Origin of the sequence: Streptomyces sp. NPDC057099 (genome assembly GCF_042671245.1) — a bacterium.
GTDB lineage: Bacteria > Actinomycetota > Actinomycetes > Streptomycetales > Streptomycetaceae > Streptomyces > Streptomyces purpurascens.
In genome coordinates this window covers 168,075-223,704 of record NZ_JBHUTX010000010.1, presented here as the reverse complement: position 1 = coordinate 223,704, position 55,630 = coordinate 168,075, and the positions used below count along the sequence as shown (strand labels likewise).

Below are 55,630 nucleotides of genomic sequence, written 5' to 3'. Positions count from 1 at the left end.
CCCGCCCACACCCCGGACGAAATCCCGCCACTGTGAATGGCCGGGCAGCGACCTGGCCGACCCCTGCCGCCCTGCGTACGATGCGACCGCTCCCGGCCTTCACAGCTCCTTCATGGAACGGTCACAGGTCGGGTGCGCATGCGCTGTCGTCTTGACATGTCCATGCTCTTCGGTGTTCCACCCCCCACGAACGGATGGGAGAACCATGGCCGGTGGCCTGCTTCTGAGCGGCGCGGTAGCCGCGCTCCTCACCAGCGCACTCCCCGCAACATCCCCGTCCTCCGGGTTCGACGACCCGCCCCCGGACAAGATCGTCATCCAGGTCGCCACGGTGAACGGCTCCGGCTGTCCGCAGGGCACGGCGGCGGTCGCCGTCTCCGAGGACAACACCGCCTTCACGGTGACCTACAGCGACTACCTCGCCCAGGCCGGCGGGAACTCCGACCCGACCGCGTTCCGCAGGAACTGCCAGCTCAACCTGAAGGTCCACGTCCCCGGCGGCTTCACCTACGCCATCGCGAGCGCGGACTACCGAGGCTTCGCCGCCCTCCAGCGCGGCGCGAGCGCATCCCAGAGAGCCTCGTACTACTTCCAGGGCTCGCCCAGCACGGTCTACAAGAACCACCCCTTCAGCGGCCCCCTCAACGACAACTGGCAGGCCACCGACGAGACGGACTGGGCCCAACTGGTCTACGCACCCTGCGGAGTCCAGCGCAACTTCAACATCAACACCGAGATCCGGGTCAACGCCGGCACCCAGTCGGCCGACAAGGTCAGCTTCATGACCATGGACTCGACGGACGGGGACATCAGCACGGTGTACCACCTGGCGTGGAAGGAATGCCCGTAGCCCTGACGGGATGACCGGGGGCGGCCTTCCGGCCTGGCGGGCCGCCCCCGGAGCTCAGTCGCGGCGGCTCGTGTCGGCCCCGGCCAGCGCCGTCCCGAGAAGCACGTATGCGGCGAGGGCCAGGATCGGTATGTGCCCGCCCGCGCGGTCGATGTCGTCGATGAAGTACCCCGAGACTCCCGCCCAGACCAGCCCCCCGACGAGGACGAGCACGGTGTTGCCGGTCTCCCGCAGCACCCACATGCCGCACCACAGCAGCAGGGGCATGAGCGCCCACGAAGCGGCCGTCGTGAAGAGGAACTCGAAGGCTCCGGAGAACATCGTGTCTCCACTCGCGGCCGCGCTCTCGCGGGCCCACGCGTAGCCGCCGGACATGACGCCGTGACAGGCCGCGGTGGCGGCGACGACGGTCAGTGCACCCTTGGCATGTCGTACGTACCGAATGACGCAACTCCTCGCTCTTCGCAGGCCGATGGGCCCCAGCACGAGTGTGTTGGGGCCCACGGATGTGTGCGGAGGGCGACCACGGCGTGGCCGGTCCCTCAGGTGCTACAGGGAACGCTCCAAGGCGTTGGCGTAGAGCCGGGCGCCGGCGATCTTCGGATGGAACGACTTCATCGACGGGTTGGGCGAATCGTTGTCCGCCTCGGACCGGCCGTCCATGACGATACCGTGGATGGATTCGGGGTCACCGCAGATCGCCTTGTCCTTGAAGTCGGACGCGGGGTCCACGAACGTGGCTCCCACCGACGTCGCGGCGGCCTTCATCTCCTGGCTCAGCTTCGGAGCGACCTCGTCGTTCAGCCAGGGCGCCTCCTCGGTTCCGATACCCGGGATGCACTGACCGTTCCCGGACAGCAGCGGCGGGTAGCCCACGAGGTAGATCTTGGCCTGTGGCGCACGGGCCTTGATCTCGTTGAGGACCTTGACGATCCTCGGCTTGACCTGATTGGCGAGCCAGGTGGGCATGAAGTCCTTGAGCGGACCGGTCATCTCGCCGGTCTTGTCGCCCGTGTCCGGGTTCCGCTTCTCGATCTCGGCGTTCTGGCAGAGGCTCAGTCCGGCCTTCCAGACGCATTCGTTGAACACGTCCGTGAACAGGGAGTCGTTACCGCCGATGGCGATGGTCACCATGTCCGTGTTCTGGTCGAGGTAGCCGAGGTCCATCTGCGGCAGCGAGTTCTGCTGCCCCTTGCCGCCCGACCAGACGTTGTAGGTGCGGGCGCCCGAGCAGGCGATGAAGCTCAGGTCGACATTGCCGTAGTCGTCGGAGATCTTTCCGATGGACTGCGACCTGCCGGGCAGGGTCGCCTGCCGGATCCAGGCCTGCTTGGAGCGGTGGCACTTGTTGACGATCTCGCTGTCGCCGAGGTCCTCCTTGTAGTCCGTCTCCCGGAAGTAGTCCTTGCCGCCCTCGTTGTCGGCGCCCTCGCCGGAGGCGAAGGAGTCGCCCATGCCGACCACGTGCGTGGGGTTGGCGCCGAGCGTCTGGAAGGCGACGGCGTCCCAGGCGATGTCGACGCCCGGAGCCTCATCGGTGATGTTGGACAGGGCCACCGACGGGGTTCCGGTGAAGTTGAAGACGCCGAGCGACCGCCACTCGTTGCTGCGGATGCGCTGCGGGGCGACACGGTGCGGAGACTTGGAGTCGGTGCCCGACACCGAGTACTTCGCCTGCTGGGACCGTGCGGCCACGTTCGGCATGTGGACCAGGACCCGGGTCCAGCCCTTGACGGCGCTGGGGCCGGTCCAGGTGCCGGTGGCCTTCAGCCGCTGATCCGTCCCCGGGGAACTGGCCTTACGGGTGGTGGAGAACCAGATGTGGTTCCCGTATCCCACACCGAGCTGATGGGTGTCCATCTTCGCCGAGGGTGTGGCGAAGTCGAACTTGAACGAGCCGGCCGACTGGCCGGTGTCGAAGCAGCGTCTGCCGTCCTTGCCCGCGATCCGCTGACCGGAGTTCACGTTGTCGACGATGTACGTGGTTCCCGGAATGCCGGAGTCGCAACGGGGCGGGTGGGAGTTGCCGTCCGCCTCTTCCGGGTAGGTGTTGTTGAAGCGGAAGATCTCGTTGCCGCACGAACCGGCTCCGCAGTTCTTCCACTCCACCTTCTTGTTCCACCAGCACTTGAAGTCCGTACGCTGGCAGGGACCCGACGCGGGCGAGTCGTTCGACGCGCCTTCCTTGATCTTGTCCGGGTCGCACTCGTTGGAGCCGTCACAGAACAGCGCGACCGGCGGCTTGGCCAGGGTGCGGAACATGGGCTCGGTCCACCAGGCCGGCCGGAAACCGTGGACGAGGGTGCCCGGCGCCTCCAGCGCCTCCAGCGGGCGCGCGGCCCAGCCGATGACCTTCTCCGGGTACGGCCAGAACTGCGGCTTGGCGGCGTGGGAGTAGTCGTCACCGCCGTTCGGGTTCTCCAGGAACGGCGTCCGGTTCGGCTTGTAGGTGGGGTTGGCCGGGTTGTTGGCCCAGCCCACGCCCCACTTGCCGTCGTTCTTGCCCGCGGCCGACTGCTCGTAGAAACCGGAGTTGTAGGCCCACAGGGCGAAGAACCAGTTCTCGATGGCCTTCGGGTCACCGTTGTTGACGGTGAGGCCGGCGTTGCGGGTCGTGTTCCACTTCTCGGCGAGGATGTTCACGCCGGCCGCGACGTTCGCGGTGTAGTCCAGCGCGACGGCGTCCTGGTAGGCGCGCGGCTTGGACGGCCGGACCTCGCCGTTCTGGTACGGCTTGCCGGGCAGCCGCATGCCGTCGGTGACCTGGGTGATGCCGTAACCGCAGTCCGCGGCACGCCAGTTGATGGCCCAGGGGTCGTCGACCTGGCCGTGCTCGTCGTGGACGAGGCCGTAGTAGTTGCCGATGAGGCTGTTGGCGGTGGTGCCCGGTGCGGCGAAGCGGGTGGCCTGCCACATGTTGGATTCCTGGGCGGTGATGCCGAGGAACACCTGGGCCGGGATGCGCCCGCCGCCGGACAGCGGGGTGAGGCCGCCGATGAGGGCCTGCGGCGAGTAGGCGCCCATGCCCATGTTCTTCCAGTTGGCGGCCCGCTTCACGTGCTGGTCCATCGTGCCTTCGATGGCCCGGTTGACAGCCCACTCGATCTGCCGCGGCTTCGGCTGGAATGCCTGCTTCTGCGGGTTGCCCCGCTCCACGGCGCAGGTCCGCTCCGACTCCGGCTCGGCGATGTTCAGCAGCGCCGTCTTCTTGCCGCCCACGGTGCCACCGCTTCCGGCGGGCGCGGCGCCGAGGGCCGGGGAGCGGTTCTCGCCCTCGGCCGGGTCCGAACTGACCGGGGACGCGGCCGGGTTGGCCTCGAACACGGGCTTGCTGCCGGTCGGCAGATGCTTCATCTCGATGCGGGCCGTGCGCGCCGTCTCGTATTCGGAGGGGCGGATCCGGGTGTCCTTGCCGTCCGCCCACGCGGAGTTCACGACGGCGCGGCCCTTGGTGGAGACGGTGGCGTCCTTGTCGATCCCGCCCGGGTTGCGCACGTCCTTGGGCAGGGTGCCGACGCTCTTGGCCGCGCCGGTGACGATCGCGGTCCCGTCGGCGGCGCGGGTGAGGTCCATGCCGGTCAGGTTGCCCTCGGCGACCGTACGGGCCTTGACGTCCTTGCCCTTGAGCTGTCCGCCGGTCAGGTACTTGACCTCGGAGGTGGTGCCGGCCGACGCGGTCTCGGCGGGCTTCGCCTTGGCGGCCCGGGCCCGCACGTCCTTCGCGGCCTTGGCGCTGTAGGCGCGGTCCAGGAAGGCGATGCCGCCGTCCTTGGTGACGGACAGGCTGTAGGGCGCGTTGTCGGTGCGCGTGACCAGCTCTGTCTTCCCGCCCGCGGTGACCCGGACGATCGCGTTGCCCTGCGCGGCGACGATGCCGTCCCGGGTCGGGACCGCGGAGGTGACCTGGCCCTTGACCGTGATCTTGTTCTTCGTCTTTCCCGTACGGGCGTCGACGGTGATCAGGCGGGTCTCGTTCCGGTCCGACATGTTCTCGTCGCTGAACTGCGACAGCACCGCCTGCTCGCCGTCGCCGCAGCCGGGCGAGAAGTACGCGAGGCTCGCCTGGAACGGCAGCTTCGTGACCTCGCCCGAGTTGAGATCCACGGCGGCGGCGAACGCGCCCCGGGCCATCAGGTCGGGCTTGTTGGTGAAGGTGCGCGGCGCGTAGGCGACCAGGGCGCGGTCACCGGAGGCGGTGACACAGGCGTTGCCGATCCAGGTGTCGGTGTCGCTGAACCCGGGTTCGACGAGGGTCGCGGCGGTCTTCCAGCGGTAGCCGTCGGCCTCGTCGGCGGTCATGAAGTGGAAGCCGGTGGCGTCACCGATGGTGGTCCACGAGGTGTCGGAGGACTTGGTGTAGCCGCTGCCGAGCACCTTCTTGCGCTTCTTGGCCGGAACGCGGTCCTTGTCGCCGTTCTCGTCCGCCTTCACGCGCGGCGCGGCGGGGTCGGACCATCCTTCGGCCGCGTTCGAGGGCGGCGTCGGTGCCTGCTGCGGGGCGGTGTGCGCCTGGGTGGCGGTTCCGAACGCTATCGCGGTGGCGATGGCGCAGGTTATGGGAACACGCGCGTACGCGTGTCTGCTGGCCCGTCTCAAAGAACATCTCCATGAGTGAGAGGTGGGGGAATGCTCGTGCGCGGGCACAACGGAGCCTCGGCACGCGGATGGTTGCGTCGACAGGGGGCGAAAGCGACCGCGACGGCAGAGGAGGACGGCACATCGTCGTGCGCGTCGCTCTGCCGTGTGTCAGCGGGAGTTGACGACCGTCGTGGTGCTCGGTCGGAGAATCAGCCGGGCTCTCCCCGGCTCAGTAGCGCTGTGCGCGGCGGACTCGACGGCCGAGACCGCGCAGGCCGAATGGGCGACCCTCGCAGCAGATGTCAGGCATTCCTGTTCCTCCCCCGTTTCGACGCGACGGGAGGACGTGGCCATACGGGTGCTGCGTCAACAGCACCGGCCCCCCCGAGCGACACCCGAAGACCGGGTGATGAGACCAGGTCGCCTGAGTGCGAGGTCACTGTAGACGCACGGAACCGTAAGAAATAAGCACCGAGTGGGGACATGGCAGAAAGAAGGTCATGTCCGGGCGGCGTCCCGACCAGGAGCTGCCGTCTGCTGATCTGTGAACTTCCTGAGGAGGCCGAACGGGATACACGGGAGGGAGATTCGGAACGTTGGCTGGTTTCCGCCCATCCGGTCCGACCTGGCAAAACCCCTTGCCCGTTTGGATGTTCGATGCGCTACGGTCTGTGCGACACGATCATCCGACTGTCACTTACTGGGGGAAAATGTGAAGACTGGGATGCGTCTGGGCGGCGTCTGTGCCGTCCTGCTGGCCGCGACGGTGATCGCTCCTACGGCGTCGGCGTCGGCAGCCGACCAGACCGTGGACATCAAGGGCGTCAAGGTCGCCAAGACGGCGTCGGCCGAGACCAAGCAGATCATCGAGGCCAACGCGGGAGTTGCCGCGGCCGCCGCCAACGTGTGCGGATCCGGCTACACCATCTCCACCGGGGCTGCCCGCTACGGCACCTACGGCACCGCCTACACGTGGACCAACGGCAAGACCACGGGCGACAGTTACTACGACAAGCCGATCTGCGCCGTGTTCTTCAACGACACCGGCTCGGCCCACTACATGGGGGTCCGGCTGAACGACAACTACACCGACACCCCTGCCAAGCAGGACTTCGGCACCTTCAGCACCTACGCCGGGCCCGTCTACCAGAACCGCGGCTACTGCGGCGAGGCGTACTCCTACATGAAGGTCGGCAGCAAGGTCGTCGTCGACAACCTCCTCACCGTGGGATCCTGCAACTGACGTCACCTCGCAACGCGCTGCGCCCGCATCATGCGGGCGCAGCCAGTGCCGCCGCGGTGGCTTTCACGAAGGCCTCCGGGTTGTCCAGCATGATGTTGTGGCCGCAGTCGGGGATCGCGACGACGGACACCCCCGACTCGGTGAGGGCGTCGGTGCCCGGCAGCGGACCGTCGGCCTCGGGCAGCAAAAAGCTCCGGGGGATCTTCAGCTCCAGCAGGAGTTCACGCATGGTCGGGACCGTGCCGCGGGTGAGGTTGACCGCGCTGCGGTGCAGGGCCTCCCGGCCGGCCAGCCGCATGGTGGACCACCAGTGCGCCCCGACCCGGTCGCGGACCTCTTCCCAACCCCCGCCCTGCGTGAACTCCTCCTCGGAGTAGAAGGCGATGCCGCTGCTGCCGGACGAACCGGGCGCACGCGGAATGGGATCGAGGTTGGCGTCGATCAGGACCAGCCGGGAGACCAGGCGGGGATGGCGGGCGGCCAGGACGATCGCCACGGAGCCGCCCATGCTGTGCGCGATCAGCTCCGCGCCCTCGACACCGGCCCGGTCCAGGGCGGTGGCGAGCGCGTCGGCATGCCCTTCCAGCGTGTAGTCGAAGCCGGCCGGCCGGTCACTGATCCCATGCCCCAGCAGGTCGATCAGCAGCGACCGGCGTCCGGCCAGCCGGGGATCGACCGCGACCTCCGTGAAGTAGGCGGGCGATGTGGCGCCCAGCCCGTGCACGTAGACGCGCGGCGGCTCCTGCCCCGGCAGTTCGACCCAGCGGATGTGATCGCCCTCGGGCGTTACGGCGGCGCTGCGCACGGTGTGTTCTCCTGCGGTCACGAATCGATGGAGAGACGAGAGTAGCCAGCGGTCGAGGTGGCAGGGTCTGGGGCCATGGAGTTCTTCTGCTATCACCGCGATCGGGTCGGCTCCCCGCAGCTGCGTGAGGAACTGGGAGAGGCGCACTGGGCCTATATGGACCAGTACGAGGCCGAGTTGATCGCCCGTGGGCCGACCTTCGCGGATGACGGTGAGACACCCACCGGCAGCGTGCACATCGTCGCCCTCCCCGATCCCGCCGCGGCCCGGGCCTTCGCCTTCGACGAGCCCAACTATCAGGCCGGGGCGTACCGGGACGTACTGCTGCGCCGCTGGCGCAACCTGCTGGGCCGCACCATGTGGGACTTCCCCGGCGGCCCGACGACGGGCAACCGCTACCTCGTGATCGGCCTCGGCCCGGACCCGGCCACCGACCTCGAGTCGCCGCCCTCGGCCGCCCGGGATGACCTCATCGCCTACGGGCCGCTGCTGTCGGACGACGGCGAGGTGTGGGTGGGTACGGCGGTCCTGGTGCGGGCCTCGGACGCGGAGGCCGCGCGTGGCGTCCTGGCGGTGGGGCGGTATGCGGATGTCGAGGTGCGCGCGTGGGAGTTCGGGGGGCGGCGCTGATCGGGCAACGATCACTCGGCCGATCTGGGGTTCCTGCGCTGATTGGCGTTGAAGCGCGCCTTCTTCTGGCGATTCCCGCACGTGTTCATGTCACACCATCTGCGCGTGCGGCTCTGGCTGGTGTCGAAGAAGGCGGCTTGGCAGGTCGGTGACGCGCACAAGGCCAGTTTTCCGTCTCGTTCGCCCGAGATGACGCTGATCGCGTCGGCGGCGATCACGCTGAGGGCATCCTCCACGCGGGAAGCGGAGCCGAGCCGCCACTGCCGCTTGCCCTCGGGCGTCAGGAAGGCCGCGGCCCGACCCTGAGCGCTGTGGTCATTGATGACTTGGACGGCGGACACGGGGAGCGGGTCCTGGAGCGCGGCCGCTGTCGCCGCGGCGTGGATCGCCTCCCTCAGTTCCCGGGCGAGGTCGAGCTGCGCAGCGGTGCAGGAGTTCACGGCGAGGCCGTACACCGCCAGCCAGTCGACGAGTCGCTGCGGCGTGGGAATGCGCTCCACGGCGTCGCCGTGTCGCTCCGACAGAGTCCCCGTGAAGCTGGTCGCCAGCACGTTGCCGAGGCGGAAGTCAGGGTGGCCGGAACGCATGGAACCACCTTAGCCGGTTGCGGCGCGGCTCGGAGGGCTGCTAGAACCGTCTTAGCCGGTTCCGCTATGGCCTGGAGGTCTCATGCCCCGTCCGACCAGCGACGTGCAAGCATTCGAAGCCCGTGCGACTGACGCCGACCTCGACGATCTGCGCGCGCGACTGGCCGCGGCGCGACTGCCGGAGGCCGAGACGGTCCAGGGCGCCGCGCCCGGCTCTCGCCGCTGGGAACAGGGCGTTCCGCTCGCTGACCTCGTCGATGTCGTGGACTACTGGCGCACCGGCTACGACTGGCGCTCGTTCGAAGAGCGCCTCAACCGCCTCGGACAGTTCCGCACGACCATTGACGGTCTGGGAATCCACTTCCTGCACCGCCGATCCACGCGCGCGGATGCCACTCCTCTGATCCTCACGCACGGCTGGCCGGGCAGCATCGCCGAGTTCACCGATGTGATGGACGAGCTGGCCGACCCGAAAGACGCGGACACGCCGGCGTTCCACGTCGTCGTCCCCTCGCTACCGGGCTTTGGCTACAGCGACAAGCCGGCCACCACCGGGTGGGGAACCGAAAAGATCGCAGCCGCGTGGGTGGAACTGATGGGAAGGCTCGGCTACGACAAATTCGCAGCCCACGGCGGCGACTGGGGAGGCAATATCACCACGGTCCTCGGCGGCAGGTTCCCGGCGCACGTCATCGGCATCCACACCACGTTCGCGGAGGCGCCACCCGGGCTGACGACGGACGGGCTGACGGCGGTCGAGCGCAGGTGGACCGAGGAAACCCACGACTTCTGGCACCACCGCGCGGCATACGCGAAGCAGCAGGCGACCCGGCCGCAGACCATCGGCTACTCGCTCGTCGACTCACCGGTCGGCCTTCTCGCCTGGATCCTCGACAAGTTCGCCGAGTGGTCAGACACCGAGGACAGCCCGTTCGAGACGATTCCCAGGGACCGCATCCTCGACGACGTCACCCTCTACTGGCTGACACGGACCGGCGCATCAGCGGCCCGCATCTACTACGAAAGCCACAACTCACTCGATCCCGAACTCCGGGTCGACGTCCCGTCAGCGATCACCATGTATCCCCGCGACATCGAGAAGTGTCCGCGCCCCTGGTCGCAGGAGCGGTACCGACAGATCGTCCGATGGAAGTCGCCCGAGAACGGGGGACACTTCCCGTCGCTCGAGGTCCCCGAGTATTTCGTCAAGGACCTGCAAGAGGGCCTGGCGGCAGTGCTGGCCGCTGGCCGATGAGGGCCGCCCGGGGTGCGGGCGGCCCCTGTGGTGCCTGGTCGGTGTCAGCCTTGTTCCACGCCCAGGGTCAGCGTGCCCGCGTAGCCGGCGGAGGTGGTGCTGCCGAGGGCGGTGAGGGTGAGGAGGCCTGAGGCGGCGCCTCCCTCGTCGTAGATGGAGTCTTGCGCCAGGGTGGTGCGGGGGACCGTGTTGACCTTGTATGCGGCGAGGGCCGCGACCCTGGTCGTGATGCTTTCGCTGAAGAAGAGCTGGCCGGTGTGGAGTTCCTCGCCGCCGGTGAAGGAGCCGTCGGGGGTCAGGGTGACGTCCGTGTGGACCTTGATGTGGATGTGGACGCAGCGGCCTCGGTACCAGCCCGGGTAGACCGAGGTGATCTTCGCGACGCCGTTGGAGTCGGTGAGGACGCCGCCGCGCAGGAACGTGCCGTTGTCCGGCTCGTCGTGGCCGTTGTTGCCCACGAAGCCGGAGTACTCGCCGAGCGCGTCCGAGTGCCAGATCTCGACGAGTGCGTTCTTGAGCGGGACGCAGGTGTCGTCGTCCACGACCGTGAGTGTCAGCTTCAGGGGGATGCCCGTCTTGTCCTCGCTGATGTCCGAGCGGACGTACTGGCCGTCGAGGTAGTACGGGCCCTCGGTCATCTGCCTGGTGAGGGTGCAGACGGCTGCGGCGGCGACGGGTGCCGTGCTCGGGTCGGTGGCGGTGGTCGGGGTGTCCTGTGCACGTGCACCTGCGCCTACGGCCAGGGCAGCTGCGGTGGCACCTCCAGCCAGCAGTACGGTGCGGCGGCCTACGGGGTTGGGTGTGTGTTCCTTCGGTGTGTCTGTCATGAACACGGCATCGTAAGGAGGCTTGCTGTTGGAGAGCTGTGTGTTCGGTAAAGTGATGCGGCGTCAAGTGTGTTGTGAGACACCGGAGTTGATAGGTGCTGTCGAGGCCGCCCGCTTCTTTGCAGTGTCGTGCCTCCACGGCCAGCCTCAAGGGCGCTACGCGTCGCCTTCGGCGATGACCCTTCGGGTCCCCCTTGACCCAGTCCGTTCCAGCACGGGAGAGAAGCGAGCGAGCGGCCGGGGAGGAACGGGTGGCCAGGGGTGTCGGCCCCTCAGGCCGACTCCATGGCCATCGGCGACGCGGGGCGCGTCAGCGGAGTGGCGGCACGCCGGGCGGGCTCAGCGGCCACCGGCCGGTGGGGCGCCCCGGCCGGGATCCCGTTGCCGAATGTCGGGCAGTCCGGACCCTGCCTGGAAACCGTGAACACTCTGGGCGAATGTGTTCACGGTTTCCGGCGCAGGGGTCACGGGCGCGATCGGGGCGGCTCGGTGCGGCGATTGGAGCATTCGGGCAGTAAGTGAGGAGAGATGCCCAGGTTGGATGCCCCTTGGGAGGTAGCGGGCGGGCCCAAATGCTCCAATCGGCGGTGGCGCCCTCGCGAACTGGGCCGTGGGCGGGGTGGTCGGGTGTGCCGGCGTCCGCTTGTCGTCCCTCACCGGCTACGCCGGGTGAGTCGCCCGAAGGGCATGGCCTGACGCCTTCCCACGCCACCCACCCGCCTGCGGTCGCTTAGCCACCCGGCGTGCCGCCGCTCCGCCGGCGCGTCCCGCAACGCCGAGTGGGTATGGAGCCGACCGAAGGGCCCGTTTGCCCTGGCCACCCGCTTTCCGGGCCGTTCGCTCGCTTCTCTCCCGTGCTGGAACGGCCTGGGTCAAGGGTGACCCGAAGGGTCATCGCCGAAGGCGACGCGAAGCGCCCTTGATGCAGGCCGTGGAGGCACGACACTGCGAAGAAGCGGGCGGCCCCGACAGTTGCTACTTGGTGGCGTGGGTGAGGAAGGCCGCCCAAGTGGTGGGGGAGAGGGTGAGCTGGGGGCCCTGCTTGTTCTTGGAGTCGCGGATGTGGATCGTGCCCGGGCAGGTGGCGACCTCAACGCAGTCGCCGGAACCGCTGCTGCTGTAGCTCGACTTGAACCATGCCAGTTCGTCGGTGCTCATAGGTCTCCTCGCAAGCGCTGCAGCAGGCTCACGGAGTCTGAGAGGGAGAGAGCCTGTGCACGCATCCTGGCATACCTCCTTTGGAGCACGCTGACCACTTTCCGGTCGCTGACCAGCTGGCCGCTCTGCTGCCCCTCGAGGTAGGCGAACCATTGGTTCTCCGGGGTCTCCAGTAACTGCAGCGGGCCATGCAGTCCCGCGTGCGACTGACGCATCAACGGCATGACCTGGATCTCGACGTTACGCAGCTCGGCGATCTCCAGTACGTGATCGATGGCCTCTCGCGTGACCTCCACCCCGCCGGTACGCCGTAGGAGTACGTGCTCTTCGAGGATGAAGCTGAACGCGGTGTTCGGGCGTTCGTGGAACAGTCGTTGTCGTTCGGCACGCGCTGCCCACTGGGCCTCGATCTGCTCGTCGCCCAGCGGGGGCAGCTCATCGACGAACAGTTGGCGTGCGTACGCCTCTGTCTGCAACAGGCCCGGAATCATGCGGCACTCGTACGTGTACAGGGTGATCGCCACCTGCTCCAGAAGAGCCCAACGCCGGAACCAAGCCGCCAGACCCGGCTGCCGCTCCAGGCGTGCTGCGGCTTTCTGGAGCACGCCAGTCATGCCCAGCGCCTCTTCTGCCCGCGTCACGAACGTGGGATCCGGCATCCGCCTCCCCAACTCCACCGAAGCCACCGTGTGTTTGGAGAACCGCACCAGCTCGCCGAACTCCTCCCTGCTCAGCCCCGCGTGCTCGCGCAAGCCCTGGACCACCGCCCCGAACGTCCGCAGACTGTCCGACGACTCCGGCTCGCTGCCCGTCCCCATCGCGCCATCGACCACTGTCGGTCACCTCCCGGAGCATGGTTACGGGACGTGATCGGTACTGTCCAGTCCGTCACCGCGTACGCTGCCGCAGCGTACGCGGCGTTGACCTGGAGAAATCCGGCTCTCACCCGCCACATTGGGCGTATGACAGCAAGGACCACCCCCGCAACGCCCCAGCCTCCGGTCACCGTACGTGTGTTCAGTCAGCGCTTCAGTGCCACCCCGCGCGGCGCCCGTCTCGCCCGGCGTCTGGCCGCTCACCAGTTGGACGGCTGGGGCATCCCTCACGGCACCGACGCCTCCGAGACCGTCGTTCTGATCGTCGCAGAGCTGGCCGCCAACGCCGTGACGCACGGGCGTGTGCCAGGGCGGGACTTCGAGTTGCGGCTCGGTCTTGTCACGGGTGGCGTCCGGATCGAGGTCAGTGACGCGCGTGCGGGTTCCTGCCCGCCCGGGCCGCGAGACGTGCGTCCCCCGGGCACCCTCGACGAGCACGGCCGAGGCCTCCTCCTCGTCGACGCGCTCGCCGACCGGTGGGAAGTGCTGCGGCGTGAGCCCGGCAAGACCGTTCGTGCCGAGGTCGATCTGCCGGGCGCCCCGTAGGTGCTCAGGGTCTCCTCGATCCCGCTTCCACGCGGGCGGGGGAGCGGCCTAGCCCGCCGCCCCCATGCCCGCCGCGTTGGGCCAGGCCTGGGTGCCCGGCCAGCCCGTGGCCGGGGCGGGTGACAGCCCGTTCGTGCCCCTGACCTGGGCGGCGGTCAGGCCGCCCCGGGCGGGTACGCCGGGCGGTGTGGGACCGGTCGCGGCCGGTGCGGGTGCCGGTGTGGGTACGGGAGCCGGCGCCGGAGCAGGGGCCGGCGCCGGGGTCGGGGTGGGGATCGGAGCCGGTGCGGGAGCCGGGGCCTGTGCCACCGGTGCCAGCGGCTGCTGGAGCGGTGCGGCCATCGGCTGGGGAGCGGGCTGGGGGACAGGCTGCGGCACGGCCTGTGGCATCTGCTGCTGACCCATCTGGCCCATCTGGCCCATCTGCGGCATCTGGCCCATCTGCGCCGCCGCCGGCATCGGCATCCCTCCGCCCGGGCCCGCCGGCATGGCGGACGCGGTGGCGGGGAGCGGCATGCCGGTGCCGGCGGCGGCCGGGGCTGCGGCGGGCCCCGGACCACCGAAACCGGTGGCCTGAGCGGCGAGCCCGCGCATGCCCGACCCGTTGGTCTCGCTCACCAGGCGGTCCACGGCCGCCGTACCGGAGCTGTAGCTGGTCCCGTTGCTCAGCTCCGGTACGGCGGCTCCCCTCCTGGACGTCCCGTAGAGCACCTGTTCCAGGCCGGACACCAGGCGACGCACGTCCACCTGGGGGCGCACGACGAGACGCAGGAAGCGGCTGGACGAGCCGATCTTGTTGCCGCACTCGCGGACCAGGATCCGGTGCTCGGTGAGCATCCTGTCCCGGACCACGGTGCCCTCGGCGCCCACGGGGAGGCGCACGAAGAGGAAGTTGCCCTGCGACGGGTAGACCGTCAGCCCGGGCAGGGAGGAGAGCTGGCTGGCCATGTCGAGCCGGTCGCGGCGCACCTGCTGGAGGCTCTGCGCGTACTCGGCGCCGTGCTCCTTGAGCATGAACACCACGTGCTCGGCGAAGGAGTTGAGGTTCCACTTCGGCAGCATCGAGCGGACCCGGCCCGCGAGCGCCGGGTTGGCGACGAGGTAGCCGAAGCGGATGCCGTGCAGGCCGAAGTTCTTGCCGAGGCTGCGCAGCACGATGACGTTGGGCCGCAGCATGGCCTCCTGGACGACGGACGGCTCGGCCTCGGCGTCCGCGAACTCCAGGAACGACTCGTCGATGACGACCAGGTCGAGGTCGGCCATGGCGTCCATGAACTGCACGATGGCGTGCTTGTGGAGGAAGCCGCCGTCGGGATTGTTGGGGTTGCAGATGACGGCGACACGCGTGCCCCGGGCGCGGATGAACTCGGCGTACTGCGCGAGGTCGAGGGCGAAGCCGCTGGACTCCTGGAGCGGGAACATGTCGACCCGCTTGCCGGTCTCCATGGGCTGGTCGGTCCAGCGGCCGAACGTGGGGACGGGGATGGCGAGGGACTCGCGGACCAGCAGGTGGTCGATCCAGGTGATGAGCTCGGTGGAGCCGTTGCCCATGGCCACGCACTGCGGCGGCAGCTGGAGCAGGCTGCACAGTTCGGCCGTGATGGTGTCGGCGCCGCTCGGGTAGTACGTGATGATGTCGCGGAGTCTGGCCGACATGTCGTCGAACATGGCCGGGGTGGGGAAGTACGGGTTGCAGGGGATACAGAAGTCCACCGGCCCGGCGCCTTCGCCGCCCTCACGTGTCAACGCCGCCATCGACGGGCTGTGCGCCGCGGTGCTGCGGAACAGCGACGTGACGTTGTCGGCCATGGAACCTCCGTATGAGGCGGGTCCGTTGGGGACGGCCGGACCCGACGTTTAAGGGCGGCCCGCGCGGGGGAGCGCGGGCCGCCCTTACATACGGAGACTGTGGTGACACTGTTCAACCGTTGGGAATACGGTCAGAACTTGTGTCCTACCTGTGAAGGCTCAGCAGTCGAATGAGTGGATCGTCGTCGTCCGGTACGTCTGCCCGGGCCGCAGCACCGTCGACGGGAACTTCGGCTTGTTCGGCGAGTCCGGGAAGTGCTGCGTCTCCAGGCAGAGCGCGTCGCCCTGCCGGTAGGTGCGGCCGGACGGGCCGGTCAGGGTGCCGTCGAGGAAGTTGCCGGAGTAGAACTGCAGGCCCGGCTCGTTCGTGGCGATCTTCAGGGTGCGGCCGGAGGCCGGGTCGCGCAGGGTGGCGACATGCTCGGGCCGGGCGGTGCGGCCCTTGTCGAGGACCCAGTTGTGGTCGAAGCCCTTGGCGGTCACCAGCTGGGGGTGCGCGACACGTATGTCCCGGCCGATCGGCTTGGCCCGGCCGAAGTCGAAGGGCGTGCCCGCGACCTTGGCCAGCTCGCCCGTGGGGATCAGGCCCGCGTCGGTGGGCGTGTAGCGGGAGGCGGCGATCTGGAGCTCGTGGTCCTCGATCGTGCCGCTGCCCTCGCCGGCGAGGTTCCAGTAGACGTGGCTGGTGAGGTTGACGACGGTGGCCTTGTCGGTGGTGGCCTCGTAGTCGACGCGCCAGTCGCCGTGCCGGGTGAGCGTGTACGTCACCTTCGTCTTGAGCGTGCCCGGGTAGCCCATCTCGCCGTCGACGCTCGTGTAGTACAGGTGCAGACCGACGTCCGAGCCCTTGGTGAACGGCTCGATGTCCCACACGCGCTTGTCGAAGCCCTTGGCCCCGCCGTGCAGGCTCTGCTCACCGTCGTTGACGGAGAGCTGGTAGTTCTTGCCGTCGAGGGTGAACTTGCCCTTGCCGATGCGGTTGCCGTAGCGGCCGATCAGGGCGCCGAAGTACGGGCTCTTGGCGACGTAGTCCTCGACGTTGTCGAAGCCCGCGGAGACGTTGGCGTAGCGGCCGCGGCGGTCGGGGATCTCCAGGGACTGGACGATGCCCCCGTAGGAGAGGACCTTCAGGCGGGTGCCGCCGTTCTCCAGGGCCCAGCTGTAGATCTTGGTGCCGTCGGCGAGCTTGCCGAAGAGCGTCTTCACCGGCTTCCTGCCTCCCGTGGCGTGCGCCGTGCCGCCGAGGGTGGTGGCGGCGACTCCAGCCGCCGCTGCTCCGGCGATGACCGTGCGTCTGTTCAGTTCCATGCGTGCGGCTCCCGTATAAGGAGAGGGCCCCGCCTTCCCGGCGGGGCCCCGATCTGACTTACGAACCGACCTTGCGCTTGTTCCACACGTCGAACCCGACCGCCGCCAGCAGGACCAGGCCCTTGATGACCTGCTGCCAGTCGGTGCCGATGCCGACGAGGTTCATACCGTTGTTCAGCACGCCCAGGACCAGGCCGCCGATGATCGCGCCGAGCACGGTGCCGACACCGCCGCTCATCGACGCACCGCCGATGAACGAGGCCGCGATCGCCTCCAGCTCGAAGTTGAGGCCGGCCTTGGGAGAGGCCGCGTTGAAGCGGGCGGCGAAGACCAGACCCGCCAGGGCCGCGAGCATGCCCATGTTCAGGAAGACCAGGAAGGTGACCTTCTTGTCCTTCACACCCGACAGCTTGGCCGCGGGCAGGTTGCCGCCGATGGCGTAGATGTGGCGGCCGACGATCGCGTTGCGCATCACGTAGCCGAAGCCGACGAGCAGCACGCCGAGGATGAGCAGGACGATCGGGGCGCCCTTGTAGCTGGCCAGCAGCATCGTCAGCGTGAGGATGGCGGCGCCGAGCGCGACCAGCTTCAGCAGGAACAGCTTGGCCGGCGGGACGTCAAGGGAGAACTCCTGCTGCCGCTTGCGGTCACGGACCTCCTGGAAGATCACGAAGGCGATCATCGCGAAGCCCAGCAGCAGCGTCAGGTTGTGGTAGTTGGTCTGCGGGCCGACCTCGGGCAGGAACCCGTTGGCGACCTTCTGCAGGCCCTCCGGGAACGGGCCGAGGGTCTGGCCCTCCAGGAAGATCTCGGTCAGACCGCGGAAGATCAGCATGCCCGCCAGGGTCACGATGAACGACGGTATGCCGCCGTACGCGATGAAGAACCCCTGGACGGCACCCGCGACCGCGCCCACGGCCAGGCACAGCACCACGGCGAGCAGCCACGGTATGTCGTGCTTGACCATGAACACGGCGGCCATCGAGCCGACGAACGCCGTCAGCGAGCCGACCGAGAGGTCGATGTGGCCCGCGATGATGACCAGCATCATGCCGATCGCGAGGATCAGGATGTAGCTGTTCTGCAGCACCAGGTTGGAGACGTTGCGCGGCAGCAGCAGGTCGCCGTCGGTCCACACGGCGAACAGGACCACGATCAGGCCGAGGGCGAACAGCATGCCGTACTGCCGCATGTTGCGGCGCATGCCGTCCAGCATCAGCTGCAGCAGTCCGCCCCCCGTGGCCTCCCCTCCCTTGCCGGTCGGCGCCGGGGCCGGCGTCTTGGCGGTCACGTCCGTGCTCATCGGGATACCTCTTTGTCCTTCGTCATCTGACGCATCAGCGATTCCTGGGAGGCCTCGGCCTTCGAGAACTCACCGGTCAGCCGCCCCGCGGCCATCGTGTAGATGCGGTCGCACATGCCGAGCAGTTCGGGCAGCTCGGAGGAGATGAAGACGACCGCCTTGCCCTGGGCGGCCAGCTGGTCGATGACCGTGTAGATCTCGTACTTGGCGCCGACGTCGATCCCCCGGGTCGGCTCGTCCAGGATCAGCACGTCCGGACCCGAGAAGATCCACTTGCTGAGGACGACCTTCTGCTGGTTGCCGCCGGACAGCTTGCCCACCGGCTCGAAGACGGTCGGCGCCTTGATGTTCATGGACTTGCGGAAGCCCTCGGCGACCTGCCGCTCCTCGTGCTCGTCGACCACACCGCGCTTGGCGACCTTGCCCAGAGCGGTCAGCGAGATGTTCCGGTTGATGGTGTCGATGAGGTTGAGGCCGTAGTGCTTGCGGTCCTCGGTGACGTACGCGATCCCGTGCTTGACCGCCTCGGGGACGGACTTCGTACGGATCTCGGTGCCGTCCTTGAGGACCGTGCCGCCCGCGTACCGGCCGTACGTCCGCCCGAAGACGCTCATCGCCAGTTCGGTGCGGCCGGCTCCCATGAGGCCCGCGATGCCGACGATCTCCCCGCGCCGCACCTGGAGCGACACATCGTCGACGACCTTGCGCTGCTGGTCGATCGGGTGGTGCACGGTCCAGCCCCGGATCTCCAGGGCGGGCGCCACGCCCTCCTCGGGCTCGTGCGGCGACCGCTCCGGGAAGCGGTGCTCCAGGTCGCGGCCGACCATGCCGCTGATGATCCGGTCCTCGGTGGTCTCCGCGGCCTTCACATCGAGGGTCTCGATGCTCTGGCCGTCGCGGATGATCGTCACCGAGTCGGCGACCTTGCGGATCTCGTTGAGCTTGTGGGAGATGATGATCGAGGTGATGCCCTGCTTCTTCAACTCCAGGATGAGATCGAGGAGTTTGCCGCTGTCCTCGTCGTTCAGCGCGGCGGTCGGCTCATCCAGGATGAGCAGCTTCACCTTCTTCGACAGGGCCTTCGCGATCTCCACGAGCTGCTGCTTGCCCACGCCGATGTCGGCGACGCGGGTGTCCGGGTGGTCGGAGAGACCGACCCGGCGCAGCAGTTCGGTGCCGTGCCGCAGGGTCTCGGTCCAGCTGATGATCCCGCGGGTGGCGTGCTCGTTGCCGAGGAAGATGTTCTCCGCGAGGGAGAGGTAGGGCACCAGGGCCAGTTCCTGGTGGATGATCACGATGCCGCGTTCTTCGCTGGCCCGGATGTCCTTGAACTGGCAGACCTCTCCCTCGAAGAGGATGTCGCCCTCGTAGGTGCCGTGCGGGTGGACACCGGAGAGGACCTTCATCAGGGTCGACTTGCCGGCGCCGTTCTCCCCGCAGATGGCGTGGACCTCGCCCTGCCGGACGGACAGCGTGACGTCCGAGAGCGCCTTGACGCCGGGAAAGGTCTTGACGATCGAGCGCATCTCCAGGACGGGTCCCGCCATGGTCGTGCCTTCCAGTCAGTGGTGAATCGTCGGTCGGTGGCGGGGACTACTTGACGTCGCTCTCCTTGAGGTAGCCGGAGTCGATGAGCTCCTTCTGGAAGTTGCTCTTGTCGACGGCGACCGGCTCCAGCAGGTAGGCCGGGACGACCTTCGAGCCGTTGTCGTAGGTCTTGTCGTCGTTGATCTCGGGCTTCTTGTCGTTCAGTAGCGCGTCGACCATGTTCGAGGACACCTTGGCGAGCCTTCGGAGGTCCTTGAAGACGCTCATCGACTGCTGGCCGGCGATGATCGACTTCACCGAGGCGACCTCGGCGTCCTGGCCGGTGACGACCGGCAGCGGCTTGGCCTTGGAGCCGTAGTCGTCGGACTTCAGCGCCGACAGGATGCCGATGGAGATGCCGTCGTAGGGGGAGAGGACCGCGTCGACGCGCTCGCTCTTGTAGGCCGAGGTCAGGATGTCGTCCATGCGCTTCTGGGCGGTGCCGCCGTCCCAGCGCAGGGTGGTGACCTGGTTGAGCTTGGTCTGCTTGGAGCGGACGACGAGCTGCTTCTTGTCGATGTAGGGCTGCAGGACCTTCATCGCGCCGCCGAAGAAGTAGCGGGTGTTGTTGTCGTCGTTGGAGCCGGCGAACAGCTCGATGTTGAAGGGGCCCTTCTTGCTGCCGTCCTTCAGGCCGAGCTTCTCGACGATGTAGGTGCCCTGGAGCTCGCCGACCTTCTCGTTGTCGAACGAGGCGTAGTAGTCGACGTTCTGCGTGCCGAGGATCAGGCGGTCGTAGGAGATGACCGGGATGTTCGCGTCCTTGGCCTGCTGGAGCACGTTGTTCATCGACTTGTTGTCGATGGCGGCGACGATCAGCGCCTTGACGCCCTGCGTGATCAGGTTCTCGACCTGGGAGACCTGCTGGTCCGGGTCGTCCTCGCCGTAGACCAGTTTGGTCTTGTAGCCCTTGGCCTCCAGCTCCTTGACGACGTTGTTGCCGTCGGCGATCCAGCGCTCGGAGGACTTGGTCGGCATCGCGATGCCGATGGTGCCTCCCTTGGCGTCCCCGTCGCTCTCGTTGCTGCCGCCCTCGCTGTTCTGGCCGCAGGCGGACAGGGTCAGGGCGAGGGACGCGGCTCCGGCTATGGCGGCGAGAGCGGCTCTGCGGTTACGCATATTGATCATCCTTGATCTGTGTGCAGGGCTCGGTCTGGGAGGCGCGAAGTCGCTCCGGGTGGTCGTGCCGGAAAGACCGAGAAGAGATGTGTCGGATTGTGGTCGGCTGTGTCTTCTTTTGTGAAGCCGAGTTTCCGGAACGTTATGCCGAGATCTCGAACCGTTGCAGAGCGCCCGGCAGTCGGGACCCCAGCGGGGCCATGTCGCCGTCCGCCCCGTGGCGCGCGAGGAGGTCCAGGGCGAGCCGGCCGCGCCGCACGCGTTCCTTGGCGGTGGCCAGCGTCAACTCCCGCATGTGGTGCCCGTAGGGGTAGATCCCGGGCGCCTTCGACAGGCCGAACTTCAGGTACAACGGGGCGCCGCGCCGGATGAGTTCGGCGACCTCGTACATCCGGACGTAGCCGCCGAGGTCGTCGGGGGCCTCGATGTACATGTCCATGGGAGCGCCGGACACCCGGCGGATCTCGGTGAGGTGATCGAGCGTCAGGTCGCTGGGCACGTTGACCGAGTCGGCGCCCAGTCTTTCGTACACCGCGTACGCCGCCGGGTTGACGGGCCCGATGAGCGCGCTCACCTTGAGGGTCGTGTCGGCCGGGATGATGCCGGCCGCGCGCGCCCGGTGCAGGGTCCACAGCACGCCCTCGTCGGCGACGAGCAGGCACTTGACGCCCAACTCCGTTGCTCGGACGGCGTCTTCGACGCATCCGGCGACGGCGTCGTGGCCGCGGGCTCTGAGACCCGCGCCGCGCGAGTCGGTCCGGGTCGAGCCGCCGATGTCCCAGGTGCCGCGCGGGCCGGTGAACAGGCAGAGCTCGATGTCGCGTTCGGCCGTCGACTCGACCATCTCGGTGATCTCGGCGTCGGTCAGCATCCAGACGCCGCTGCCCTGGCTGATCCGGTGGATCGGCACGTCCAGCCGCGAGGCCTCCTTCAGCACCACCGCCAGCGCCTCGGGCCCCTCGCAGGACGGGATCTCGGTGCGCCAGCGGCCACCGCCGGGGAAGGAGTGCGGCGAGGCGTCGGCGGGGTCGAGGGCGGGGGCCTTCAGGCCGAGATCGGCGAGCGCCTGCTCACCGGGCCTGCGGGCTGCCGTGGCGGGAGCGTCGGTCACAGGAAAGTCCTTCGGTTCGATATTTCGGACGAGGTTCGCGGCTCTGGGTACGGCAAGGTGCGGGGGTGGGGTACGCCGGTACGGGAGCCGTCAGGTTGCCCCCGTACCGGCGTACGTCTACGGGCGGAGCAACACCTTGCCCACCTTCGGATCGCCTGCCCCCACCAGTTCGATGGCCTGCGAGAACTCGGCGAGCGGCAGCTCGTGCGTCACCAGCGGCAGCGGATCGAGCAGACCGGCGGCGAACACCCGCACCGTGTGCGCCCAGGCGTCCGGCGCGGCACCGAAGACGGTGTGCACCTCCAGCTGCTTCACGACGAGATCGGTCGGATCGAGACCGTCCGCGCCCGGCGCCGGAATACCCGTCAGGACCAGCCGGCCGCCCCGCCGGAGCAGGGCGGCGGAGATCCGGGCGGCGTCCGCGGACCCGGCCGTCTCGATCACCGCGTCGATGTCGTCCGGGAGTTCCTGGTCCTTCGTGAGGAAGTCCGTCGCGCCGTACTGCCGCGACAGCGCCTCACGGTCCCGGCGGGTGCCGACGACCAGCAGCTCGGCCGGCGAGTTCGCCCTCAGGAACTGCACGGCGAACATGCCGAGCGTGCCCGTGCCGACCACGGCGACCCGCTCGCCCGGCTGCGCGTTCGCCTTCAGCGCGGCGGCCGCGATACAGGCGGCGGGCTCCAGGAGGGCCGCGGCGGTCAGGTCGCAGTCGTCGGGGAGGGTGTGGAGCAGACGGGCGGGGAGCGTCAGCGTCGTCGCCATCGCGCCCGGCTGGGTGAACCCCGTCTCCTCGTAACCGGCCGTGCACAGCGTCGTGTCGCCCGCGTGGCAGCGGTCGCAGACCTGGCAGTTGCGGAAGCCCTCGCCTACGACCTTGCGGCCGACGAGCGACTCCGGGACACCCGCGCCCACCGCCTCGACCGTCCCGGACCACTCATGGCCCGGGGTGAGCGGGTAGCGGACGTAGCCCTCGGGGCGGTTGCCCTGGTAGACCTCGCGGTCGCTGCCGCAGATACCGGACGCGTGGACCCGGACCAGCGCCTCGCCGGCCTCGGGCCGCCGGGGCTCGTGCGGGACGAGACGGTGCTCGCCCGGGGCGTCGATGACGACCGCGGCGCTCGCGGGCAGCCCTTCGGTGCTCACTGGCCGGCCTTGGGCTTGCGCTGCTCCCAGCCCTCCGCCCAGAGGTCGAAACGGGCCTGCTGCTGCGGGAACTCGGCGGCGGCGTCCACGTCCAGCTCGACACCCAGTCCGGGGGCGTCGGAGAGGTGGAAGCAGCCGTCCTCCGGGTTCACCTGCGGGGCGCCCTTGACGACCTTCTTGATCTCCGCGTCCGCGAAGTCGTTGAAATGCTCCAGGATCTTGAAGTTCGGTGAGGTGAAGCCGACCTGGAGAGAGGCGGCGGTCAGGACCGGGCCGCCGACGTTGTGCGGGGCGACCAGCATGTAGTGGGTCTCGGCCGTCGCCGCGAGCTTCCTGGTCTCCCAGATTCCACCGATATGGCCGACGTCCGGCTGGATGATGTCCACGGCCTGGCTCTCGAACAGCTCGCGGAACTCGATCCGGTCGTGGATGCGCTCGCCGGTGGCGACGGGCATGTCGACCTTGGCGGCCACCTTCTCCAGCGCCTTGAGGTTCTCCGGCGGGACCGGCTCCTCCAGCCACGCCGGGTTGAAGGGGGCCAGCTCCTTGGCCAGGCGTACGGCCGTGGCGGGGGAGAAGCGGCCGTGCATCTCCAGCATCAGCTCGGCCTCGGGGCCGATGGCGTCCCGGACGGCCTCGATGAGGGAGACGGCGTACAGGCTCTGCTGGTGGTCCAGCTCGAAGTGACCCGTGCCGAAGGGGTCGATCTTGAGGGCGCGGTAGCCGCGCTCCATCACGCCCTGGGCGGCCTTGTGATACGCCTCGGGGGTGCGCTCCGTCGTGTACCAGCCGTTGGCGTACGCCTTGACCTTGTCGGTGACCTTGCCGCCCAGCAGCTGCCAGACGGGGACGCCGAGGGCCTTGCCCTTGATGTCCCAGCACGCCATCTCGATCACGGCGATACCGGACATCACGATCTCGCCCGCGCGGCCGTAGTCGCCGTACTTCATGCGCTTGACGAGGTCCTCGACAGCGAACGGGTCGGAGCCGAGAATGTGGTTGGCCTCGGCCTCCCTCAGGTAACCGAGAAGGGCGTCGGTGTGTCCCAGCATCCGGGTCTCGCCGACTCCGGTGATCCCCTCGTCGGTGTGCACCTGGACGTAGGTCAGGTTGCGCCACGGCGTCCCGACCACGTGTGTGCTGATTCCGGTGATGCGCACGGCGGTTGTCCCTCGCAGCTTCGTCGGCTCAGTTCCGTCAGTCATTCAGTTCATTCAGCCAGTTCGACGTGTTCGAGATTTCGGCACACGTTCGAAATGCTGGCGTGACAGTAAGGACGCGGTGGTGGGAGTGTCAATGGGTCGCGCGCATAACGGTTTCGACAGTTTCGAAACCAGGGGAGAGGCGTGTCCGTGCAGAACCTTCACAGCTGGAGCTAGGAACGTGACCGGCGGGGAACTTAATCTTCCCGCGTCATGGACTACTGCGACCCGTGCCGACGGCACCTCAACGGCGCGCTGACGTGCCCGGGGTGTGGCACCTCGGCGGATGCGCTGCGCCGGCGCGAGCGTGAGTACGGCGATCACGAGGACTCGGGCGAGTCGGGTGGCTCCGGCGTGTCCGACGGCGAGCGTGACGACTACGACGACGATGAGCCGCTGGGGCGTGCTGCTCGGCGGCGTGGGCGTGGGCGTGAACACGGGCCGGGTGCCGATGGTCCGGGCGGGGCGAGCCGGCGGGACCGGAAGGCGGCCGCGCATCGCCGGCGGCGGCGTCGGACCCTGTTCGTCGCGGCGGGGTTCGTGCTGGCGGCGGGTGGGCTGAGCCTCGCCGAGCTGGGCATGGACGCGCCGAAGTCGACGTCGAAGCCGGCGGAGGCCGAGGGCGAGCCGGCGGGGGCGGGCGAGACGGTCCGCCCCGCGGGTGACAAGACCGGGGCCGAGGGGGCGTCGAGGTCCCCTTCCCCGGGGGCGTCTGACTCGCCGTCGGCTTCCGGATCCCCGAAGGACGAGAAGTCGAAGGCCCCCGAGCCGACCCGGTCCCCCTCGTCGGAAACGTCCCCGAGCCGCCCGGCCTCGGCCCCCACCGCCGCCCCTCCGGCTCCGACGCAGACCGCTGACCCGACGCCCCCGGCGCCGACCCCGACGCCGGAACCGTCCCCGACGAGGACGTGCAACCGCTTCCTGTGGTGGTGCGCGTAGTCGCCTGCGCGACCTTCGACGGGGCGAAAAGGTCAACTGGCCTGCGCTGATGGACAGTTCGACCCATCCCCGCGGGTAAAGCGTGGGTAAAGCTGCGGGATCCCCTGCCCGACTGCCAGTCCTCCTCTGTGGAAACTGCCAGAACGCGCGGGCAGGGGAAGGGTGCTGGGAATCCTGCGTCCCTCTCCCACGCACTGCGCGCAAACCGCAAGGAACCCCACACATGAAGCTCCCCAAGCTGGCGCTCGCCACGGCTCTGGGCGTCGGCCTCCTCGCATCCGGTCTGTCCATCGCATCCGCGTCCCCCGACGCGTCGGGCGACGGATCCGGGCAGCCGGCGGCGACCGACCTCTACACCACGGGCAAGGACGACAAGGCCGACACCGACGCGTTCATCCAGGCCGTGCTGAAGTCGGCCCTGGCGAAGAAGGAGAACGCGGGGAACGCGACGAAGAGCGCGGACGCCGCCGTCACCGTGACCTACAGCACCAAGGAGGCCCCGCACTTCCGCAAGCAGATCAAGCGCAGCGCCGCCATATGGAACGCGGCATTGGACAACGTGGAGTTGAAGGAGGGCAGCAACCCCGACTTCATCTACCGCGAGGGCGATGACTCCCGGGGGTCGTACGCGACGGGCCAAGGCAAGGGCAAGGGCCTCGTCTTCCTGGACTTCACGCAGAACAAGGAGTTCAACTCCACCCGGATCACCTCGCACGAGACCGGTCACATCCTCGGTCTGCCGGACAGGCGCACGGGCCAGTGCTCGGATCTGATGTCCGGCGGCTCCGCGCCGGCCGACTGCGACAACGCGAAGCCCAGCGCGGAGGAGGCCGACGAGGTCGACCGGCAGTGGGCCCAGGGCCAGGACGAGTGGGACCAGTGGCTCGCCGCGGCTGACCGCTGATCCAGGGAACCCGGCGCTGCTGACCACGGCTCCGCCCTCGGGCGGCAGGCCGATCCTTCAGCTGGCGTGACCTGTTCCGGTGCGGTCGGCCGATGTGTGGCCGGCGGTGCCGGAACAGGTCCCCGTCCACGAGGACAACCGGACCACCGACGCGAAGATCAAACGCTCACTGATCGCCTACGACCACTGAGAACATCGGACTCGGATCAGCCCCTCACGCAGCCCCCAGCATCCCCCTCAGCGCATCCCGCAGCGCCACCCTCTCTCCCTCGGAGAGCCCGGCCAACGGCTCCCGGGCGAACCGCAGGGATTCCCGCAGGCTCCGGGCCACCGCCCGCCCCTCACTCGTCGCCGCCGCCACCTTCACCCTGCGGTCCGCGGGATCCGGCTGTCGTTCCACCAGCCCCCGCGCCTCCAGCCGGTCCACGATCCCCGTGACATTGGACGGCTCGCACTTCAGCCGCTGGGCGAGCCTCCGCATGGGCAGCGGCTCCAGGCACAGCAGGCTCAGCAGCCGGGCCTGCGCCCCGGTCAGGGCATGCTCCGCCGCAGCCTCCTCGTAGTCCTCGTGGAACCGGGCCACGACCTCCCCGATGAGCTCGACGACCTCGAGGCTCAGTGCGTCGGGATGGGGGGAGTCCGGGGTCGATGTGGTGGAAACCATGACGTCGAGGGTACCCGGTTATTTGACAACATGAAATTTTCAGGAGCATGGTTGTTTCAGTTACTGAAACATCCGCTCGAGCCAGTGAGGACAGGCGCATCATGACCGACACCCCCACCCTCCCCGCCGTCAGCCGCGAGTGGCACCTGGCGAGCCGTCCCGTCGGCTGGCCGAAGCCCGAGGACTTCGCCTTCGTCGAGGCGGAGATTCCGCAGCCCGGCGAGGGGCAGGTCCTCGTGCGGAACAAGTACCTCTCCGTGGACCCGTACATGCGTGGCCGTATGAGTGACGCGAAGTCCTACGTCGCCCCGTTCGAGCTGGGCAAGGTCATGCAGGGCGGTGCCGTCGGCGAGGTCGTGGCCTCCAACGTCGACGGGCTGGCCGTCGGGGATCACGTACTGCACTTCCTCGGCTGGCGTGAGTACGCCGTCGTGGCCGCGAAGAACGCCGTCAAGGTCGACGCCGACGCCGCGCCGCTGTCGACGTACCTCGGTGTGCTGGGCATGACCGGCCTCACCGCCTACGCGGGCCTGCTGCGCACCGCCGCCTTCAAGGAGGGCGACACCGTCTTCGTGTCCGGCGCCGCCGGTGCCGTGGGCGGCCAGGTCGGGCAGATCGCCAAGCTGAAGGGCGCCTCGCGGGTCATCGGCTCCGCCGGGTCCGACGAGAAGGTGAAGCTCCTCGTCGAGGAGTACGGCTTCGACGCCGCCTTCAACTACAAGGACGGGCCCGTGAGCGAGCAGCTCCGCGCCGCCGCCCCGGACGGGATCGACGTCTACTTCGACAACGTCGGCGGTGACCACCTGGAGGCCGCCATCGGCTCCCTCAACCAGGGCGGCCGGATCGCCGTCTGCGGCATGATCTCCGTCTACAACAACACCGAGCCCGCCCCGGGCCCGCGGAACCTCGCCCGTCTGATCGCGACCCGCGGCCGCATCGAGGGCTTCCTGGTCGGGGACCACTACGACCTGCAGCCGCAGTTCGTCCAGGACGTCGCCCCCTGGGTCGCCTCCGGTGAGCTGAAGTACCGCGAGACCGTCGTCGAGGGCATCGAGAACAACCTCGAGGCGTTCATGGGCGTGCTGCGCGGTGAGAACACCGGGAAGATGATCGTCAAGCTCTGACGCCTTCTGTTGGTTTTCGGCATGCGGTAAGTTTTTTCCGAATCCGCTCGGCCCGGGCGCGAGCCGCGGCGGACGACCGAAGGAACACAACCGCATGCCGATCCAGCAGTCCGACGTCCTGTACACCGCCGTCGCCACCGCCGGGAACGGGCGCGACGGGCGCGTGGCCACCGATGACGGCCGGCTCGACGTCGTCGTCAATCCGCCGCGGGCCATGGGAGGCAGCGGCGCCGGCACCAACCCCGAGCAGCTCTTCGCCGCCGGGTACAGCGCCTGCTTCCAGGGAGCCCTCGGTGTCGTCGCCCGGGAGACGGGCGCCGACCTCACCGGGTCGACCGTCACCGCCAGGGTCGGCCTCGGGAAGAACGGGGACGGGTTCGGGATCATCGTCGAGATCTCGGCCGACCTGCCCAAGGTGGAGCCGGGTGCCGCGCGGTCGCTCGTCGAGAAGGCGCACGAGGTGTGCCCGTACTCGAAGGCGACCCGCGGGAACATCACCGTGACGCTGGTCTGACCTCAGTCGTTGCGTACGTGGAGGCCGCACCCTTGGACGTGGGGTGCGGCCTCCGCCTGTGCCCGGGGTCAGGTGGCGAGCGCCGCCTTGTGGATCGCGTGCGCCAGGCGGTTGTTCTCCGGGGCCGCCCCGCCGGGGAAGGCGAACCGGCGGCGTGTGTAGCCGTAGGCGAGGCCGCTCCACGGGTCCGCGAAGGACTGCGAGCCGCTCGCGCCGCTGTGCCCGATGGTCCCGGCGCCGAGGAACGGGTGCCACGTGTCAGCCGTCGTCTGGAAGCCGAGGCCGAACGACTTGTGGGCCCGTGCGACCAGGTCGTAGCCGACCGAGTGGAACTGGCCGAACTCCGCCACCGTGTCCGGCTTCAGCAGCGCCGCCTGCTCGCCCACCCCGCTGATCGCCGCCGCGTACATCCCGGCCAGGCCCCGCGCGGACGCCACTCCGCCCACCGACGCCGGGCCCTTGGCGCGGACCAGCGGCATGTTGGGGAGCGAGGCCAGGTCGGTGGGTTCGCTCGCGTTGCGGTTGAAGGCGATCGAGGCGAGGGTGTGCGGGCCCGTGGGCGTGGCGTCGAGGAGGGCCTGCTGTTCCGGGGTCGGGATCATCGGCTGGGTGGTGCGGAAGCGGGGTTCCTGGGGCGCCGGCAGGCCGAGGTGGAAGTCCAGGCCGTACGGGGTCCGGACGCGCTCCTGGTAGATCTCCTGGAGCGTGCGGCCCGTGGCCCGGCGTACCACCTCGCCGGACAGGGCGCCGGCGACCAGCGCGTGATAGCCGAACATCGTGCCGGGGCGCCAGAACGGCCGCTGGTCGGCGAGGCGTTCGGCGAGCTGCCGGTCGTCGGCCAGCTCCGCCAGGCTGAAGCCGGTGTCCGTGCCGACCACGCCCGCCCGGTGCGCGAGCAGATCACGCAGGGTCAGGTCACCCTTGCCCTCGGCCCCGAACTCCGGCCAGTAGTACGTCACTTTGCGGTCCAGTTCGAGCGTGCCGTCCTGGACGAGGAGAGCCACGACCAGGTAGGCGGCGCCCTTCGTGGACGAGAACACGCCGTAGAGGGCGTCCGCCTCGGTCCCCGCCCACAGGTCCACGACCTTCCGGCCCCGCACGTAGGCGCACAGCTGGCCCTCGTAGTCGGGCCGTTCCCCGGCCACGAACGCGGCGAACTCCTCGCGCACCCCCTCGAAGCCGTCGGCTACGGTGCCGTGGATCTCTTGCGTCATCCGTTCTCCTCATCTGAACCGCTGTGTGCCACTGTGAACAATGCCCTCGCCACCTGCGGGAATTCCCCCTTGGGGTGGTCCCGGAAGAGGGGTTCGGTGCCGAACAGGACCGTCCGGCCGCCGCTGACCACCGAGGCCTGTCCCGCTGCCGCCGCGGGGCCGCCGGTGCCGTCCCCGAGCGGGCGCCAGTGTCCGGAGACGAGCGGGTTCCCGATCGCGTACGACTGCTCCTCGCGCACACCCGGGCCGAGGTCGGTGAACCACAGCGGGGCGTAGACGAAGGTGTGCGCGGGGGCGTCCTGGGTGAGGCGGCCCGAGTTCACCGCGCGTACGACGCCGTTGGCGTCCGGGTTGCCCTCGACCGGCTTGACGGCCAGCAGATCCGCCGCCGCGTTCAGGGCCGCTCCCGTCGCGCCCCGGCCGACCAGGCCGTGACCGTCGAGGAAGGCGTCCAGGGCCTCGCGGGCGGGGGCGGTGAGGGCGGCGTGGTCGAGGCCGGCGGAGACGAACAGCACGTCCGTGCCGGACCAGTCGAAGCCCGCGTTCAGGACGGCCGTCGAGACCGGTGTGACGTCGAAGCCCATCTCCCGCAGGGCGAACAGCTCGCCCGGGGTGACGGCGGCGGCGACGCGCAGGCGGTGCAGGGGCGTCTCGCCCTTGAGCCGCGTGGCCGTGAAGGAGACGTCGTGCGTGCGGGCGGCGGCGAGCGCCGCGCGGCGTGCCGACGCCGGGACGATCGCGCTGCCGTCCCGTGCCTGCCGGACCGTGACTCCCTGCCCGAGCAGGGAGTTGAGGGCCGCGACCTCGCGCGGGTCGGTCAGGCGCAGACGCAGGGTGCCGTGCGCGGGCACGTGGGCGACGGGTGCGGCCTCGGTGACCGGGCGCAGGGGCGCGCCCCGCAGGCTGCCCGAGGTCACCCGCTCGACCGTGGCGCCCCACAGGCGGCCCAGGCTCCAGCCGGAGATGTCGTACATCACCGACACCTTGTCGCTGATGTCCCGGCCGTCGGCCAGCAGGACGTTCGCCATGCCGCGCTTGGGCTGGCGCAGGTCGACGACGTACGAGCCCTTGGGGTAGGTCCGTCCGGCGAGGCCGAAGGGGCGGGTGGCGCGGGTGACGCGGACGTCGTTGGCGAGGAGGTGGTCGACGAGGCGGGCGGCGGCCGGAGCCGAGCGCTGGGTGCGGGAGTCGCCGGGCGGGATGACGTAGGCGCGCGGGAAGTCGGTCGTGTAGACGTCCTCCGGGCCGATGCCGGGGACTCCGGGGACCGTCTTCGGTGACACCGGCACCTGCGGGGCGCCGGCCGCGCCGCGGCGGAAGGTCTCGATCTGGTCGGCGACGAGGGTGGCGCGGTGCTCGCGGACGTGGTCCAGGGTCGCGCGGACGGCGGCGCCCGCCACGGCCGTGTTGACCGCCGAGCGGCGGCGCAGCTCCGGGACGGGGAGCGTGTCGTACTCCTCGTTGTTCACCGCCAGCGGGATCTCCACCGTGTGCGCGGCCACCGTGCCGTGGAAGGCCGCGTACTGCGGGGTGAAGATCGGCGGCCAGTCGTCCCAGCCCTCCTCCTGGTCGCGGAACGGGATCTGCGCCGGCTCCACACCGTCCTTCGCGGGCGTGTAGCCGAGGGCGTTGACGGCGGACTCCATGCCGAGGGCGTTGGCGTAGGAGTTCTTCAGGAAGAGGTCGTACTCGTAGTTCTCGCCGTGCGGGGGAGTGGTGGGCTCGATGAGCGTGCCGTTGACGTAGCCGTGCAGGTCGAGCAGGACGGCCGGCTGCTTGTCCAGCTCGATCTGCCGCATCGCGCGGCTCTCGGGCTGGGAGGCCGTGACGAAGTCGCGGTTGAGGTCGAAGCCGTTCGCGTTGGCGCGGGTGCCGGCGATACGGCCGTCCGGGTTGGCCGTGATGTTGAAGTACAGGCGGCTGTGCGCGAGGAGATCCCTGGTCCCCGCGTCCTTGGCCGTCGCGAGCCGCTCGATGACCTTCAGGGAGGCGTCCGTGCCCTCCCACTCGTTGCCGTGGATGTTGTTGTTGACGAAGACCGGGGCCTTGTACGTCCGCTTGATCTCGCGGGACTTCGCGGCGGACGCGGGCGCGTTCTCGATCAGTTCGCGCATCCGCTCCTGGGCGCGGGCCTGGCGGGTGGTCTCCGGGGCGGTGACGGTGACCAGGTAGAGGCGGTGGCCGCCGGCCGAGCGGCCGGTCACCTCCACACTGACGCGGTCGCCGAGGCGTTGCAGGGCGTTCAGCTTCGGGGCGATCGCGTGGTACGGGGTGAGCCCCAGCTTCAGGGACTTGTCGCCGGGGTTCTCCGGGTCGGGGGAGAGGACCTGGCGGCGGGGGTAGCCGCGGGTGGGGGTCGTGGGGCCGGTGGAGGTCTCGTCGGTCAGGGCGCGCCGGGCGGCGCTCGCGGGTGCCCGGGCCGCGCGGTCGTCGACGGCGGCGCCCTCCCGGGTGACGGGCTTCGGGTCCGCTCCCGCGGTGTGGGGGGCGAGCAGGGATAAGCCCGCCGTCGCGAGGCCGAGGGTGACGATCAGTACAGGTCTCGCAGGAACGGCTCTCGTGGTGCGCACGTGTACCTCCTCCTGGGCTTACTGAGATCGGTACGGCGAGGTGTACCGGTTCGACTCAACGGCAACAAGTGCGCGTTGGTGTCACCGGTGACCCGGATGGCCCCTGCGGAGTCCGTCCGGGCCTGCACCGATAGGGTTTTCCCATGCGCGATCTCGGGGTGGGCTTCCAGTACCTGCTGAAGGGCCAGCGGTGGGTGGCCCGGCACGGCAAGCAGTACGGCTTCGGGCTGGTCCCGGGCCTGATCACCCTGGTCCTGTACGCGGCGGCACTGGTCGCGCTGGCGCTGTGGGGCCAGGACGCCGTCACCTGGGCGACGCCGTTCGCCGACGACTGGTCGAGCCCGTGGCTCGGGCTCTTCCGCGGTTTTCTGACCGTCGTGCTGTTCGCCCTCGCCCTGCTCCTCGCCGTCGTGACGTTCACCGCGGTGACGCTGCTGATCGGGCAGCCCTTCTACGAGAACCTCTCCGAGAAGGTCGACCGTGACGTGTCCCCGGACGGCCACGCCCCCGAGTCGGGCCTGCCGCTCTGGCGCGAACTGTGGATCTCCGGCCGCGACAGCCTCCGCATCGTGGTGCGGGCCGCCCTGTGGGGTGTGCTGCTGTTCGCCTGCGGTTTCATCCCGGTGATCGGCCAGACGGCCGTACCGGTGCTCGGGTTCTTCGTCACCGGGTTCTTCCTGACCGAGGAGCTGACCGCCGTCGCCCTCCAGCGCCGGGGCGTCGACCTGCGCACCCGCCTGGGCCTGCTCCGGGGCCGCAAGACCCTGGTGTGGGGCTTCGGCACGCCGCTGGCCGTGGCCTTCCTGGTGCCGGTCGTCGCGGTGTTCCTGATGCCGGGCGCGGTCGCGGGAGCCACCCTCATGGCCCGGGAACTGCTCGGAGAGGAGATCGATGAGGGCCGCGCGGGTGGCTCCGCCGTGGCGGGCGACGAGGGCGTCAGCTCTCTTCCGCAGCCGCCTTCAGGATCGCCCGCACCTGGGCGATGATGTCCAGCCGGTTCCGCACGAAATCCGGGTCGTTGACCTCGGTGGTGTTCCCGGCGCCGAACTGGAGCACGGGCGTGTGCACATGCCCGCCCGGCAGCCGGTCGTGCAGCCCGAGCCGGTCGCGCAGCAGCGTCGCCCGGTAGGCGATCTCGTTGGAGAGGTAGTCCCCGCCGCCGCCCTGCCGTGCGGTCGAGCCGGGGGTCGGCCCGTCGGGGCGTACGACGGGCTGGGTGCCGCCCGCCGGGATCTCGGTGACGCTGGTGTTGTCGTACACGGGGAACCGGCCGGTGTTCGCGGCGACGATCGCCCGGTACGGCAGCGTGGTCGTCGTCCACTGCGGCTGCGAGGCCGGGTCGGTCACGGGGACGGTCTCGGTGCGGCCGATGTTGTCGTTGTCCCCGAAGCCGCCCCGCCAGGCCCCGTTGGTCCGCTCGATGTCGAACTTCCCGACCCGGCCCTGGCTCACGGTCGTGAACAGGTCGACCTTCGGCAGATACGGCCGCAGCGTCCGCTCCACCGTCCCGTCCGTGAAGTCCTGCCAGCGCACCGGGAACACGGCCGTCTCGATCCGGGCCGGACCGTCGGCCGTCTCGATGACCGTGCCGTCGAGGGCGAGCGCGGTGGCGCCGGACGGGTTGGAGATACGGATGTCCCGGTCCAGGGTGAACGGGTCGAAGCCGGTGAGCAGGATGCGCTTCAGGCCCTTGCCGTGCGGGTAGCCGATGGCCGTCTGGCCGCGTGAGGTGCGCTCCAGCTCGTCCAGCAGCGCGGCCCGTTGCCCGTCCGTCAGGCCGAATTCCGGCTCCCAGGTGCGCACTTCTCGCGTCAGGCCGAGGCGGGCCCAGTACAGCGGCCGGTCGTCGTCCCGGCTCAGATCACCGACCGCCGGTCCACGCCCCTGCGCCCGGTCCACCGCTTGCCGCCAGAGCTGCGCGCCCTCCCGCGCCACGGCCCGGCGGGCCTCCCCGTAGGAACGGGCCTCGTCCAGCGCCCGGGCCAGTCGCGGGGCCACGGTGTCGAACCCGGAGCGGCGCAGGATCTCCTGCGGGACCGCCTTGCCGAGCCGCTGCTCCTCGACGGTGGGAGCGGGGGCCGTCTCCGCGGCGCTCGCGGTCGTGGGGGTGGTGAGGCCGGTCAGCAGGGCGAGGCCGAGGACGCCGAGGCGAACGCGTATGGAGTTCAAGGAGGTTCAGGCCTTCCGTCACGGTGGGGGTGCTGCGGTGGCGTGGTGCCGGACGGCCGCAGTATCGCGTGACAGGAGTGATCTACGCCATGGGTGCTCAGTCGGTGCTCTCGCCCAGCAGCGTCAGGAAGTCCCGGAACGCCGACGGCATGTCCACCGACTCCGGGTCCAGCAGCCACTGGTACTGCAGGCCGTCCAGGATCGCCACCAGCAGGGGCGCGGCCCGCTCGGGGGTGAGGCCGCTCGGCAGGCGGTCGCCGTACTCGGCGCGCAGCACCTCGGCCATGCCGGCGCGGACCCCGACGTAGCGTTCCCTGAAGTACGCGCGGGCCGGATGGTCCTCCGTGACGCTCTCGCCGAGCAGCGCCGAGAAGGTCTGGATGATGGCGGGCCGCATCGCGTTGTACTCGACCAGCGAGGCCAGCAGGTCCAGCCGAAGCCGCCCGGCGGGCATGGCGTCCCAGCGGTCCCGCTCCTGGAGCACCGCGACCAGCAGCGCCTCCTTCGTCGGGAAGTGGTGCAGCAGCCCCTGCTGGGTGAGCCCCACCCGCTCGGCGACCGACGTCAGGCTCGCTCCCCGGTAGCCGCGCTCGGCGATCACCTCCAGGGTGGCCCGCACGATCTCCGCGCGCCGTTCCTCGCTTCTCGCCCTGGCCGTCATGGCGTCACCGTACGACATGACGAACAGCCGATTATTTCGAGAACATAACAAAACCTACCGCGTTACAGGTAACGCGGGCACGATGTCGGCATCCAGCGGCTTTCGACGTGGAGGTTCCGACGTGACGGAGACAGCGGAAGTACGGCGTGAGGCGGCGGTCGAGGCCGCCCTCGGCAAGCTCGACCTGGACGCCAAGGCACGGCTGCTGGCCGGCCGGGACATGTGGAGCCTGCCCGCGCTGCCGCAGGCCGGACTGGCCTCGCTGGTCATGTCCGACGGCCCGATCGGCGTCCGCGGGGTGCAGTGGAGCGCCGACGACCCCTCCGTCGCCCTGCCCTCACCGACCGCCCTCGCCGCCACCTGGGACCCCGGACTCGCGCACCGGGCAGGCGTGCTGCTGGCCCAGGAGGCCCGCCGCAAGGGCGTCCACGTCCTGCTCGCCCCCACGGTCAACCTGCACCGCTCCCCGCTCGGCGGCCGCCACTTCGAGGCCTACAGCGAGGACCCGTACCTCACGGGCCGGATCGGCACGGAATACGTCCGGGGCGTCCAGTCCGGCGGCGTCGGCACCACCGTCAAGCACTTCGTCGCCAACGACGCCGAGACCGACCGCCTCACGGTGAACAACCTGGTGAGCGAACGCGCCCTGCGCGAGCTGTACCTCGCCCCCTTCGAGGCGATCGTCGAGAACGCGCACCCCTGGGGCATCATGACCGCCTACAACACCGTCAACGGCACGACCATGACCGAGCACCACCACCTGGTCAACGAGGTCCTGCGCGGCGAGTGGGGCTTCGACGGGATCAACGTCTCCGACTGGACCGCCGCCCGCTCCACCACCGGCGCCCTCGCCGGCGGCCTGGACATCGCGATGCCCGGCCCGCGGACCGTCTACGGCGAGGCCCTCGCGCAGGCGGTCCGGGACGGCGAGGCGGACGAGGCCCAGGTCGACGAGGCCGTCCGCCGCGTCCTGCGCCTCGCCGCCCGGGTCGGCATCCTGGACGGCGCCGAACCGGTCGTCACCGAACCGCCCGCGCCCGTCGACGGCGAGGCGCTCGCCCGCGAGATCGCCCGCCGTTCCTTCGTCCTCGTCCGCAACGCGTCGGGCGCGCTGCCGCTGAAGCCCGGCAGCGTCGCGCTGATCGGCGCCGCCGCCCGCGACGCCCGTGTCCTCGGCGGCGGCTCCGCCACGGTCTTCCCCGCCCGGACCGTCTCCCCGCTCGACGGCCTCACCGCCGCCCTCCCCGACGGCAGCCTCACCTTTGCCCTCGGCGCCGACCCGAACACCGAACTCCCCGTCGCCGACCCGGGCTTCGAACTGCGCGCCGTCTGCCGCGACAGCGCGCACCAGGTCCTCGGCACCCGCTCGGCCGCCAGCGGCCACATCCAGTGGATGGGCAATGACCTGCCCGACGGCGTCACCCACGACACCCTGCACAGCGTCGAACTGACCGGCACCTTCACCCCGCGCGAGACCGGCACGCACACCTTCGGCTTCAAGGGCCTCGGGCCCTTCAGGCTGACCGTCGCGGGCACCACGTACTTCGACGACATCCAGCGCCCCGCCGAGGACGGCGACCCCTTCGCCGCCTTCTTCGGCGCCCCGGTGCCCCACGCCCGCGTCGAACTCACCGCGGGCGAACCGGTCGAGGTCTCCCTCACCTACACCGTCCCGCCGCCCGACGGGCACCCCATGCGGGTCATCGGCTTCACCCTCGCCCACCAGGACCCGCAGCGCGACCCCGACGAGCTGATCGCCGAGGCCGCCGCTGCCGCCCGCGCCGCCGAGACGGCCGTCGTCGTGGTCGCCACCACCGACCGCGTCGAGTCCGAGGGCTTCGACCGCACCGACCTGCGCCTGCCCGGCCGCCAGGACGACCTGGTCCGCGCCGTCGCCGCCGCCAACCCGAACACCGTCGTGGTCGTCAACTCCGGCTCCCCGGTGGAACTGCCGTGGCGCGACGACGTCGCCGCCGTGCTCCTGAGCTGGTTCCCCGGCCAGGAGGGCGGCGCGGCTCTCGCCGACGTCCTCACCGGCGCCCAGGAGCCCGGCGGCCGCCTGCCCACCACCTGGGGCTCCCTGACCGACGCCCCGGTCACCCAGGTCGTCCCGGAGGGCGGCGAACTCCCCTACGAGGAGGGCGTCTTCATCGGCTACCGCGCCTGGGAGCAGCAGGGCCGCACCCCCGCCTACCCGTTCGGCCACGGCCTCGGCTACACCGACTGGACCTACGAGTCGGTCGAGGTCGCCGGGAGCGCCGAGGGAACCACCGCGAAGGTCCGCCTCCGCAACACCGGCGACCGCCCCGGCCGCGAGGTCGTCCAGCTCTACCTCGCCCCGAGCGAGCCCGACCCCACCCGCCCGGCGCGCTGGCTGGCCGGCTTCGCGAGCGTCGAGGCCGCACCCGGTGAGACCGCCGAGGCGACCGTCGAACTGCCGCGCCGCGCCTTCGAGAGCTGGGACGAGACGAACGCCTCGTGGTCGTTTGTGAAGGGTTCGTACGAGATCCAGGTGGCGCGCTCGATCAGCGACCGTAGGATCACCGCGACGATTAACGTCTGATCCGGGACAAGTTCCCCACTGAGCAGCCCCGGTCCGGGACCTGACCCCTGGACCGGGGCTCGTGGGTTCTTTCGGAGCCCCTGATTCAGCGCGTGCCGAACCCGTACACCGTCTCCGAGCGGAACACCTCGCCCGGCCGCAGCACCGTCGTCGGGAAGTCCGGCCGGTTCGGGGAGTCGGGGAAGTGCTGGGTCTCCAGCGCGATGCCGTCGCCGGGCGCGAAGGGCTCGCCCAGGTGGTCGGCGGTGTACAGCTGGAGTCCTGGCTCGGTCGTCGCCACCGTCAGCACCCGCCCGGACGCCGGGTCGTGCAGCTCGGCGACCTCCACCGGGACGTCCGCCACGCCCTTGTCGAGCACGAAGTTGTGGTCGTAGCCGGAACCGACCTTGCGGGCCTCGCGGAAGTCGAAGCGCGTGCCGGTCACGTCCTCCGGGCCGCCGGTCGGGATCAGGTCCGCGTCGACCGGCGTGTACCGGGAGGCGGCCAGCCGCAGTTCGTGGCCGCCTGCGTCGCCGGAGCCGCCCAGGTTGAAGTAGCTGTGGTTCGTCAGGTTCACCACGGTCGGCGCGTCCGTCACGGCCTCGTAGGCGATCCGCAGCGCGCCGCTCTCCAGGAGCGTGTATGTCGCCGAGACCTCCAGCCGCCCCGGGAACCCCTCCTCGCCGTGCGGACTGATCCGGGTGAGCCGCACCCCGTGCTCGACCGGGGCCGCGTCCCACACCCGCTTGTCGAAGCCGTGCACCCCGCCGTGCAGCGAGTTCGGCGTGTTGTTCGGTTCCAGGGCGTACGTCCGACCGTCCAGAGGGAAACGGCCGCCGGCGATCCGGTTGGCGTACCGCCCGACCAAAGCCCCCAGGTAGGGCCCGGGGTGGGCGAGATAGCCCTCCAGATCAGGGAACCCCAGCACCACATCCCCGGCCCGGCCCGCCCGGTCCGGCACCTCGACGGACTGCACGATCCCGCCGTACGACAGCACCCGCACCCGTACGCCCGCCCGTTCCAGGGTCCAGCGGTGCACCGGCGTGCCGTCGGAAAGTGTGCCGAAGAGTTCGTTCATGTGCGGAACTCTAAGTCAGGGGGCCTTTCGCGGTGACGGTGCGGTACGCGATCTCCGCCAACCGGGCCTGTCCGTTCACGCTGGGGTGGAAGTAGTCCCAGCGGCTCAACTGAGCCGTGCCGAAGCGGTAGTCGTACACCGCGCCCCCGTCGTACCGGCACCGCTTGTCCTTGGCGCAGACCTCCTCGAGGACCTTGTTGTAGTCCTCCACCCGCTTCTGCACCGTGTCCCGCCGCAGGGTCGCCGCCGAGTCCAGGGCGTCCGCGTCGCCCAGCATCGACGGGCAGATGCCCAGCTGCCACACCTGCTTGCCCAACGGGCTGTTACGGCCCTGCGACCAGAGCCGCTTCAGGTTCGGCACGCTCGCCACGAACACCTGTGCCTTGGGCAGGGCTTCGCGCAGGGTGCGCAGCGCGTCCTCGAAGTCGCTGCGGAAACCGGAGACCGGGGTCATCGCCGCCGTAGAGGCCCGACAGGCGTCGTTCGCCCCGGCCATCACCGTCACGAGCTGCGGTTTCCGCCGCACCGCCTGGGTCATCTGCCCGGGCAGATCGGCCATCCGGGCCCCGGTCACGGCGTAGTTCCAGCTCCGCCCGGCGGCCTTGCCCCTCCCCAGCAGCCGGACGGCGAGCGAGTCCACCTCGGGGCTGGCGCCGGTCGCCCAGGACGCCTCCGGACAGTCCGACAGCACGTCACAGGCGTCAAAGCCGCGTGTGATGGAGTCACCCACGGCGGCGACGGAGTTCGGACTGCGATCCCACAGCGGGGTGGGCCTGGGCGACGGCTCGGCGCTGGCGGACGGGGCGGGGGAGTTGTCCCCCACGGCGTCACATCCCGTGACGCCCAGGGCAGTCGCCACGGCCACGGCGGCAACGATCCGTGAGCGGTGGCTTCGCTTCCGCATGCCTGATCCATCCCCTCGTCGCGCCATGACTGTCTCCCCACCCCATAACAACGCACGAGGGTTCCCGACCGATCAGGTGCAACGGCTCACACCCGTACAAGCGTCCCCCTGGGTGAATGACGAGCGATTCCCGGCACCGGGACCGACCGTACGTCACACTCCTCGCCCCACCGCACGGTAGCCTCGCCATCAACGTGACCCGCCCGGTCACAGCCGTTCCGCCCGTTCAAAGATGGTCCGCTCTGCCCGGAGGTTCCGGTGACGACACGTGGAGTTCTGTACATGCACTCCGCGCCGCGCGCGCTGTGCCCGCACGTCGAGTGGGCCATCGCCGGGGTGCTCGGCACACGCGTCAGCCTGGACTGGATCCGCCAGCCGGCCGCACCGGGCACCTGGCGCTCGGAGTTCTCCTGGCAGGGCCAGCCCGGCACGGCGTCGAAACTGGCGTCGGCCCTGCGGGGCTGGCAGCTGCTGCGCTTCGAGGTGACGGCCGAGCCCTGCCCCACCGCCGAGGGCGAGCGCTACAGCTGCACCCCCGACCTGGGCATCTTCCACGCCGTCACCGGCATCCACGGCGACATCCTCATTCCCGAGGACCGCCTCCGCGCGGCCCTCCAGCGCGCCCAGCGCGGCGAGACCGACCTGGAAGCCGAACTCAACAAACTCCTGGGCAAGCCCTGGGACGACGAGTTGGAACCCTTCCGCTACGCAGGCGAAGGCGCCCCGGTCCGCTGGCTCCACCAGGTGGTGTGAGTAGTTAGGGGCGCGGGGAACTGCGCGACCAGCCAAAGGCGACCCGCACCCGCCCCACAACGCGACACAAAACGGCGAATGGCCCGAACCCCCCACCCAGGGAGCTCGGGCCATTCAAACGCTCAGCGATCAAACCGTCCGGAACGCCAGCACCACATTGTGCCCACCGAACCCGAACGAGTCGTTCAACGCGGCGATACGCCCGTCCACCGGCAGCTTCCGAGCCTCACCCCGGACGACATCGGCATTCGCCTCCGCCTCCGGGTCCAGGTTCTCGACATTGATGGTCGGCGGAGCCACCCGGTGATACAGCGCGAGCACCGTGGCCACCGTCTCGACACCACCCGCACCACCGAGCAGATGCCCGGTCATCGACTTCGTCGCGGACACCGCGAAGTGGTCGGCGTCGTCGCCGAACACCTTCCGCAGCGCCTTCAACTCGGCGATGTCACCGGCCGGCGTCGACGTGGCGTGCGCGTTGACGTGCACGATCTCCGCCGGGTCCAGGTCGTTGCGCTCCAGCAGGTGCTGCAGGGCCTGCGAGATGCCGCGGCCCTCCGGCTCCGGCTGCACGATGTCGTGGCTGTCGGCCGAGATGCCCTGGCCGACCGCCTCGGCGTACACCCGCGCACCGCGCTTCGCGGCGTGCTCGGCGGACTCCAGGACGACGACACCGGCGCCCTCACCGAGGACGAAGCCGTCGCGGGCCACGTCGTAGGGACGCGACGCGCCCTGCGGGTCGTCGTTGTTCTTGGACATCGCCATCATGTTGCCGAACGCGGCGATCGGCAGCGGGTGGATCGCCGCCTCCGTGCCGCCCGCGACGACGACGTCGGCGCGGCCCGTGCGGATCATCTCGATGGCGTAGCCGATGGCCTCGGCGCCCGAGGCGCAGGCGGAGACCGGCGTGTGCACGCCCGCCCGGGCGCCCACGGCCAACCCCACGTTGGCCGAGGGGCTGTTGGGCATCAGCATGGGCACGGTGTGCGGGGAGACGCGGCGTACGCCCTTCTCCTTCAGCACGTCGTACTGGTCGAGCAGAGTCGTCACGCCGCCGATGCCGGAGGCGATGACCGCGCCGAGCCGGTCGGGGTCGACGTTCGGGTCCTCGTCGGCGCTCGCTTCGAAACCGGCGTCGGCCCACGCCTCCTTGGCCGCGATCAGCGCGAACTGCGCCGAGCGGTCCAGGCGGCGGGCCTGCGGCCGGGGAATGACCTCGGTCGGCTCCACGGCGACCGGGGCCGCGATACGGACGGCCTGCTCGGCGGCCCATTCCTGCTCCAGGGGCTTGACGCCGGAACGTCCGGCGATCAGGCCCTCCCAGGTAGAGGCTGCGTCGCCACCCAGCGGTGTGGTTGCGCCGATACCGGTGACGACCACGGTGCGATTGGTCGGGCTCACGGGAATTCTTTCTCCAACGGATACGAGGATTAAGCGGCGCCACCGCCGGGTGGCGGGGCAGTCGGCCCAGGACCTGGTCGGTCGATCAGCCCTGGTGCTTGAGGATGTAGTCGGTCGCGTCGCCGACGGTCTTGAGGTTCTTGACGTCCTCGTCCGGGATCTTGACGTCGAAGCGCTCTTCGGCGGCGACGACGACCTCGACCATGGACAGCGAGTCGACGTCCAGGTCGTCGGTGAAGGACTTGTCCAGCTGGACGTCCTCAACCGGGATGCCGGCGATCTCGTTCACGATCTCGGCGAGACCGGCGACGATCTCTTCCTGAGTGGCGGCCATGTTGGCGCTCCTTCGTAGATATCCAGAGGGTGTGGCAGGTGTTTCCTCCCGTGCCGGACGCTTGATCCGGCACGGAGTGCCTAGGGGAGGGTAACGACAGTCGCGGCGTAGACGAGACCCGCCCCGAAGCCGATGACGAGCGCGGTGTCGCCGCTCTTCGCCTCGCCGGTCGCCAGGAGCCGCTCCATCGCGAGCGGGATCGAGGCGGCCGAGGTGTTGCCGGTGGTGCGTACGTCACGGGCGACCGTGACGGACTCCGGCAGCTTGAGTGTCTTCACCATCGAGTCGATGATCCGCTCGTTGGCCTGGTGCGGAATGAAGACGTCCAGGTCCTCCGCGGAGATGCCGGCGGCGTCCAGCGCCTCCTTGGCGACCTTCGCCATCTCGAACACGGCCCAGCGGAACACCGCCTGGCCCTCCTGCGTGATGGCGGGGAACTTGGCGACCTCGCCGGAACGGTAGTCCGTCCACGGCACGGTCTGCTTGATCGTCTCGGACTTGTCGCCCTCGGAGCCCCAGACCGTGGGGCCGATGGCGGGCTCCTGGGCCGGGCCCACGACGACCGCGCCGGCGCCGTCGCCGAACAGGAAGGCCGTCGCGCGGTCCTCCAGGTCGGTCAGGTCGCTCAGCCGCTCCACGCCGATCACCAGCACGTACTCGGCGGAGCCCTCGACGATCATGCCCTTGGCGAGCGTGAGGCCGTAGCCGAAGCCCGCGCAGCCGGCCGAGATGTCGAAGGCGGCGGCCTTGTTCGTGCCGAGCTTGTCGGCGATCTCGGTGGCGACGGCCGGGGTCTGCTTGAAGTGCGAGACGGTCGAGACGATCACGCCGCCGATCTGCTCGGCGGTGATCCCGGCGTCGGCGATCGCCTTGCCGGAGGCCTCGACCGACATCGCGGCGACGGTCTCCTCGTCGTTCGCCCAGTGCCGGGTCTCGATACCGGAGCGCGAGCGGATCCACTCGTCGGACGAGTCGATCGTCTCGAGGATCACCTCGTTCGGCACGACCCGGGTCGGGCGGTACCCGCCGACGCCGAGGATGCGCGCGTACGGGGCGCCCTTGCTGGGCTTGATCTTCGCCATGCGGACGGCTCCTTGGGGGCGGCGGTCAGGCGTGCTCGGCGATGAGCTCGCGAGCCGCGTCGAGGTCGGCGGGGGACTTCAGGGCCAGCGTCTTCACACCGGGCAGAGCACGCTTGGCGAGACCGGTGAGGGTACCGCCGGGGCACACCTCGATCAGGGCCGTGACGCCGAGCTCCTTGAAGGTCTCCATGCACAGGTCCCAGCGGACCGGGTTGGCGACCTGACCGACCAGACGGTCCAGCACCTCGGTGCCGGCGGCGACGGACCGCCCGTCCTTGTTCGAGACATAGCCGACCTGCGGGTCGCCGGGCGTCAGGGCCTCGGCGGCCTTCGCCAGCGTGTCGACCGCGGGGGCCATGTGGTGGGTGTGGAACGCTCCGGCGACCTTCAGCGCGACGACCTTGCGCACGCCCTCGGGCTTGTCCGCCTCCAGCGCGGCGAGCTGCTCCTTCGTACCGGCCGCGACGATCTGGCCCGCGCCGTTGATGTTCGCCGGGGTCAGCCCCAGCTTCTCCAGGTGCGGAACCGTCACTGCCGGGTCACCGCCCAGCAGGGCCGCCATGCCGGTCTCCGTGACGGCGGCGGCCTCGGCCATGGCGAGCCCGCGAGTGCGGACGAGGCGTACGGCCTCCTCGTGCGGGAGCACACCGGCCAGCGAGGCCGCGGTGAACTCGCCGACGCTGTGCCCGGCGATGGCGCCGACCTTGCGCGGCAGCTCGGCCGGGTCGTCGAACAGCGTGTACGTGGACGCCAGTCCGGCCGCGACCAGCAGCGGCTGCGCCACCGCGGTGTCGCGGATCTCGTCCGCGTCTGCCTCGGTGCCGTAACGGATCAGGTCGAGGCCCGCGGCGTCGGACCATGCCTCGAGGGCACCGCGGACACCGGGGAGGTCGAGCCATGCGGACAGGAAGCCGGGCGTCTGGGCGCCCTGGCCGGGAGCGACGAGTACGAGCACTCTCACACTCTCTCTTGGGGACGGGCACGGCCGCCCGTGGGGACAGGGACGAAGAACACGAGGGGGTTTTGTCGGGCTCCGACAAAACCTTAGGGCTGGAGATCTCCATCGACCAGACGCCCCAGGATCAGAGCGATCCGCAGCGTGAAGGCAGAGCGTACATCGGAGGGTGACCAACCGGTGACGTCAGTCACACGTCGAAGCCGGTAGCGGACGGTGTTGGGATGGACGAACAGCATGCGGGCCGCGCCCTCGAGACTGCTCGCCTGTTCGAGATAGACACTGAGGGTCTCCAGGAGAGCGGCCCCGGCCTCCTCCAGTGGTCTGTAGATCTCCTCCACCAGTTGCTCACGGGCCGAGGGGTCACCGGCGATCGCGCGCTCCGGGAGCAGGTCGTCCGCCAGCACCGGGCGCGGGGCGTCCTGCCAGGCGGAACCCGCCTTCAGCCCCGCCGCGGCGGCCTGCGCGGACCGGGTCGCGGCCAGCAGGTCCGGCACCACCGGGCCCGCCACGACCGGGCCGGCCGCGTACGGGCCGATGAGCGACTTGGCGACGGCCAGCGGGTTGTCGCTGCCGCCCGCGATGACGACGAGGCGGTCCCCGAGCACTCCGGTCAGCACCTGGAGCTTGGCGTGCCGGGCGGCCCGCCGGATCGCCTCCACGGTCAGTTCGGAGTCGCCGTCGGGAGCGGTGCCGAGCACTACGCACACGTGTTCGGGCGAGTTCCAGCCGAGGGCGGCGGCGCGGGACACGGCGCCCTCGTCGGCCTCGCCGCTGAGCACGGCGTTCACGACCAGGGACTCCAGTCGGGCGTCCCAGGCACCGCGTGCCTCGGCGGCCTGCGCGTACACCTGGGCGGTGGCGAAGGCGATCTCCCGGGCGTACACGAGCAGCGCCTCGCGCAGCACGTTCTCGTCGCCGGGGGCCGCGACCTCGTCGATCGCGCTCTCCATGACCTCGATGGTGGTGCGCACCATCTCCACGGTCTGCCGCAGCGTGATCGCCCGGGTCAGCTCGCGCGGCGCGGTTCCGAACACGTCGGTGGAGATGGCCTGCGGGGCGTCCGGCTGCCGGAACCACTCGGTGAAGGCGGCGATACCCGCCTGCGCGACCAGACCGATCCAGGAACGGTTCTCCGGTGGCATGGCCCGGTACCAGGGCAGCGTCTCGTCCATCCGCGCGATGGCCTGCGCGGCGAGCGATCCGGACGACTCCACCAGCCGCTTCAGCGTCGCGGCATGCGGGTGGGCGTCGTGTGCAGGGGCTGCGTTCTTGCTGGTTTCGGGTTCGGGCACGGGGACAAGACTGCCTTATCCGGACGGGAAGGTGCGTCGCCGGGTCTACGGTGGACCGCGTGATGGACGTACGGCGCGCTCACGAGCGCTACCCCGGCGGGGAACCCGCCGTGGGGATCGAGACCTGGCACGCCTTTTCCTTCGGGCCCCACTACGACCCGGACAACCTCCGCTTCGGCGCGGTGATCGCCTGCAACGAGGAGCGGTTGGCCCCGGAGGCCGGCTTCGACGAGCATCCGCACAGCCACACCGAGATCGTCACCTGGGTCGTGGAGGGCGAGCTGACGCACCGGGACTCCACCGGGCACGAGTCGGTGGTGCGCCACGGGGACGTGCAGCGGCTCAGCTCGGCGGGTGGGGTACGTCACGTGGAGCGCAACGACGGCCCCGGCCCGCTGACCTTCGTGCAGATGTGGCTGGCCCCGCTCCGCCCCGGCGGCGACCCGTCCTACGAGGTCGTCCACGGCATCGCCGACTCGACGCCCTACGCCGTCCCGGAGGCCGGCGCGATGCTGCACGTGCGGCGCCTCGGGGCGGGGGAGCGGACGGCGGTGCCGGACGGGGCGCACGCGTACGTGCATGTCGTACGGGGTGACGTACGCCTCGACGGCGAGCAACTGGGCGCGGGCGACGCGGCCCGCATCACCGACGCCAAGTCCCTGGAGGCCGAGGGCGTGACCGACGCCGAGTTGCTGATCTGGGAAATGTCCTAGGCCCTAGAGCTCCGCGAGCACGGCGTCCGTGAACGCCGGCCAGGCCTCCACTGCCCACGGCCCGAACGCCCGGTCCGTCAGCGCCACGCACGCGGCACGCGCGTCGGGGTCGATCCACAGGAACGTACCGGACTGCCCGAAATGCCCGAACGTGCGCGGTGAGGACGAGGACCCCGTCCAGTGCGCCGACTTGGAGTCGCGGATCTCGAAGCCCAGCCCCCAGTCGTTGGGGTTCTGGTGGCCGTACCCCGGCAGAACGCCTTTCGTACCCGGGTAGTGCACGGTCATCGCCTCGGCGACCGTACGGGGATCCAGCAGCCGCGGTGCCTGCACCTCGGCCGCGAACCGCAGCAGATCCTCGACCGTGGACACCCCGTCCTTGGCCGGAGAGCCGTCCAGGGCCGTCGAGGTCATCCCCAGCGGCTCCAGCACGGCCTGCCGCAGATACTCCCCGAAGGGAATGTCGGTCGCCTTCGCGAGGTGGTCGCCCAACTGCTCGAAACCGGCGTTCGAGTACAGCCGCCGCTCCCCGGGCGGCGCCATGACCTTGTGCTCGTCGAAGGCGAGGCCCGAGGTGTGCGCGAGCAGATGCCGCACCGTCGAGCCGGCCGGACCGGCGGGCTCGTCGAGCTCGACCGCCCCCTCCTCGTACGCGACGAGCACCGCGTACGCGGCGAGCGGCTTGGTCACCGAGGCGAGCGGGAACCGCTGTCCGGCCGGTCCGTGGGTGCCGAGGACGGTGCCGTCCGCCCGGACGACACCCGCCGCGGCAGTGGGAACCGGCCAGTTCTCGATCAACGCGAGGCTCTTGAGCGACATGCGTTCGAGCCTATGCGCTCAGAGCGTCAGCTCCAGCAACGGGTCGGGCTTGGGCCGGAAGCCCAGGGAGACGTACAGCGGCTCGGCCTCCGGTGAGGCGGTGAGCTGGACGCGCCGGGCGCCGCGGGTGCGGAACCACTCCAGCAGGGTCTGCATGCACGCGCGTGCGTACCCGCGGCGCCGGGCGTCCGTGTCGGTGGCGACGCTGAAGACGAAACCCACCTTGCCCTGCGGGTCTCCCGACTTCCCGATGCGGTAGTCGATCGTCCCGGCCACCAGCGACGCCAGCGCCCCGGGCCGCTCCGGGTGGTCCACGACGAACGCCACGAAGTCCGCCTCCGGCTTGCCCAGTTCGGCCTTCAGCGTGGGGAGGGACTCCCCGTGCCAGCGGGTGGACGGGTCGCTCGTGAACATCGAGTCGATCATGATTTGGCGCAGCCGCAGGACTTCCTCGGCGTCCTCGGGCAGGGCACGACGTACTGAACTCATGACTCCGTACGCTAACCAGACGGATCAAGAAACGTCCTGCCCATTTCTTACCGTCCGCGCTTGCTTGGAGTGCACTCCAAGGTTCTAGCGTTGGGGCCATGACGGTGATGGAGACCACGGGGACCAGGACCGACACCTGCGCCGGCCCGCCGCAGCAGGACCGCCGCCCGGACGGCGAGGACAGGTACACGATCAGCGAGGTCGTCGCCTTCACCGGCCTGACCGCGCACACCCTGCGCTGGTACGAGCGCATCGGCCTGATGCCGCACATCGACCGGTCCCACACCGGCCAGCGCCGCTACACCAACCGCGACCTCGACTGGCTCGACCTCGTCGGCAAGCTTCGCCTGACGGGCATGCCGGTCGCCGACATGGTCAGGTACGCGGAACTGGTGCGCGAGGGCGACCACACCTACGGCGAGCGCTTCGACCTGCTCAAGACGACCCGCGAGGACGTCCTGGCCAGGATCGACGAACTCCGCGGCACGCTCGCCGTGCTCGACAGGAAGATCAGTTTCTACGCGGACGCCGGGCGTGCCCTGGCGTCGGAGAGGTCCCGATGACGGACGGCAGGATCACGACGGCGAAGCTGGGCGACGACGGCCCCGAGGTGGGCGTCCAGGGCCTCGGCTGCATGGGCATGAACTTCGGCTACGGCCCCTCGGACACGGACGCCTCCCGGGCCACCCTGGAACGGGCCCTCGAACTCGGCGTCACCCTCTACGACACGGCCGACGCCTACGGGGCCGGCGAGAACGAGCGGTTCCTGGCGCCGTTCTTCAAGGCCCACCGCGACGAACTCGTCATCGCGACCAAGTTCGCCCTGTCGATCCCCCCGGACGACCCGACGCGCCGCGTCATCCGCAACGACCCGCCCTATATCCGCGAGGCCGTCGAGGCGAGCCTGAAGCGCCTGGACGTCGATGTCATCGACCTCTACTACATGCACCGGCGCGATGTGAACGTGCCGATCGAGGAGAGCGTCGGCACCATGGCCGAACTGGTCCGCGAGGGCAAGGTCAAGCACCTCGGTCTGAGCGAGGTCACGGCCGGCGAACTCCACGCCGCCCACGCCGTCCACCCCATCGCCGCCGTGCAGTCGGAGTGGTCGCTCTTCAGCCGTGACATCGAGACGAACGTCGTCCCCGCGGCCCGCGACCTCGGTGTGACCCTCGTCGCGTACTCGCCGCTGGGCCGCGGCTTCCTCACCGGCTCCTTCGCGAGCGCCGAGGACCTGTCGTCGGGCGACTTCCGCCGCCAGCAGCCCCGCTTCACCGGCGACAACGCCACCGCCAACGGCGCCCTGCTGGACCCCATCCGCACGGTCGCCGAGGCCCACGGCGTATCGGCGGGCCAGATCGCCCTGGCTTGGGTCCACCAGCAGGCATCGGTCCACGACCTCCCGGTCATCCCGATCCCAGGCACCCGCAAGCCGTCCAGGGTGGAGGAAAACACGGCAGCGACCAGGATCGTCCTCACCGACGACGAACTGGCCCTCCTGGCCCCGATCGCGGCCAAGGTGGCAGGCAACAGGTACGCGGACATGGCGTTCACGTCGGCGGGCAGGGAGTAGAGGGGCCTGCTCTCAAGGGGCGCGGGGAACTGCGCGAACAACCACGTACAACCCGCGCCCGCCAACGCACCGAACGCGGCAGACGCTAAAGCTGCGCCAGCAACTCCGCCTTTTTGACCGAAAACTCCTCATCCGTCACCAACCCGGCCTGGTGCAACTCCCCAAGATGCCGAATCCGCTCGGCGATGTCCGCGGGGTCACGGCGGGGCCCACCCGCCGTGACGGCCGCCACCGGACTGGACGTCCGCACCGCCGCCAACACCGCCGCAGCGAACGGCAGTGACTCATGCACCGGCCCGTACCCCAGCCCGAACACCACCGCGGCCGGATCCTGATCGGCCTGCGCGGCAGCCGACCCCGTGTCCCGGCCCAGCAACCGCAGATGCCCCTCGAACACCTCGGGCGAGCGCCACTCCACCCCGTTCAGCTCCCCGACGGGAAAGTTCTGGTCCCCGGCCTTCCACTTCGCCGACGACGCCCCCGTCCAGAACCAGCGGAAGTTGACGGTCCGCCCGTCGAACGAGGCCTTCCCGTCGTACGCCTTGAACGACAACGGCCCCTTCGGCGGCTCCACGAGGAACCGATCCGCCGGCCCGGACTCCGTCAGCTGCCCCCGCAGTTCGTCGGCGTAGTACTCCGCGAGCACCTCGCGGTCGGCGGGCATCACCAGCCGGTAGGGATCGCCGCTCTCCTTCAGCTGCCCGGCGGCCGCCTCCATCAGAGGGTCCGCACCGGGCCGCGGCTCGACGCGCAGCACGACCGTGCCGCGTTTTCCGCGCGTCAGCGTCACCCCGGCGATCGCGTCCAGGGGGACACGGCGTTCCCCGAGCGCCTGAAAGAGCTTCGGTGTTCGAATCCCCCGTTCGTAGCGGATGAGCACGGAGTCGGACTCGAACTCCCAGGCGGCATGAAATCCGGCCAGTACGTCACCCATGCGGCTCATCGTATGCGGCACACGCTCCTCCGTCCCCCTACCGAGCAGACCGCAATTTCTTCGCCTCTACGCGCGTCAGGCGGCCGCCGTGCCGGACAAACCGGTCCGGCAGACGCCGTCTTCGTGCGCGCAGTGCACCGAGCGGTATGCGCCAACGCCGATCTCTGCGAAATTCATCAGACTTGCCGTGCCCGGCTCGAAGTAGCCGGCGTGCCCCTTCGCACCCTGCGCCGACAGCACCCGCGCACCGAACGCGGAGGACACCGGGTCGGCCCCGTGGCCGAGCCCGCCGACCTCCAGGTACGGCACGTCCTGGATCCAGTCGTCGGCGTCCCGCATGGCCCACACCCGGGCGCTGGTGTGCAGTTGGGCGGCCTTCTCGACGCGCATGCCGGGGCTGCCGGCCACCGCGATGTCGGACACCTTGGACGGCAGCGAACCCGCCGCGACCCCGCACACCACGGAGCCGTAGCTGTGGCAGAACAGCGAGACCGGCTTGTCGCCGGGCAGCGCCCGTACCAGTGCGTTCAGTCGTACGGAACCCTCCGCGGCGCGCATCGCCGTGGCCGAGTCGATGCCGAGTCCGCTGGGGGCCGTGTAGTCGGCCCAGGCGATCACGGCCGTACGGGTCGAGGGGTTCGCCTTCCGCTCGGCCGCGTGCAGGGACTCGGCCATGCCGACGGGCGCCGAGTACTTGCGCTGGGTGCGCTGGAAGGTGAGCAGGTCGGTGTCCACGCCGGGCACGACGACCGAGACCCGGTCCGCCCTGCGCAGATCGCCGAAGACCTCCGCCACCCGGCCCGAGCCCTCCGGGTCGAAGGCGAGGATGTGGCGGCCCGGTTCCATGAGGTCCTCGAAGCGGTGCATCCTCCGGCCGGCCTCTTGCTTCCCGACCGCGGTGAGGCGGCTGTCGTGCATGCGTTCCCGCTCGGCCTTGCGTGCCTGTTCGAGCGCGACGCGGTTGGCGCGATAGCGCAGCTCGACCGGGGCGCCGTTCATGTTGCCGACCGCGAGCGGATACTTGCGGACCAGGCTCGCGCGGTCCTGCGCGGTGAGGGAGGCGAAGAAGCGGGCCAGCTTCTTCGGCTGGGCCTCGGGGTCCGGCAGCTCGTGCCCGCCGATCCGGCCGTGCTCCCAGGCGGAGAGCGAGGCCTGGAGCGGCGTGTCGCCCCGCTGGTTGCGCAGGGCCGTCCAGCCGGTGGTCGCCAGCATCACGAACACGACGGCCAGAGCGAGCAGTGCGCGCCAGACGTTCAATTGCGGGGAGGTGTCGAAGGAAGTCACTGAAAGGACACACTAGGAGAACGAGAGGGTCTCGCGTTAACCAAGTGACCGGGATCACGTTTCGGTGTGTGTGTTAAGGGGACTGTTCTGTACGCCAGTTCCCGGCCAGTGCCGGACCCACCTGATCCAGGTATGTCGTGGTGAGTTGGCGCATTCCCGCGAGGCTGAGTTCGTCCCCCGCGGACCACAGTCGCTCGGTGACGCGAATCACCCCGCCGAACAGGGCCACGATGATCCTCGGCCGCGGATCCGCGTCCACGTCCAGCCCCTCGCGTTCGGCGATGATGCGCGCGAGCTGCTCCTCCAGTTCCGCCGACCGCCGCAGATGGGCGGCGAACAGCGCGGGCGTCGACTCGATCACCCGGTAGACGCGCAGATGGAGGTCGATCGGCACGATCTCCTCGACGGCCTCGCTGATGGTGTCCCAGCTCTCCAGCACGGCCCGGCGCAGCGCCTCCAGCGGGGCCTCGTCCGGCGGGCGCACCTGGAGGGCCTGGACGACGAGGTCCTCCGCGAGCCGCGGCACGAAGAACGCCGTCTCCTCCTTGCCGGCGAAGTAACGGAAGAAGGTGCGCTGCGAGACGTCGACGGCGGCGGCGATGTCGTCGACGGTGGTCTCGTCGTACCCGCGCGTGGCGAACAGTTCGAGGGCGGCGCGCAGCAGCGCGTCCCGGGTGCGCTGCTTCTTGCGTTCACGCAGGTTCAAGCGGCTCTCTCTCCTCCGAGTCTCCTCCGGCTCCCCTCCGGACCGTTTTCGCAGTTCAGGCTATCTGAGGGTGTCCTGTCAGTTACCGACTTGTGAATTGGTTTGTCAATTGTCAGCGGCTGTCATTAGCCTCGACGCATGACTAGTCAGACCACCATCGACACGACGGGGTCGGGGGGCAAGGCGCCGGCGGCGCCGTCGGACGCGACGCCGGGCAAGGGGCTGCGGGGACACCCCTGGCTCACCCTCATCACCGTCGCTGTGGGGGTCATGATGGTGGCCCTCGACGGCACCATCGTGGCCATAGCCAACCCGGCCATACAGAAGGACCTCGGCGCCACCTTCGCCGAGGTCCAGTGGATCACCAACGGATACTTCCTCGCCCTCGCGGTCTCCCTGATCACCGCGGGCAAGCTCGGTGACCGCTTCGGCCACCGGCAGACCTTCCTCATCGGCGTCGTCGGCTTCGCCGCCGCCTCGGGCGCCATCGGCCTGTCCGACAGCATCGCGTTCGTCGTCGTCTTCCGCGTCCTTCAGGGCCTGTTCGGCGCGCTGCTGATGCCGGCCGCGCTCGGCCTGCTGCGGGCCAGCTTCCCGGCCGAGAAGCTGAACATGGCGATCGGCATCTGGGGCATGGTCATCGGCGCGTCCACCGCGGGCGGCCCGGTCCTCGGCGGTGTGCTCGTCGAGCACGTCAACTGGCAGTCGGTGTTCTTCATCAACGTGCCGGTCGGTGTCCTCGCCGTCGTCCTCGGCGTGCTGATCCTGCCCGACCACCGCGCCGAGAACGCCCCGCGCTCCTTCGACCTCCTGGGCATCGCCCTGCTGTCGACGGCCGTGTTCTGCCTGGTGTGGGCGCTCATCAAGGCCCCGCCGTCCGAGTGGGGCTGGGGCGACGTCAAGACGCTGTCGTTCCTCGGTGCCTCCGTGCTGTGCTTCGCGCTCTTCGCCTTCTGGGAGACGAAGGTGAAGGAGCCGCTGATCCCGCTCGCGCTGTTCCGTTCCGTGGCGCTGTCCGCGGGTGTCGTGCTGATGATCCTGATGGCCATCGCCTTCATGGGCGGCCTGTTCTTCGTGACGTTCTACCTCCAGAACGTGCACGGCATGGGCCCGATCGACGCGGGTCTGCATCTGCTGCCGCTCACCGGCATGATGATCGTCGGCTCGCCGCTCGCCGGCGCGATGATCACCAAGTTCGGTCCCCGCGTCCCGCTCGCCGGCGGTATGGCGTTCACCGCGATCGCCATGTACGGGATGTCGACCCTGGAGACGGACACCGGCAGCGGCGTCATGTCGCTCTGGTTCGCCCTGCTGGGCTTCGGCCTCGCGCCGGTCATGGTCGGCGCCACGGAGGTCATCGTCGGCAACGCGCCGATGGAGCTCTCGGGTGTGGCGGGCGGTCTTCAGCAGGCCGCCATGCAGATCGGCGGCAGCCTCGGTACGGCCGTGCTGGGTGCGGTGATGGCCTCCAAGGTCAACAGCGACCTCGCGGACAACTGGACGAAGGCGGGGCTTCCGCCGCTGACGCCGGAGCAGGAGCACCAGGCCTCCGAGGCCGTCCAGGTCGGTGTCCCGCCGCTGGCGCCGGGTACGCCGGACGCGATCGCCGCGAAGATCACGGGCGTCGCCCACGACACCTTCATCTCCGGCATGAGCGCGGCGTCCCTCGTGGCCGCCGGGGTCGCCGTGGTCGCGGTGCTGGTGGCGTTCCTCACCAAGCGCGGTGAGAACGCGGAGGCCGGCGCGGGCGCCGCGCACATCTGACGGTCTCTCGGGGGGTTCTTCTCCGATTTCGCCCATCAGGGTGGAGAAACCCCTTGATCTCTCCCCTCCGGTACGCGCCGCAGGTCACAGTGGGTCAAGTCCTCCGCAGGGCACGGGGGACGGTCGCTGCGGCGCGCTGCCGGAGGGGGGCAGCGCGCGGCAGCGCGATTGAAATCCGTACCGTGGGTACTCGCCACGACGTACTCGAACCAACCCCAACCCACCCAAGGTTTCCGGGAGTTGATGATGGCGAGCTTCGGACACGGTACGCGCAGGCACCCCCGCTCACGTGGTCGGACGTGGTCACGGACCGGGCCGGATCGCGCGACGCTCGGCATCATCGGAGTCATCTGCGCGGTCGCCGGTTTCTTCGTGCTGGGGATCATCCTCGGCCCCGCGGCGATCGTCTGCGGCTGGCTCGCCATGGGCCGCACCTGGTCGGGTTCCCGCCCGGCCACGGCCGTGGTCGCCCTGGTCCTGGGTGCCATCGACACCCTCCTGGCCATCATCTGGCTGGCCGGAACGGCGACTCCGGGCAACGGCCTGCTGTTCTGACCCGGGGAAGCGACCGGGCATCGAAAAGGGCCTCCGGCACCGCGCCGGCGGCCCTTTCGGGTCTCACTCCACCGGTGTCCCCTTGAGCGCCGCCAACTCCCCGCGCAGCGCCCGCACCTCCTCCGTCAGCTCCCGTATCGCCTCCGTCTGCCGGCGTTCCTCCACGTCGTCCTTCTCGAACCGCGCTATGAACCACGCCGCGATGTTCGCCGTCACCACACCCAGCAGCGCGATCCCGGAGAGCATCAGTCCCACCGCCAGCATCCGCCCCATGCCCGTGGTCGGCGCGTGGTCCCCGTACCCGACGGTCGTCATCGTCGTGAAGGACCACCACACCGCGTCACCCAGCGTTCTGATGTTCCCGTCCGGCGAGTCCCGCTCCACGGACAGCACCGCCAGCGACCCGAACATCAGCAACCCGACCACGGCACCGCCGACATACGTGGTGAGCCGTATCTGCGAGGCCATCCGGGCCCGCTGCCCGACCAGCAGCAGCGTCGACACCAGCCGCAGCAGCCGCAGCGGCTGGATCACCGGCAGCAACACCGCGCCCAGGTCGAGCCAGTGCGTCCGTACGAACCTCAGCCGCTGCTCCGCGAGCGCCAGCCGGATCAGGTAGTCGAGCGCGAACGCCCCCCACACCACCCACTCCACCGCGGTGCACACCTCCACCACGTCCCGGCTCGCGTCCGGCCGGACGATCGGCACGGCGTAGGCGACGGCGAAGGCCAGGGCCAGGCCGAAGAGGGGCCGCTGGGTGTGCTGTTCCCAACGGAGTTGGGCCGACTGCTGCTGCATGGCCGCATCGTAGAAAACGTGAAGGGGTGGTGCGCCCACGGTGTACCCGTGACGCGCACCACCCCCTGACGGTGTTCAGCGTGTCATGCGTCGCCGCCCGCGGCCCCCGGGTCGGCCGCCGCCACGTCGAGCAGCTGGTACCGGTCGATGGCCTGCTTGAGCACCGACCGGTCGACCTTGCCCGCGTGGGCCAGCTCGGTCAGCACCGCCACCACGATCGACTGCGCGTCGATGTGGAAGAACCGGCGGGCCGCGCCCCGCGTGTCGGCGAAGCCGAAGCCGTCCGCGCCGAGCGACTGGTACGTCTGCGGCACCCAGCGCGCGATCTGGTCCGGAACCGACCGCATCCAGTCGGACACGGCCACGACCGGCCCCTGCGCGTCGGCCAGCTTCCGCGTCACATACGGCACCCGCTGCTCCTCCTCGGGGTGCAGCAGGTTGTGCCGCTCGCAGTCCACGGCCTCGCGCCGCAGCTCGTTCCAGGAGGTCGCCGACCAGACGTCGGCCTTGACGTTCCACTCCCGCGCGAGGATCTGCTGCGCCTCGACCGCCCACGGCACCGCGACACCGGACGCCATGATCTGCGCCGGGATCGAGCCCTCCGTGCCCTCGCTGAAGCGGTGGACGCCCTTGAGGATGCCCTCGACGTCCACGTCCGACGGCTCGGCCGGGTGCTGGATCGGCTCGTTGTAGACGGTCAGGTAGTAGAAGACGTCCTCGCCGTGCGGGTGCTCCTCGGAGCCGCCGTACATCCGGCGCAGGCCGTCCTGCACGATGTGGGCGATCTCGAAGCCGAACGCCGGGTCGTACGCCACACAGCCGGGGTTCGTGGAGGCCAGCAGCTGGGAGTGGCCGTCGGCGTGCTGGAGGCCCTCACCGGTCAGCGTCGTACGGCCCGCGGTCGCCCCCAGGACGAAACCGCGCGCCAGCTGGTCGGCCATCTGCCAGAACTGGTC

The 55,630-nt window shown here is 69.9% G+C and carries 51 protein-coding genes (1 of these 51 running past the window's edge); 17 read left to right on the top strand and 34 right to left on the bottom strand.

Annotated elements, in window-relative coordinates; genetic code table 11:
- The first annotated feature begins 205 nt into the window (after positions 1-205).
- Positions 206-850, top strand: a complete 645-nt coding sequence (locus tag ACFT4A_RS16970) for a DUF4360 domain-containing protein (protein ID WP_382830713.1) — start codon at positions 206-208, stop codon at positions 848-850.
- Positions 851-904: 54 nt separating this feature from the next.
- On the opposite strand, the gene ACFT4A_RS16965 is transcribed toward ACFT4A_RS16970, so the two are convergent.
- Entirely contained in the window at positions 905-1,171 is a 267-nt protein-coding gene (locus tag ACFT4A_RS16965) for a hypothetical protein (RefSeq protein WP_382830711.1), read from the bottom strand.
- A 228-nt stretch (positions 1,172-1,399) separates the two neighbouring features.
- Complete coding sequence (locus ACFT4A_RS16960; RefSeq protein ID WP_382830709.1) at positions 1,400-5,446, bottom strand: GDSL-type esterase/lipase family protein; 4,047 nt, start codon at positions 5,444-5,446, stop codon at positions 1,400-1,402.
- Between the two features lie 694 nt (positions 5,447-6,140).
- On the opposite strand from ACFT4A_RS16960, the gene ACFT4A_RS16955 reads away from it, so the two are divergent.
- Positions 6,141-6,671 carry a hypothetical protein gene (locus tag ACFT4A_RS16955; RefSeq protein WP_382830707.1) on the top strand — a complete coding sequence of 177 codons (531 nt, stop codon included), beginning with the start codon at positions 6,141-6,143 and terminating at the stop codon, positions 6,669-6,671.
- Between the two features lie 28 nt (positions 6,672-6,699).
- Here the strand turns inward: ACFT4A_RS16955 and ACFT4A_RS16950 are convergent, their stop codons facing one another.
- A complete protein-coding gene (locus tag ACFT4A_RS16950; protein WP_382830751.1) occupies positions 6,700-7,476 on the bottom strand; it encodes an alpha/beta fold hydrolase in 777 nt (258 codons plus the stop codon).
- A 75-nt stretch (positions 7,477-7,551) separates the two neighbouring features.
- Between ACFT4A_RS16950 and ACFT4A_RS16945 the strand changes: the two genes are divergently transcribed.
- Positions 7,552-8,106, top strand: coding sequence for a YciI family protein (locus tag ACFT4A_RS16945; RefSeq protein ID WP_382830705.1), 555 nt, complete (start codon positions 7,552-7,554; stop codon positions 8,104-8,106).
- 11 nt (positions 8,107-8,117) lie between these two features.
- Here ACFT4A_RS16945 and ACFT4A_RS16940 read toward each other — a convergent pair whose 3' ends face one another.
- Positions 8,118-8,693: a CGNR zinc finger domain-containing protein gene (locus tag ACFT4A_RS16940; protein WP_382830702.1), complete on the bottom strand. Its 576-nt coding sequence runs from the start codon at positions 8,691-8,693 to the stop codon at positions 8,118-8,120.
- Between the two features lie 82 nt (positions 8,694-8,775).
- On the opposite strand from ACFT4A_RS16940, the gene ACFT4A_RS16935 reads away from it, so the two are divergent.
- Entirely contained in the window at positions 8,776-9,948 is a 1,173-nt protein-coding gene (locus ACFT4A_RS16935) for an epoxide hydrolase (RefSeq protein WP_382830700.1), read from the top strand.
- Between the two features lie 44 nt (positions 9,949-9,992).
- On the opposite strand, the gene ACFT4A_RS16930 is transcribed toward ACFT4A_RS16935, so the two are convergent.
- From ACFT4A_RS16930 to ACFT4A_RS16920, 3 genes are all read right to left on the bottom strand, one after another.
- On the bottom strand, positions 9,993-10,775 hold the full coding sequence (locus ACFT4A_RS16930; protein WP_382830697.1) for an intradiol ring-cleavage dioxygenase: 783 nt from the start codon (positions 10,773-10,775) through the stop codon (positions 9,993-9,995).
- Between the two features lie 975 nt (positions 10,776-11,750).
- The gene (locus ACFT4A_RS16925; protein WP_382830695.1) at positions 11,751-11,933 is read right to left on the bottom strand and encodes a DUF397 domain-containing protein; all 183 of its coding nucleotides are present in this window, start codon (positions 11,931-11,933) and stop codon (positions 11,751-11,753) included.
- The gene (locus ACFT4A_RS16920; protein WP_382830749.1) at positions 11,930-12,751 is read right to left on the bottom strand and encodes a Scr1 family TA system antitoxin-like transcriptional regulator; all 822 of its coding nucleotides are present in this window, start codon (positions 12,749-12,751) and stop codon (positions 11,930-11,932) included. Before ACFT4A_RS16920 ends, ACFT4A_RS16925 begins: the two co-directional genes overlap by 4 nt.
- Positions 12,752-12,895: 144 nt before the next feature.
- On the opposite strand from ACFT4A_RS16920, the gene ACFT4A_RS16915 reads away from it, so the two are divergent.
- On the top strand, positions 12,896-13,354 hold the full coding sequence (locus tag ACFT4A_RS16915; protein WP_382830693.1) for an ATP-binding protein: 459 nt from the start codon (positions 12,896-12,898) through the stop codon (positions 13,352-13,354).
- Positions 13,355-13,402: 48 nt separating this feature from the next.
- On the opposite strand, the gene ACFT4A_RS16910 is transcribed toward ACFT4A_RS16915, so the two are convergent.
- From ACFT4A_RS16910 to ACFT4A_RS16875, 8 genes are all read right to left on the bottom strand, one after another.
- Positions 13,403-15,163: a pyridoxal phosphate-dependent aminotransferase gene (locus ACFT4A_RS16910; RefSeq protein ID WP_382830690.1), complete on the bottom strand. Its 1,761-nt coding sequence runs from the start codon at positions 15,161-15,163 to the stop codon at positions 13,403-13,405.
- 159 nt (positions 15,164-15,322) lie between these two features.
- A complete protein-coding gene (locus ACFT4A_RS16905; protein WP_382830689.1) occupies positions 15,323-16,471 on the bottom strand; it encodes an aldose epimerase family protein in 1,149 nt (382 codons plus the stop codon).
- Between the two features lie 58 nt (positions 16,472-16,529).
- On the bottom strand, positions 16,530-17,774 hold the full coding sequence (gene mmsB, locus ACFT4A_RS16900) for a multiple monosaccharide ABC transporter permease (RefSeq protein ID WP_382830686.1): 1,245 nt from the start codon (positions 17,772-17,774) through the stop codon (positions 16,530-16,532).
- A complete protein-coding gene (gene mmsA, locus ACFT4A_RS16895) occupies positions 17,771-19,321 on the bottom strand; it encodes a multiple monosaccharide ABC transporter ATP-binding protein (protein WP_382830683.1) in 1,551 nt (516 codons plus the stop codon). Before mmsA ends, mmsB begins: the two co-directional genes overlap by 4 nt.
- Positions 19,322-19,367: 46 nt before the next feature.
- Positions 19,368-20,480 (bottom strand): multiple monosaccharide ABC transporter substrate-binding protein, encoded by a 1,113-nt coding sequence (gene chvE / locus ACFT4A_RS16890; protein ID WP_382830679.1) that lies wholly within the window; start codon positions 20,478-20,480, stop codon positions 19,368-19,370.
- Positions 20,481-20,622: 142 nt separating this feature from the next.
- Positions 20,623-21,591, bottom strand: a complete 969-nt coding sequence (locus ACFT4A_RS16885; RefSeq protein ID WP_382830676.1) for a hypothetical protein — start codon at positions 21,589-21,591, stop codon at positions 20,623-20,625.
- Between the two features lie 117 nt (positions 21,592-21,708).
- A complete protein-coding gene (locus ACFT4A_RS16880; RefSeq protein WP_382830674.1) occupies positions 21,709-22,734 on the bottom strand; it encodes a zinc-binding dehydrogenase in 1,026 nt (341 codons plus the stop codon).
- On the bottom strand, positions 22,731-23,894 hold the full coding sequence (locus ACFT4A_RS16875) for a mandelate racemase/muconate lactonizing enzyme family protein (protein ID WP_382830671.1): 1,164 nt from the start codon (positions 23,892-23,894) through the stop codon (positions 22,731-22,733). The genes ACFT4A_RS16880 and ACFT4A_RS16875 overlap by 4 nt, the downstream gene beginning before the upstream one ends.
- 255 nt (positions 23,895-24,149) lie before the next feature.
- Between ACFT4A_RS16875 and ACFT4A_RS16870 the strand changes: the two genes are divergently transcribed.
- Together ACFT4A_RS16870 and ACFT4A_RS16865 are read left to right on the top strand one after the other, a co-directional pair.
- Positions 24,150-24,875: a hypothetical protein gene (locus ACFT4A_RS16870; protein ID WP_382830668.1), complete on the top strand. Its 726-nt coding sequence runs from the start codon at positions 24,150-24,152 to the stop codon at positions 24,873-24,875.
- 223 nt (positions 24,876-25,098) lie between these two features.
- Entirely contained in the window at positions 25,099-25,779 is a 681-nt protein-coding gene (locus ACFT4A_RS16865; protein ID WP_382830665.1) for a snapalysin family zinc-dependent metalloprotease, read from the top strand.
- 214 nt (positions 25,780-25,993) lie between these two features.
- Here the strand turns inward: ACFT4A_RS16865 and ACFT4A_RS16860 are convergent, their stop codons facing one another.
- A complete protein-coding gene (locus ACFT4A_RS16860) occupies positions 25,994-26,443 on the bottom strand; it encodes a MarR family winged helix-turn-helix transcriptional regulator (protein WP_382830663.1) in 450 nt (149 codons plus the stop codon).
- Positions 26,444-26,544: 101 nt separating this feature from the next.
- Between ACFT4A_RS16860 and ACFT4A_RS16855 the strand changes: the two genes are divergently transcribed.
- Both ACFT4A_RS16855 and ACFT4A_RS16850 read left to right on the top strand, forming a co-directional pair.
- Complete coding sequence (locus ACFT4A_RS16855) at positions 26,545-27,567, top strand: NADP-dependent oxidoreductase (RefSeq protein ID WP_382830660.1); 1,023 nt, start codon at positions 26,545-26,547, stop codon at positions 27,565-27,567.
- Positions 27,568-27,661: 94 nt separating this feature from the next.
- Positions 27,662-28,081: an organic hydroperoxide resistance protein gene (locus tag ACFT4A_RS16850; RefSeq protein WP_382830657.1), complete on the top strand. Its 420-nt coding sequence runs from the start codon at positions 27,662-27,664 to the stop codon at positions 28,079-28,081.
- A 68-nt stretch (positions 28,082-28,149) separates the two neighbouring features.
- Here the strand turns inward: ACFT4A_RS16850 and ACFT4A_RS16845 are convergent, their stop codons facing one another.
- Together ACFT4A_RS16845 and ACFT4A_RS16840 are read right to left on the bottom strand one after the other, a co-directional pair.
- Complete coding sequence (locus tag ACFT4A_RS16845; RefSeq protein ID WP_382830654.1) at positions 28,150-29,295, bottom strand: serine hydrolase domain-containing protein; 1,146 nt, start codon at positions 29,293-29,295, stop codon at positions 28,150-28,152.
- The gene (locus tag ACFT4A_RS16840) at positions 29,292-31,865 is read right to left on the bottom strand and encodes a M14 family zinc carboxypeptidase (protein WP_382830651.1); all 2,574 of its coding nucleotides are present in this window, start codon (positions 31,863-31,865) and stop codon (positions 29,292-29,294) included. Before ACFT4A_RS16840 ends, ACFT4A_RS16845 begins: the two co-directional genes overlap by 4 nt.
- Before the next feature lie 143 nt (positions 31,866-32,008).
- On the opposite strand from ACFT4A_RS16840, the gene ACFT4A_RS16835 reads away from it, so the two are divergent.
- The gene (locus tag ACFT4A_RS16835) at positions 32,009-32,851 is read left to right on the top strand and encodes an EI24 domain-containing protein (RefSeq protein ID WP_382830649.1); all 843 of its coding nucleotides are present in this window, start codon (positions 32,009-32,011) and stop codon (positions 32,849-32,851) included.
- Here ACFT4A_RS16835 and ACFT4A_RS16830 read toward each other — a convergent pair.
- Together ACFT4A_RS16830 and ACFT4A_RS16825 are read right to left on the bottom strand one after the other, a co-directional pair.
- Complete coding sequence (locus ACFT4A_RS16830; RefSeq protein WP_382830647.1) at positions 32,802-34,034, bottom strand: pyroglutamyl peptidase; 1,233 nt, start codon at positions 34,032-34,034, stop codon at positions 32,802-32,804. The genes ACFT4A_RS16835 and ACFT4A_RS16830 overlap by 50 nt on opposite strands.
- Before the next feature lie 97 nt (positions 34,035-34,131).
- Complete coding sequence (locus ACFT4A_RS16825) at positions 34,132-34,713, bottom strand: TetR/AcrR family transcriptional regulator (protein WP_382830644.1); 582 nt, start codon at positions 34,711-34,713, stop codon at positions 34,132-34,134.
- Between the two features lie 64 nt (positions 34,714-34,777).
- Between ACFT4A_RS16825 and ACFT4A_RS16820 the strand changes: the two genes are divergently transcribed.
- Positions 34,778-37,258 carry a glycoside hydrolase family 3 protein gene (locus tag ACFT4A_RS16820; RefSeq protein WP_382830641.1) on the top strand — a complete coding sequence of 827 codons (2,481 nt, stop codon included), beginning with the start codon at positions 34,778-34,780 and terminating at the stop codon, positions 37,256-37,258.
- A gap of 85 nt (positions 37,259-37,343) precedes the next feature.
- Here the strand turns inward: ACFT4A_RS16820 and ACFT4A_RS16815 are convergent, their stop codons facing one another.
- Both ACFT4A_RS16815 and ACFT4A_RS16810 read right to left on the bottom strand, forming a co-directional pair.
- Positions 37,344-38,315 (bottom strand): aldose epimerase family protein, encoded by a 972-nt coding sequence (locus tag ACFT4A_RS16815; protein WP_382830639.1) that lies wholly within the window; start codon positions 38,313-38,315, stop codon positions 37,344-37,346.
- A gap of 10 nt (positions 38,316-38,325) precedes the next feature.
- On the bottom strand, positions 38,326-39,219 hold the full coding sequence (locus tag ACFT4A_RS16810) for an SGNH/GDSL hydrolase family protein (RefSeq protein WP_382830636.1): 894 nt from the start codon (positions 39,217-39,219) through the stop codon (positions 38,326-38,328).
- A gap of 258 nt (positions 39,220-39,477) precedes the next feature.
- Here ACFT4A_RS16810 and ACFT4A_RS16805 point away from each other — a divergent pair, with 258 nt between their 5' ends.
- Positions 39,478-39,972, top strand: a complete 495-nt coding sequence (locus ACFT4A_RS16805; RefSeq protein ID WP_382830633.1) for a DUF3145 domain-containing protein — start codon at positions 39,478-39,480, stop codon at positions 39,970-39,972.
- Between the two features lie 129 nt (positions 39,973-40,101).
- Here the strand turns inward: ACFT4A_RS16805 and fabF are convergent, their stop codons facing one another.
- From fabF to fasR, 5 genes are all read right to left on the bottom strand, one after another.
- Positions 40,102-41,373 (bottom strand): beta-ketoacyl-ACP synthase II, encoded by a 1,272-nt coding sequence (fabF, locus tag ACFT4A_RS16800; RefSeq protein WP_382830630.1) that lies wholly within the window; start codon positions 41,371-41,373, stop codon positions 40,102-40,104.
- A gap of 85 nt (positions 41,374-41,458) precedes the next feature.
- Positions 41,459-41,707 (bottom strand): acyl carrier protein, encoded by a 249-nt coding sequence (locus ACFT4A_RS16795; protein ID WP_003989952.1) that lies wholly within the window; start codon positions 41,705-41,707, stop codon positions 41,459-41,461.
- Positions 41,708-41,787: 80 nt separating this feature from the next.
- On the bottom strand, positions 41,788-42,789 hold the full coding sequence (locus ACFT4A_RS16790; RefSeq protein ID WP_382830627.1) for a ketoacyl-ACP synthase III: 1,002 nt from the start codon (positions 42,787-42,789) through the stop codon (positions 41,788-41,790).
- A 25-nt stretch (positions 42,790-42,814) separates the two neighbouring features.
- Entirely contained in the window at positions 42,815-43,744 is a 930-nt protein-coding gene (locus ACFT4A_RS16785; protein WP_382830624.1) for an ACP S-malonyltransferase, read from the bottom strand.
- An 89-nt stretch (positions 43,745-43,833) separates the two neighbouring features.
- Positions 43,834-45,039: a fatty acid biosynthesis transcriptional regulator FasR gene (gene fasR / locus ACFT4A_RS16780; protein ID WP_382830621.1), complete on the bottom strand. Its 1,206-nt coding sequence runs from the start codon at positions 45,037-45,039 to the stop codon at positions 43,834-43,836.
- 59 nt (positions 45,040-45,098) lie between these two features.
- Between fasR and ACFT4A_RS16775 the strand changes: the two genes are divergently transcribed.
- Positions 45,099-45,752, top strand: a complete 654-nt coding sequence (locus tag ACFT4A_RS16775; RefSeq protein ID WP_382830618.1) for a pirin family protein — start codon at positions 45,099-45,101, stop codon at positions 45,750-45,752.
- 3 nt (positions 45,753-45,755) lie between these two features.
- On the opposite strand, the gene ACFT4A_RS16770 is transcribed toward ACFT4A_RS16775, so the two are convergent.
- Both ACFT4A_RS16770 and ACFT4A_RS16765 read right to left on the bottom strand, forming a co-directional pair.
- Positions 45,756-46,571: a serine hydrolase domain-containing protein gene (locus tag ACFT4A_RS16770; RefSeq protein ID WP_382830616.1), complete on the bottom strand. Its 816-nt coding sequence runs from the start codon at positions 46,569-46,571 to the stop codon at positions 45,756-45,758.
- 18 nt (positions 46,572-46,589) lie between these two features.
- Positions 46,590-47,060 (bottom strand): GNAT family N-acetyltransferase, encoded by a 471-nt coding sequence (locus tag ACFT4A_RS16765; protein WP_382830613.1) that lies wholly within the window; start codon positions 47,058-47,060, stop codon positions 46,590-46,592.
- 98 nt (positions 47,061-47,158) lie between these two features.
- Between ACFT4A_RS16765 and ACFT4A_RS16760 the strand changes: the two genes are divergently transcribed.
- The gene (locus tag ACFT4A_RS16760; protein ID WP_382830610.1) at positions 47,159-47,623 is read left to right on the top strand and encodes a MerR family transcriptional regulator; all 465 of its coding nucleotides are present in this window, start codon (positions 47,159-47,161) and stop codon (positions 47,621-47,623) included.
- The gene (locus ACFT4A_RS16755) at positions 47,620-48,633 is read left to right on the top strand and encodes an aldo/keto reductase (RefSeq protein WP_382830607.1); all 1,014 of its coding nucleotides are present in this window, start codon (positions 47,620-47,622) and stop codon (positions 48,631-48,633) included. Before ACFT4A_RS16760 ends, ACFT4A_RS16755 begins: the two co-directional genes overlap by 4 nt.
- Positions 48,634-48,718: 85 nt before the next feature.
- Here the strand turns inward: ACFT4A_RS16755 and ACFT4A_RS16750 are convergent, their stop codons facing one another.
- The 3 genes from ACFT4A_RS16750 to ACFT4A_RS16740 all read right to left on the bottom strand — a co-directional run bounded on the left by ACFT4A_RS16750 (position 48,719) and on the right by ACFT4A_RS16740 (position 51,557).
- Positions 48,719-49,576: a DUF4429 domain-containing protein gene (locus ACFT4A_RS16750; protein WP_382830746.1), complete on the bottom strand. Its 858-nt coding sequence runs from the start codon at positions 49,574-49,576 to the stop codon at positions 48,719-48,721.
- Between the two features lie 66 nt (positions 49,577-49,642).
- Positions 49,643-50,851: an alpha/beta hydrolase gene (locus tag ACFT4A_RS16745; RefSeq protein WP_382830604.1), complete on the bottom strand. Its 1,209-nt coding sequence runs from the start codon at positions 50,849-50,851 to the stop codon at positions 49,643-49,645.
- Positions 50,852-50,924: 73 nt separating this feature from the next.
- Positions 50,925-51,557 carry a TetR family transcriptional regulator gene (locus tag ACFT4A_RS16740; protein WP_382830601.1) on the bottom strand — a complete coding sequence of 211 codons (633 nt, stop codon included), beginning with the start codon at positions 51,555-51,557 and terminating at the stop codon, positions 50,925-50,927.
- Between the two features lie 138 nt (positions 51,558-51,695).
- Between ACFT4A_RS16740 and ACFT4A_RS16735 the strand changes: the two genes are divergently transcribed.
- Both ACFT4A_RS16735 and ACFT4A_RS16730 read left to right on the top strand, forming a co-directional pair.
- Complete coding sequence (locus ACFT4A_RS16735) at positions 51,696-53,321, top strand: MFS transporter (RefSeq protein WP_382830598.1); 1,626 nt, start codon at positions 51,696-51,698, stop codon at positions 53,319-53,321.
- A 243-nt stretch (positions 53,322-53,564) separates the two neighbouring features.
- Positions 53,565-53,876 (top strand): small hydrophobic protein, encoded by a 312-nt coding sequence (locus ACFT4A_RS16730; RefSeq protein ID WP_382830596.1) that lies wholly within the window; start codon positions 53,565-53,567, stop codon positions 53,874-53,876.
- Positions 53,877-53,939: 63 nt separating this feature from the next.
- Here ACFT4A_RS16730 and ACFT4A_RS16725 read toward each other — a convergent pair whose 3' ends face one another.
- Both ACFT4A_RS16725 and aceE read right to left on the bottom strand, forming a co-directional pair.
- Positions 53,940-54,674 (bottom strand): potassium channel family protein, encoded by a 735-nt coding sequence (locus ACFT4A_RS16725; protein ID WP_382830593.1) that lies wholly within the window; start codon positions 54,672-54,674, stop codon positions 53,940-53,942.
- 83 nt (positions 54,675-54,757) lie between these two features.
- A protein-coding gene (gene aceE / locus ACFT4A_RS16720) for a pyruvate dehydrogenase (acetyl-transferring), homodimeric type (protein ID WP_382830591.1) crosses the window boundary here: on the bottom strand, positions 54,758-55,630 show its 3' end. Its footprint extends 1,875 nt past the window's final position; the window shows 873 of its 2,748 coding nt (coding positions 1,876-2,748); its start codon lies beyond the right edge, outside the window; its stop codon occupies positions 54,758-54,760.

Bases quoted from the DNA above. Each gene is read 5' to 3' on its own strand.
- ACFT4A_RS16970 (WP_382830713.1), top strand. From the start codon at position 206: ATGGCCGGTGGCCTGCTTCTGAGCGGCGCGGTAGCCGCGCTCCTCACC.
- ACFT4A_RS16965 (WP_382830711.1), bottom strand. From the start codon at position 1,171: ATGTTCTCCGGAGCCTTCGAGTTCCTCTTCACGACGGCCGCTTCGTGG.
- ACFT4A_RS16945 (WP_382830705.1), top strand. From the start codon at position 7,552: ATGGAGTTCTTCTGCTATCACCGCGATCGGGTCGGCTCCCCGCAGCTG.
- ACFT4A_RS16940 (WP_382830702.1), bottom strand. From the start codon at position 8,693: ATGCGTTCCGGCCACCCTGACTTCCGCCTCGGCAACGTGCTGGCGACC.
- ACFT4A_RS16935 (WP_382830700.1), top strand. From the start codon at position 8,776: ATGCCCCGTCCGACCAGCGACGTGCAAGCATTCGAAGCCCGTGCGACT.
- ACFT4A_RS16930 (WP_382830697.1), bottom strand. From the start codon at position 10,775: ATGACAGACACACCGAAGGAACACACACCCAACCCCGTAGGCCGCCGC.
- ACFT4A_RS16925 (WP_382830695.1), bottom strand. From the start codon at position 11,933: ATGAGCACCGACGAACTGGCATGGTTCAAGTCGAGCTACAGCAGCAGC.
- ACFT4A_RS16920 (WP_382830749.1), bottom strand. From the start codon at position 12,751: ATGGGGACGGGCAGCGAGCCGGAGTCGTCGGACAGTCTGCGGACGTTC.
- ACFT4A_RS16915 (WP_382830693.1), top strand. From the start codon at position 12,896: ATGACAGCAAGGACCACCCCCGCAACGCCCCAGCCTCCGGTCACCGTA.
- ACFT4A_RS16910 (WP_382830690.1), bottom strand. From the start codon at position 15,163: ATGGCCGACAACGTCACGTCGCTGTTCCGCAGCACCGCGGCGCACAGC.
- ACFT4A_RS16905 (WP_382830689.1), bottom strand. From the start codon at position 16,471: ATGGAACTGAACAGACGCACGGTCATCGCCGGAGCAGCGGCGGCTGGA.
- mmsB (WP_382830686.1), bottom strand. From the start codon at position 17,774: ATGAGCACGGACGTGACCGCCAAGACGCCGGCCCCGGCGCCGACCGGC.
- mmsA (WP_382830683.1), bottom strand. From the start codon at position 19,321: ATGGCGGGACCCGTCCTGGAGATGCGCTCGATCGTCAAGACCTTTCCC.
- chvE (WP_382830679.1), bottom strand. From the start codon at position 20,480: ATGCGTAACCGCAGAGCCGCTCTCGCCGCCATAGCCGGAGCCGCGTCC.
- ACFT4A_RS16870 (WP_382830668.1), top strand. From the start codon at position 24,150: ATGGACTACTGCGACCCGTGCCGACGGCACCTCAACGGCGCGCTGACG.
- ACFT4A_RS16865 (WP_382830665.1), top strand. From the start codon at position 25,099: ATGAAGCTCCCCAAGCTGGCGCTCGCCACGGCTCTGGGCGTCGGCCTC.
- ACFT4A_RS16860 (WP_382830663.1), bottom strand. From the start codon at position 26,443: ATGGTTTCCACCACATCGACCCCGGACTCCCCCCATCCCGACGCACTG.
- ACFT4A_RS16855 (WP_382830660.1), top strand. From the start codon at position 26,545: ATGACCGACACCCCCACCCTCCCCGCCGTCAGCCGCGAGTGGCACCTG.
- ACFT4A_RS16850 (WP_382830657.1), top strand. From the start codon at position 27,662: ATGCCGATCCAGCAGTCCGACGTCCTGTACACCGCCGTCGCCACCGCC.
- ACFT4A_RS16845 (WP_382830654.1), bottom strand. From the start codon at position 29,295: ATGACGCAAGAGATCCACGGCACCGTAGCCGACGGCTTCGAGGGGGTG.
- ACFT4A_RS16835 (WP_382830649.1), top strand. From the start codon at position 32,009: ATGCGCGATCTCGGGGTGGGCTTCCAGTACCTGCTGAAGGGCCAGCGG.
- ACFT4A_RS16825 (WP_382830644.1), bottom strand. From the start codon at position 34,713: ATGTCGTACGGTGACGCCATGACGGCCAGGGCGAGAAGCGAGGAACGG.
- ACFT4A_RS16820 (WP_382830641.1), top strand. From the start codon at position 34,778: ATGTCGGCATCCAGCGGCTTTCGACGTGGAGGTTCCGACGTGACGGAG.
- ACFT4A_RS16815 (WP_382830639.1), bottom strand. From the start codon at position 38,315: ATGAACGAACTCTTCGGCACACTTTCCGACGGCACGCCGGTGCACCGC.
- ACFT4A_RS16810 (WP_382830636.1), bottom strand. From the start codon at position 39,219: ATGCGGAAGCGAAGCCACCGCTCACGGATCGTTGCCGCCGTGGCCGTG.
- ACFT4A_RS16795 (WP_003989952.1), bottom strand. From the start codon at position 41,707: ATGGCCGCCACTCAGGAAGAGATCGTCGCCGGTCTCGCCGAGATCGTG.
- ACFT4A_RS16790 (WP_382830627.1), bottom strand. From the start codon at position 42,789: ATGGCGAAGATCAAGCCCAGCAAGGGCGCCCCGTACGCGCGCATCCTC.
- ACFT4A_RS16770 (WP_382830616.1), bottom strand. From the start codon at position 46,571: ATGTCGCTCAAGAGCCTCGCGTTGATCGAGAACTGGCCGGTTCCCACT.
- ACFT4A_RS16765 (WP_382830613.1), bottom strand. From the start codon at position 47,060: ATGAGTTCAGTACGTCGTGCCCTGCCCGAGGACGCCGAGGAAGTCCTG.
- ACFT4A_RS16760 (WP_382830610.1), top strand. From the start codon at position 47,159: ATGACGGTGATGGAGACCACGGGGACCAGGACCGACACCTGCGCCGGC.
- ACFT4A_RS16755 (WP_382830607.1), top strand. From the start codon at position 47,620: ATGACGGACGGCAGGATCACGACGGCGAAGCTGGGCGACGACGGCCCC.
- ACFT4A_RS16750 (WP_382830746.1), bottom strand. From the start codon at position 49,576: ATGAGCCGCATGGGTGACGTACTGGCCGGATTTCATGCCGCCTGGGAG.
- ACFT4A_RS16735 (WP_382830598.1), top strand. From the start codon at position 51,696: ATGACTAGTCAGACCACCATCGACACGACGGGGTCGGGGGGCAAGGCG.
- ACFT4A_RS16730 (WP_382830596.1), top strand. From the start codon at position 53,565: ATGATGGCGAGCTTCGGACACGGTACGCGCAGGCACCCCCGCTCACGT.
- ACFT4A_RS16725 (WP_382830593.1), bottom strand. From the start codon at position 54,674: ATGCAGCAGCAGTCGGCCCAACTCCGTTGGGAACAGCACACCCAGCGG.